At 51.4% G+C, this 57,069-nt stretch carries 56 protein-coding genes and 8 tRNA genes (1 of these 64 only partly in view); 34 read left to right on the top strand and 30 right to left on the bottom strand.

The genetic code is table 11. From position 1 onward, the window contains the following. Together ACMHXE_RS09050 and ACMHXE_RS09045 are read left to right on the top strand one after the other, a co-directional pair. Positions 1-1,063, top strand: the 3' portion of a protein-coding gene (locus ACMHXE_RS09050; protein ID WP_413732040.1) for an HD-GYP domain-containing protein. The gene continues 197 nt to the left of window position 1, outside the view; the window shows 1,063 of its 1,260 coding nt (coding positions 198-1,260); its start codon lies beyond the left edge, outside the window; the stop codon is at positions 1,061-1,063. Positions 1,064-1,200: 137 nt separating this feature from the next. Continuing rightward, on the top strand, positions 1,201-1,512 hold the full coding sequence (locus ACMHXE_RS09045) for a DUF3135 domain-containing protein (protein WP_101056835.1): 312 nt from the start codon (positions 1,201-1,203) through the stop codon (positions 1,510-1,512). A 27-nt stretch (positions 1,513-1,539) separates the two neighbouring features. Here the strand turns inward: ACMHXE_RS09045 and corA are convergent, their stop codons facing one another. From corA to ACMHXE_RS09015, 6 genes are all read right to left on the bottom strand, one after another. Then, on the bottom strand, positions 1,540-2,487 hold the full coding sequence (gene corA, locus ACMHXE_RS09040) for a magnesium/cobalt transporter CorA (RefSeq protein WP_101056836.1): 948 nt from the start codon (positions 2,485-2,487) through the stop codon (positions 1,540-1,542). A gap of 99 nt (positions 2,488-2,586) precedes the next feature. Beyond that, complete coding sequence (locus ACMHXE_RS09035) at positions 2,587-2,952, bottom strand: hypothetical protein (protein WP_101056837.1); 366 nt, start codon at positions 2,950-2,952, stop codon at positions 2,587-2,589. Positions 2,953-3,470: 518 nt separating this feature from the next. After that, positions 3,471-4,352 carry a RimK/LysX family protein gene (locus ACMHXE_RS09030; protein WP_413732037.1) on the bottom strand — a complete coding sequence of 294 codons (882 nt, stop codon included), beginning with the start codon at positions 4,350-4,352 and terminating at the stop codon, positions 3,471-3,473. An 83-nt stretch (positions 4,353-4,435) separates the two neighbouring features. Beyond that, positions 4,436-4,801, bottom strand: a complete 366-nt coding sequence (locus ACMHXE_RS09025) for an STAS/SEC14 domain-containing protein (RefSeq protein WP_101056839.1) — start codon at positions 4,799-4,801, stop codon at positions 4,436-4,438. 21 nt (positions 4,802-4,822) lie between these two features. Beyond that, the gene (locus ACMHXE_RS09020) at positions 4,823-5,176 is read right to left on the bottom strand and encodes a DUF3802 family protein (RefSeq protein ID WP_101056840.1); all 354 of its coding nucleotides are present in this window, start codon (positions 5,174-5,176) and stop codon (positions 4,823-4,825) included. A gap of 143 nt (positions 5,177-5,319) precedes the next feature. Continuing rightward, a complete protein-coding gene (locus ACMHXE_RS09015) occupies positions 5,320-5,895 on the bottom strand; it encodes a YceI family protein (protein ID WP_101056841.1) in 576 nt (191 codons plus the stop codon). A 523-nt stretch (positions 5,896-6,418) separates the two neighbouring features. Here ACMHXE_RS09015 and ACMHXE_RS09010 point away from each other — a divergent pair. Next, a complete protein-coding gene (locus tag ACMHXE_RS09010; protein ID WP_413732035.1) occupies positions 6,419-6,898 on the top strand; it encodes a YchJ family protein in 480 nt (159 codons plus the stop codon). 63 nt (positions 6,899-6,961) lie between these two features. Here the strand turns inward: ACMHXE_RS09010 and ACMHXE_RS09005 are convergent, their stop codons facing one another. From ACMHXE_RS09005 to ACMHXE_RS08995, 3 genes are all read right to left on the bottom strand, one after another. Continuing rightward, entirely contained in the window at positions 6,962-9,130 is a 2,169-nt protein-coding gene (locus tag ACMHXE_RS09005; protein WP_413732034.1) for a putative bifunctional diguanylate cyclase/phosphodiesterase, read from the bottom strand. 203 nt (positions 9,131-9,333) lie between these two features. Continuing rightward, positions 9,334-9,624: a DUF406 family protein gene (locus tag ACMHXE_RS09000; protein ID WP_101056843.1), complete on the bottom strand. Its 291-nt coding sequence runs from the start codon at positions 9,622-9,624 to the stop codon at positions 9,334-9,336. A 69-nt stretch (positions 9,625-9,693) separates the two neighbouring features. Continuing rightward, positions 9,694-10,182, bottom strand: coding sequence for a VC2046/SO_2500 family protein (locus ACMHXE_RS08995; protein ID WP_101056844.1), 489 nt, complete (start codon positions 10,180-10,182; stop codon positions 9,694-9,696). Between the two features lie 125 nt (positions 10,183-10,307). Here ACMHXE_RS08995 and ACMHXE_RS08990 point away from each other — a divergent pair. The 4 genes from ACMHXE_RS08990 to ACMHXE_RS08975 all read left to right on the top strand — a co-directional run bounded on the left by ACMHXE_RS08990 (position 10,308) and on the right by ACMHXE_RS08975 (position 11,876). Then, positions 10,308-10,392: transfer RNA gene (locus tag ACMHXE_RS08990), tRNA-Tyr, on the top strand. 38 nt (positions 10,393-10,430) lie between these two features. Beyond that, a tRNA-Tyr gene (locus ACMHXE_RS08985) sits at positions 10,431-10,515 on the top strand. Positions 10,516-10,547: 32 nt separating this feature from the next. Beyond that, a tRNA-Tyr gene (locus tag ACMHXE_RS08980) sits at positions 10,548-10,632 on the top strand. Positions 10,633-10,811: 179 nt separating this feature from the next. Continuing rightward, entirely contained in the window at positions 10,812-11,876 is a 1,065-nt protein-coding gene (locus ACMHXE_RS08975; protein ID WP_101055947.1) for a PLP-dependent cysteine synthase family protein, read from the top strand. A 62-nt stretch (positions 11,877-11,938) separates the two neighbouring features. Here ACMHXE_RS08975 and queE read toward each other — a convergent pair whose 3' ends face one another. Beyond that, entirely contained in the window at positions 11,939-12,607 is a 669-nt protein-coding gene (queE, locus tag ACMHXE_RS08970; protein ID WP_413732031.1) for a 7-carboxy-7-deazaguanine synthase QueE, read from the bottom strand. A gap of 180 nt (positions 12,608-12,787) precedes the next feature. Between queE and queC the strand changes: the two genes are divergently transcribed. After that, positions 12,788-13,534 carry a 7-cyano-7-deazaguanine synthase QueC gene (queC, locus tag ACMHXE_RS08965; RefSeq protein ID WP_413732029.1) on the top strand — a complete coding sequence of 249 codons (747 nt, stop codon included), beginning with the start codon at positions 12,788-12,790 and terminating at the stop codon, positions 13,532-13,534. Positions 13,535-13,563: 29 nt separating this feature from the next. Then, positions 13,564-14,106 carry a rhombosortase gene (gene rrtA, locus ACMHXE_RS08960; RefSeq protein ID WP_226565468.1) on the top strand — a complete coding sequence of 181 codons (543 nt, stop codon included), beginning with the start codon at positions 13,564-13,566 and terminating at the stop codon, positions 14,104-14,106. 146 nt (positions 14,107-14,252) lie between these two features. Here the strand turns inward: rrtA and uvrB are convergent, their stop codons facing one another. Continuing rightward, complete coding sequence (gene uvrB / locus ACMHXE_RS08955) at positions 14,253-16,265, bottom strand: excinuclease ABC subunit UvrB (RefSeq protein WP_101055943.1); 2,013 nt, start codon at positions 16,263-16,265, stop codon at positions 14,253-14,255. A gap of 891 nt (positions 16,266-17,156) precedes the next feature. Here uvrB and ACMHXE_RS08950 point away from each other — a divergent pair. From ACMHXE_RS08950 to gloA, 14 genes are all read left to right on the top strand, one after another. Continuing rightward, a tRNA-Asn gene (locus ACMHXE_RS08950) sits at positions 17,157-17,232 on the top strand. A 52-nt stretch (positions 17,233-17,284) separates the two neighbouring features. Further along, positions 17,285-17,360 (top strand) — tRNA-Asn (locus ACMHXE_RS08945). Between the two features lie 21 nt (positions 17,361-17,381). Beyond that, a tRNA-Asn gene (locus ACMHXE_RS08940) sits at positions 17,382-17,457 on the top strand. 26 nt (positions 17,458-17,483) lie between these two features. Continuing rightward, positions 17,484-17,559 (top strand) — tRNA-Asn (locus ACMHXE_RS08935). A 28-nt stretch (positions 17,560-17,587) separates the two neighbouring features. Next, positions 17,588-17,663, top strand: a tRNA-Asn gene (locus ACMHXE_RS08930). Positions 17,664-17,758: 95 nt separating this feature from the next. Then, the gene (locus tag ACMHXE_RS08925; protein WP_413732026.1) at positions 17,759-19,663 is read left to right on the top strand and encodes an EAL domain-containing protein; all 1,905 of its coding nucleotides are present in this window, start codon (positions 17,759-17,761) and stop codon (positions 19,661-19,663) included. Positions 19,664-19,778: 115 nt separating this feature from the next. Continuing rightward, entirely contained in the window at positions 19,779-20,357 is a 579-nt protein-coding gene (rsxA, locus tag ACMHXE_RS08920) for an electron transport complex subunit RsxA (RefSeq protein ID WP_234556960.1), read from the top strand. 4 nt (positions 20,358-20,361) lie between these two features. After that, positions 20,362-20,931 carry an electron transport complex subunit RsxB gene (rsxB, locus tag ACMHXE_RS08915; protein ID WP_165565201.1) on the top strand — a complete coding sequence of 190 codons (570 nt, stop codon included), beginning with the start codon at positions 20,362-20,364 and terminating at the stop codon, positions 20,929-20,931. Continuing rightward, entirely contained in the window at positions 20,925-23,636 is a 2,712-nt protein-coding gene (gene rsxC / locus ACMHXE_RS08910) for an electron transport complex subunit RsxC (protein ID WP_413732024.1), read from the top strand. The genes rsxB and rsxC overlap by 7 nt, the downstream gene beginning before the upstream one ends. A 1-nt stretch (position 23,637) precedes the next feature. Then, positions 23,638-24,690: an electron transport complex subunit RsxD gene (gene rsxD, locus ACMHXE_RS08905; protein WP_101055938.1), complete on the top strand. Its 1,053-nt coding sequence runs from the start codon at positions 23,638-23,640 to the stop codon at positions 24,688-24,690. An 18-nt stretch (positions 24,691-24,708) separates the two neighbouring features. Next, positions 24,709-25,344 (top strand): electron transport complex subunit RsxG, encoded by a 636-nt coding sequence (gene rsxG / locus ACMHXE_RS08900; RefSeq protein WP_189577783.1) that lies wholly within the window; start codon positions 24,709-24,711, stop codon positions 25,342-25,344. Continuing rightward, positions 25,341-26,036, top strand: coding sequence for an electron transport complex subunit E (locus ACMHXE_RS08895; RefSeq protein ID WP_101055936.1), 696 nt, complete (start codon positions 25,341-25,343; stop codon positions 26,034-26,036). The genes rsxG and ACMHXE_RS08895 overlap by 4 nt, the downstream gene beginning before the upstream one ends. A gap of 9 nt (positions 26,037-26,045) precedes the next feature. Continuing rightward, positions 26,046-26,687 carry an endonuclease III gene (nth, locus tag ACMHXE_RS08890; RefSeq protein WP_025011616.1) on the top strand — a complete coding sequence of 214 codons (642 nt, stop codon included), beginning with the start codon at positions 26,046-26,048 and terminating at the stop codon, positions 26,685-26,687. A gap of 364 nt (positions 26,688-27,051) precedes the next feature. Continuing rightward, entirely contained in the window at positions 27,052-27,462 is a 411-nt protein-coding gene (gene gloA / locus ACMHXE_RS08885) for a lactoylglutathione lyase (protein ID WP_039033974.1), read from the top strand. A gap of 122 nt (positions 27,463-27,584) precedes the next feature. Here gloA and ACMHXE_RS08880 read toward each other — a convergent pair whose 3' ends face one another. Then, a complete protein-coding gene (locus tag ACMHXE_RS08880; protein WP_165565203.1) occupies positions 27,585-27,920 on the bottom strand; it encodes a Grx4 family monothiol glutaredoxin in 336 nt (111 codons plus the stop codon). Between the two features lie 221 nt (positions 27,921-28,141). Here ACMHXE_RS08880 and sodB point away from each other — a divergent pair, with 221 nt between their 5' ends. From sodB to ACMHXE_RS08860, 4 genes are all read left to right on the top strand, one after another. After that, entirely contained in the window at positions 28,142-28,726 is a 585-nt protein-coding gene (gene sodB, locus ACMHXE_RS08875; RefSeq protein ID WP_025011619.1) for a superoxide dismutase [Fe], read from the top strand. Between the two features lie 266 nt (positions 28,727-28,992). Beyond that, positions 28,993-30,927 carry a PrkA family serine protein kinase gene (locus tag ACMHXE_RS08870; protein ID WP_101055933.1) on the top strand — a complete coding sequence of 645 codons (1,935 nt, stop codon included), beginning with the start codon at positions 28,993-28,995 and terminating at the stop codon, positions 30,925-30,927. Between the two features lie 51 nt (positions 30,928-30,978). Further along, positions 30,979-32,247, top strand: a complete 1,269-nt coding sequence (locus ACMHXE_RS08865; protein ID WP_413732021.1) for a YeaH/YhbH family protein — start codon at positions 30,979-30,981, stop codon at positions 32,245-32,247. 12 nt (positions 32,248-32,259) lie between these two features. Further along, entirely contained in the window at positions 32,260-33,780 is a 1,521-nt protein-coding gene (locus tag ACMHXE_RS08860; protein WP_224867289.1) for a SpoVR family protein, read from the top strand. Positions 33,781-33,883: 103 nt separating this feature from the next. On the opposite strand, the gene ACMHXE_RS08855 is transcribed toward ACMHXE_RS08860, so the two are convergent. The 9 genes from ACMHXE_RS08855 to apbC are packed head-to-tail and all read right to left on the bottom strand — an operon-like array spanning position 33,884 to position 40,856. Continuing rightward, positions 33,884-34,675 carry a TatD family hydrolase gene (locus ACMHXE_RS08855; RefSeq protein ID WP_165565204.1) on the bottom strand — a complete coding sequence of 264 codons (792 nt, stop codon included), beginning with the start codon at positions 34,673-34,675 and terminating at the stop codon, positions 33,884-33,886. 44 nt (positions 34,676-34,719) lie between these two features. Continuing rightward, on the bottom strand, positions 34,720-35,046 hold the full coding sequence (locus ACMHXE_RS08850) for a PilZ domain-containing protein (protein ID WP_025011164.1): 327 nt from the start codon (positions 35,044-35,046) through the stop codon (positions 34,720-34,722). A gap of 10 nt (positions 35,047-35,056) precedes the next feature. Continuing rightward, the gene (gene holB / locus ACMHXE_RS08845; RefSeq protein ID WP_101055930.1) at positions 35,057-35,968 is read right to left on the bottom strand and encodes a DNA polymerase III subunit delta'; all 912 of its coding nucleotides are present in this window, start codon (positions 35,966-35,968) and stop codon (positions 35,057-35,059) included. 25 nt (positions 35,969-35,993) lie between these two features. After that, positions 35,994-36,626 carry a dTMP kinase gene (gene tmk / locus ACMHXE_RS08840; protein ID WP_025887713.1) on the bottom strand — a complete coding sequence of 211 codons (633 nt, stop codon included), beginning with the start codon at positions 36,624-36,626 and terminating at the stop codon, positions 35,994-35,996. Continuing rightward, positions 36,626-37,633: an endolytic transglycosylase MltG gene (mltG, locus tag ACMHXE_RS08835; protein ID WP_412495681.1), complete on the bottom strand. Its 1,008-nt coding sequence runs from the start codon at positions 37,631-37,633 to the stop codon at positions 36,626-36,628. The genes tmk and mltG overlap by 1 nt, the downstream gene beginning before the upstream one ends. Continuing rightward, complete coding sequence (gene pabC, locus ACMHXE_RS08830) at positions 37,630-38,463, bottom strand: aminodeoxychorismate lyase (RefSeq protein WP_413732018.1); 834 nt, start codon at positions 38,461-38,463, stop codon at positions 37,630-37,632. Before pabC ends, mltG begins: the two co-directional genes overlap by 4 nt. 14 nt (positions 38,464-38,477) lie before the next feature. Continuing rightward, positions 38,478-39,059, bottom strand: coding sequence for a dCTP deaminase (gene dcd, locus ACMHXE_RS08825; RefSeq protein WP_101055927.1), 582 nt, complete (start codon positions 39,057-39,059; stop codon positions 38,478-38,480). Between the two features lie 30 nt (positions 39,060-39,089). Next, positions 39,090-39,728, bottom strand: coding sequence for a uridine kinase (gene udk / locus ACMHXE_RS08820; RefSeq protein ID WP_025011169.1), 639 nt, complete (start codon positions 39,726-39,728; stop codon positions 39,090-39,092). Between the two features lie 12 nt (positions 39,729-39,740). Beyond that, positions 39,741-40,856, bottom strand: coding sequence for an iron-sulfur cluster carrier protein ApbC (gene apbC / locus ACMHXE_RS08815; protein ID WP_025011170.1), 1,116 nt, complete (start codon positions 40,854-40,856; stop codon positions 39,741-39,743). Positions 40,857-41,015: 159 nt separating this feature from the next. On the opposite strand from apbC, the gene metG reads away from it, so the two are divergent. The 7 genes from metG to ACMHXE_RS08780 all read left to right on the top strand — a co-directional run bounded on the left by metG (position 41,016) and on the right by ACMHXE_RS08780 (position 51,968). Continuing rightward, complete coding sequence (gene metG, locus ACMHXE_RS08810; RefSeq protein ID WP_224867299.1) at positions 41,016-43,046, top strand: methionine--tRNA ligase; 2,031 nt, start codon at positions 41,016-41,018, stop codon at positions 43,044-43,046. A 150-nt stretch (positions 43,047-43,196) separates the two neighbouring features. Next, entirely contained in the window at positions 43,197-43,622 is a 426-nt protein-coding gene (locus ACMHXE_RS08805) for a hypothetical protein (RefSeq protein WP_165565207.1), read from the top strand. A 159-nt stretch (positions 43,623-43,781) separates the two neighbouring features. Then, a complete protein-coding gene (locus tag ACMHXE_RS08800; protein WP_165565208.1) occupies positions 43,782-44,804 on the top strand; it encodes a hypothetical protein in 1,023 nt (340 codons plus the stop codon). Then, positions 44,801-45,334, top strand: coding sequence for a hypothetical protein (locus ACMHXE_RS08795; RefSeq protein WP_101055922.1), 534 nt, complete (start codon positions 44,801-44,803; stop codon positions 45,332-45,334). The genes ACMHXE_RS08800 and ACMHXE_RS08795 overlap by 4 nt, the downstream gene beginning before the upstream one ends. An 88-nt stretch (positions 45,335-45,422) precedes the next feature. Next, positions 45,423-45,857, top strand: a complete 435-nt coding sequence (locus tag ACMHXE_RS08790; protein WP_226565478.1) for a hypothetical protein — start codon at positions 45,423-45,425, stop codon at positions 45,855-45,857. A 16-nt stretch (positions 45,858-45,873) separates the two neighbouring features. After that, positions 45,874-49,473: a DEAD/DEAH box helicase gene (locus ACMHXE_RS08785; RefSeq protein ID WP_413732014.1), complete on the top strand. Its 3,600-nt coding sequence runs from the start codon at positions 45,874-45,876 to the stop codon at positions 49,471-49,473. Between the two features lie 443 nt (positions 49,474-49,916). Then, positions 49,917-51,968, top strand: coding sequence for a TonB-dependent receptor (locus ACMHXE_RS08780; RefSeq protein ID WP_413732012.1), 2,052 nt, complete (start codon positions 49,917-49,919; stop codon positions 51,966-51,968). Between the two features lie 254 nt (positions 51,969-52,222). On the opposite strand, the gene ACMHXE_RS08775 is transcribed toward ACMHXE_RS08780, so the two are convergent. The 9 genes from ACMHXE_RS08775 to ACMHXE_RS08735 all read right to left on the bottom strand — a co-directional run bounded on the left by ACMHXE_RS08775 (position 52,223) and on the right by ACMHXE_RS08735 (position 56,968). Beyond that, entirely contained in the window at positions 52,223-52,630 is a 408-nt protein-coding gene (locus ACMHXE_RS08775; RefSeq protein WP_101055918.1) for a PaaI family thioesterase, read from the bottom strand. A 98-nt stretch (positions 52,631-52,728) separates the two neighbouring features. Then, positions 52,729-53,070 (bottom strand): hypothetical protein, encoded by a 342-nt coding sequence (locus ACMHXE_RS08770; RefSeq protein WP_101055917.1) that lies wholly within the window; start codon positions 53,068-53,070, stop codon positions 52,729-52,731. A gap of 107 nt (positions 53,071-53,177) precedes the next feature. Next, on the bottom strand, positions 53,178-53,603 hold the full coding sequence (locus tag ACMHXE_RS08765) for a DUF6559 family protein (RefSeq protein ID WP_165565211.1): 426 nt from the start codon (positions 53,601-53,603) through the stop codon (positions 53,178-53,180). A 277-nt stretch (positions 53,604-53,880) separates the two neighbouring features. Further along, positions 53,881-54,462 carry a GAD-like domain-containing protein gene (locus tag ACMHXE_RS08760; RefSeq protein ID WP_165565212.1) on the bottom strand — a complete coding sequence of 194 codons (582 nt, stop codon included), beginning with the start codon at positions 54,460-54,462 and terminating at the stop codon, positions 53,881-53,883. Positions 54,463-54,858: 396 nt separating this feature from the next. Continuing rightward, complete coding sequence (locus ACMHXE_RS08755) at positions 54,859-55,164, bottom strand: hypothetical protein (protein ID WP_413732009.1); 306 nt, start codon at positions 55,162-55,164, stop codon at positions 54,859-54,861. A gap of 44 nt (positions 55,165-55,208) precedes the next feature. Further along, a complete protein-coding gene (locus tag ACMHXE_RS08750) occupies positions 55,209-55,502 on the bottom strand; it encodes a hypothetical protein (protein ID WP_025889069.1) in 294 nt (97 codons plus the stop codon). A gap of 129 nt (positions 55,503-55,631) precedes the next feature. Beyond that, entirely contained in the window at positions 55,632-56,180 is a 549-nt protein-coding gene (locus ACMHXE_RS08745; RefSeq protein WP_413732007.1) for a hypothetical protein, read from the bottom strand. Between the two features lie 110 nt (positions 56,181-56,290). Continuing rightward, positions 56,291-56,617: a hypothetical protein gene (locus tag ACMHXE_RS08740; protein ID WP_413732005.1), complete on the bottom strand. Its 327-nt coding sequence runs from the start codon at positions 56,615-56,617 to the stop codon at positions 56,291-56,293. A 69-nt stretch (positions 56,618-56,686) separates the two neighbouring features. Beyond that, positions 56,687-56,968: a DUF6150 family protein gene (locus ACMHXE_RS08735; RefSeq protein ID WP_101055910.1), complete on the bottom strand. Its 282-nt coding sequence runs from the start codon at positions 56,966-56,968 to the stop codon at positions 56,687-56,689. Between the last annotated feature and the right edge of the window lie 101 nt (positions 56,969-57,069).

Genomic DNA, 57,069 nt, shown 5'->3' with positions numbered 1-57,069 from the left:
TGCCAATCAACAAGCTGCCCCAATGGAAAATCCACAGGAAGTCACCTCTCTGCAACAACAGATGGAAAGCGACAAGCAACAAAAGATCGAAATTCTCAAGAAAATGCGTCGCGAACTGCATAAGACAGAGGAGCATTTCGACCGTTCACTGGCAAGGATGCGCAATCTGGTCAACAAACTGCGCAGCCGCCCTCTGAATGCGGTTACCGAAGCACAGGACTTGGTGCGGGACATTGCCGAGCAACTTTTATCCTCCGACAACCTGATCCTGCATTTAATGGCCGATTCGGATAAAAACGAAGGCATCTATTTTCACTCACTCAACGTTGCCATTCTCACCATGTTGGTGGCCAAAGAGTTGCAATGGCCCAGAGAAGATATTGAGGCCGTGGGCCTGGGTTCGCTATTCCACGACATAGGTAAACTCAAACTGCCAAGCCAGATACTGCGCAAGCAGGCTCCCTTGACTAAACCCGAGCAAAACCTGCTGAACCAGCACCCGCTGATGGGCGCAGAGTTCATCAAGCTGGCCGCCGACTTTCCGGAAAATGCCAGGGACGTTATCACCCATCACCATGAACTGCTCGATGGCAGTGGTTTCCCCAAAGGCTTGAAAGCCGATGAACTGAGTCAAGCTTCCCAGTTGGTGGCTGTGGTGAACCAATATGACTCTCTTTGCCACCCTGGAGTGCAATCCAAGGCCAAGACGCCTTATGCTGCTCTGGGCTATCTATATAAATACTCCAAGGGAAAGCTGAATCAGGAATATGTCGGCAAAATGATTAAGATGCTCGGGGTCTATCCTCCCGGCAGCGTGGTTGAGCTTTCTTCCGGCCAATATGGGCTGGTAATGTCGGTCAACCTGGATAAGCTGCTGCTGCCGCGAATTCTGGTATATGACGCTCTGGTGCCCAAAGATCAAGCGCCGATTATCGATCTGGAAGCCGAAGGACTTTCTATCGTGCGCTGCCTGCCACCGGCGGCGCTGCCGGAGAAAATCTTCAAGTACCTCAACCCCAGAGAACGGGTCAGCTACTACTTTGGCAGCGAAAGCAAAGGCTGAACCCTTTAGCCTACCCCTTTGGCCTATATAACCAAAGTCATTATCGCCATCATAGTTAGACTGAACTAATCTTGTTGTTGCAACCTGGATTTGGGTAGCCTGAAACCAGGCTCACCCCTCACAGGCGGAGGCCGGCAATGACAGAACTACCGGATTTTGACACCTTGATGTGGCTGGCTCAAAACCAGCCGGAAGAATTGGACAAGCTACAGGAGCGTTTGAGTGACGAGTTAATCAACAGTTCCGATTCCAACCAGGACCAGCTCAGAACCATTAAACACCACCTGCAGCAGAGTCTGGCACGCTGCAATAACCCCTATCACAGATGCCTGGTCAGCATCCGCATTATGCGCCACAAGTTCGCCGCGTTAGCGAGCGTGTTGGAAGCCCCGGACCAGTACAGAGATCACAAGGCTCAGGTGATACCATTAAGGCGCAAGCCCCTGTAACCAAGGTGCTAAAGCCCTTAACCGGATTTACAGCCAACCTTTGCGGCGGAAAAACAGGTAAGTGCCTGCCGCACTGGCTAACATCATCACCACCGCCATAGGGTAGCCGAAGTACCACTCAAGCTCAGGCATCTCTCTGAAGTTCATCCCGTAACTACTGGCGATCAGGGTTGGCGGCAGAAAGACCACGGCCGCAACCGAGAAAATCTTAATGATCTTGTTTTGCTGCAAGCCACTGAAACCCATGGCCGCATCCAGCAAGAAGTTGAGTTTATCGAAGATAAACTGACTGTGAGGCATCAGGGATTCAATGTCCGACAACATCTCGCGAATTTCCTTGAGCTCATCTTCGGCCAATTCTTTACGGTAATACTTCTGTATGTAACGCAGAGACCTCTGGGTATCGAGCAGACTCAAACGTATCTTACCGTTGGAATCTTCCTGCAAGGTGATCAGCTTAAACACATCATCGAGTTCATTACTCTCAAACACCTGCTCACCAACGTTTTCCAGCACAGTGTAAACATCTTCAATCAAGTCAGAGAGGTACTCTACCTTGAGGTTAAAGAGCTCGATAAACAGTGCCTGAGGCGTGGCCACCATGATGCGCCCAAGACGCAAATAGTTGCGCAGCAAACGAATAAGGCCAACATCCTCTTCACGTATGGTGACCAAAAACCGGCTACGCAGGTTGAATGAAACGTTAACCCCACGAACATCCTGACCAACCCGCTGCGGAAACAGAGAGTTGATATGCAGGCCGTCTTTGTTTTGATAGAAACGTGCCGAAGCCTCAATCTCATTGATATCTTCTTCGTCGGGTACCTCTTCCACCGAATAATGGCTCAACCAATCCCGCTCATCGTCATCCGGCTTGTAGAGATCCAGCCACAGAGTTTGTTCCGGAAGACTGTCTTCTATGGTCAGCTCAATAATTTTAAGCTGCTGATCCTGATAGGTGTATGCAGTAATCATGGGTCCTCCTGAAGATAACAATGCCGTAGAAAGAAATGCCCGGCAAAAAAATGTGCCTAGTTTACCTGATAAGCCATCAATGAAAAGCGCTCAGTGGCGTCAGGGGACACTTTTCTCGGCTATCATCAAACGCTCCTCGGTGGAGAGACGGATCCTGAGTCCATCCACGGTAACCAGTTCATTGGCCGAGATATCTTTCTTACGCACCTGATAGACTTCCCGTCGTTCTTCCTTGGGTGAAACCAAGGTCACGGAAACCACCTGATAACCGTCAAACCATTGCCAGGCAAAAAAGCCACAGGCCAGTATCAAGGTAACGCCCACGGCTCCAGGAACCAAAAAGCGTTTGAATAAAGGCAAAGGTTCGGCGACCTCTTGCTTTCTTACCTCAGGACTTGACCTTCGTTTGAGCATGGCCCATGCCAGTGCCAACACCAGGGCTGTCAGCAGGATTTTGGTCAGCAAGCTCAACTCCTCATTCTTAACCAAGAATCTATCAAAGCATCAAATTGTTAATTATAAAGGAAAAGCACATCCTTGACAGTTAGCTGTATCATAAAGCTGCCTGCCAAACCCTAAAGTATTTGAATTAATACTTTATGACGTACCTTACATATCGTCTCGACGCCATTCACCATCAGCTTCAGCTGCCTTTACAGTACTAATACCTGACGCCAGCGCATGCAAAGCAATGCTGGGTATATTGTAAACGGCTCTTGGTAACTCGAGGAAAGGCACACTTTTGATAGGTTCGAGAGCAATCTCTGTTCAAAAACGGGGCTAAGATGTACTAGCTAAGACGGCAAGAAGACGCTCCCGCCGACCGCCCTTTCTGTAGCTGTGCCCCATTGATGACCTGAATCAGTAATCAACGGCTTTTTAGGCAAGCACTACAGATACAACTGCCGTTACGATCTCTCGGTATCTGTCTTATGCATCGACATTAAATAACATCAAATAATGCTAAAGGTTGAAAACGCATATCAGTCGTTTTCTTTGAGGCTGACATCTACCAGGTAGTGACCTTGCAGCCAGTTTCGACCAATCAACAGTTTGTGGGTCATCTTGCTTCTGTCTTTAAGGTTAACCTTGACCGGATACTCCCTTCCCGGCTCACCAATATTGAGTTCCACCATATACCGGATTTCACTGCCCTGAGCATTACGAATCAACGAGGTATTAGTGATCATCGCGTGCAGCCGCTGTTTTTCACCCTTTTCATTTTCCGTCATAAAACTCAGCTGCTTGCCGATATTATTTTCCATATCCTCGTCACCATTCTCCACTTTCAGATCCGTGGCATGCAACGAGTTTTCTACCGCGCCGGTATCAATACGGGTTTGGAAAATCAGCCCGGATTCCCGCACACTGATAGCAGCGACTGGCCCTATGATACGTTTCTCTGCCACATCGACCAGAAAGTCATCAGCCAGCCAGTTACGGCCGATAAGCAGTTTATAATCCATATGGCTGCGGTCTCTGAGATTGACCTTGACTTTACGCTTGTGTTTGCCAAACGCGACATTCAACTCCACCATGTAGCGCGTCTCCCGCCCTTGAGAGTTGCTGACGGTAGATGTCTTGACAATTTTTGCCTTGAGCTGTTTTTTCTCGCCACGTTCGTTCTCTGTGGTAAAACTGAGCATTTTACCCACATTATCCTGCATCTTTTTGGCACTGCCGCCTATGACCTTGAGATCGACCGCATGCATAGAAGTATTGGCAGCCCCGGTATCGATTCGGGCCTCAAAACTGAGGCCGGCTTCGGCGACCGTCATAATTTCAGTCTGACCTATAACCATTTTTTCCTGGGCAAACACGGATGTCGAAAGCAACATAAAACAAAGACCAAGTTTTTTAAGCATGGGACTATTCCATTCATTTCAACTAACAAGATGAAAATCCGGCAGAAATACCGGAACTTACAGATAAGACAGATGTTAACGCTTCAGGTTCCCGAGAGCCAGGCTCGAGCCTGGGGCAATTCCGCCTTGGAAAACACCACTACCGGGCAAGGGATCATCAACGCCAAGGTCTGCGCCATCCCTTCGATAACAGAGCTGTCAGTAATAACAGCTATACGGGAAAAGTCTTGCAAATGAAACAGCCCAAAACAGGCATCATCCCACACGGCCTGCAAAGAGATACCCTCGAAGTCAGCGCCGTATTCATACCAGAGTTTAATGAGCACATGTTCTCTGAGTTTGGACTCTAGCGCCGGCAGCAAGACAGCATCATAATCTTCACTGCTGACAACACCACTGGCACGAACCGCTACTGTATTGCCTTCAAACCCGGAAAGCAGTGTCAGCATCCTAAGCCTCCAGTTTGTGCATTATTGAGACTGGAGTTTGGCAATTTCCTGATCGAACAGATTCTTGATCAAACCGGCAAACTCACTAATAAATAAGGTTTGTTTTGCCGTAGCCTTATGGTTGGCCACCTTGGCCAAGATCTCTTCCAGATCATACACTATGGCATCGATTTCACGGATGACTGTGTTGCGTTGGACGAAAGACAGTTGTGGGTTTTGGCCACAGACCATAATAATCTGTGCCGACAGCTGCTCTTCGAACTCCTCCATAACGCTGCTGTCGCTCAAAGATCCCCCTTCTGGGGTCTCAAACAATCCAAGGTGTTCAGTCAGGAATTGAATGAGGTGCATATAGCCGTCTTTGTCTGTAACCATCTTTCTTCCCGCGTGCAACGTCTCAGGCCAACCCATATAAGGGGCACACTCTCCGGTCTAATTGCCTATCAAGCCGCGACCGGAAAGTCACATTATGAAACAAATTCCACCTTGAGTCTTGCCTCAAATCAAGCTGTCGTTCGTTACTTGTTTAATCTTAGAACAAAAGAAACAGGAACAGCCTTACTGATGCTGGATAGACCGGCAATTTCACGTAATTTTTCAACCCCATCGGTCAAACCAAACTCTTCGGCGTTCACTATGACGGCTTTCTGTGAAGTGACCAAAAGGCTCGACGGCCCAAGCCTGGCCACAACCACATCAAAACGTTTGTTCTGGGTCTTACCATGCAGTGACAATACGCCATCTATCTCAGTACTCAACAACTCACCCGGCTTGAGCTTTTCCACCAACTCAGCGGGTACTTGAGCAGTCAGCGTAAGGGTCGGGAAATTAGCCACTTCAAACAACATGGTTTGCATCCGTTTATCCCGTATTTCTATGCCGGTATTAACCCCGTTTAACGGAATTTCCAGCTTGAATTCGCCATTATCGGCAAGCATGCCACTTAGCTGGTTAAACTCATGTACCTCGGCAATGTCACCTTTTTTAACCGATATAAAACTAACCTTGGAATCGGCATTATCCAACTGCCAGTCAGCCGCCAGTGCCAGGTTACTGAAGGCGCCGAGCGCCAATAAAGGGATCCATTTCTGCATATTCTTTTCCTTGTAGGGCATAAAGTGAACTGAGCCTGGATTTAAGATGGTTAAAAACAGACCCTTTGCCAGGGGAAGGTGCAAACAAGTTCCATGTGTGCTCAGCGTTGACTTACAAACCTGTACGCTACGCCCTTCGGGGCTTTCACAGCAATAGTGCCACGAGAACTTACTCGCACCTTCCCTAGATTAATCATTACTAAAGCATATTGTTCAATTCAATAAAACAGGTTCGCTATTTTTTAACCCAAATGACTGTCGTTTTATCCTGAAGTAGCCTGTACGTTCATTCACCCAGGCGCACTTCTGCAAGCCATTCGAGCCCCAAATATCGATATATGGCCCCCGTTTACCCTATCCTTCAAATAAAGTTGCTGCGCTCCTGTCGGCACTTGCGGAAAACTGCGAAATTCACCCGAATAAATTGATTGTTTCAATGCAAGCCAGGCCTCAAAGCGCTATGATCTCCGACAATGCAAACCCAGGCCGTTTAACCGGCCCTCAATTGAAGCTAAAAACCTCGATGACAACGAACCTCCTTTGCCCCTGCGGCTCCAAGCTCCCTTATAGTGAATGTTGTCAGCTGCTTCACACCAAGCAGCACAGCGCCGCCACACCAGAGCAATTGATGCGCTCCCGCTATGCCGCCTTTGTTAAAGCAGAGTTTGATTATCTTATCGACACCCATCACCGGGATTATCGCCAGGGACTGAGCGCACAAACCCTGGCCCAGATGCCAAAGACCCAATGGTTGGGCCTACAAATTGTCGAGCGGGAACCTTTGACACCTGGGCAAAACCAGGCCAGAGTCACTTTCAAGGCCTGGCATCTGGCGGATGGCCAGTTAGACGCCATATTTGAACAATCTGAGTTTATATTTGAGGACGGCTGCTGGTTTTACACCGAGGGTAAGCAGTTTGCGGTCAGCTATCCCAAACGCAATGCCCCTTGCATTTGCAATAGCGGCAACAAGTTCAAACACTGCTGCCTGAAACGGATTTAACTTAGGTCGGATTTAACTTGGGCCGAAATCAAGTGTGGAACCAAGAGAACTTAAACTGGTTAATCAATGCAGCAATGCAGGTTGACTCTGTTGCAAAAAAGCACTGAATTCGGCCTCTCTGAGCGCCGGGCTGTACAGGAATCCCTGGGCCTGATGACACATGCATGAAGTAAGGAAGCGTTCCTGCTCGGCGGTTTCAACCCCTTCTGCTGTCAGGGAGATATTCAGCGCCTTGGCCATGGCAATAATTGCGCTGACGATTTCGCGGCTCTCGCGGCTAATACTGAGATCCGAGATAAAAGACCTGTCTATCTTGAGCTTGCTGATGGGAAACTGTTTCAAATAGCGCATTGAACTGTAACCCGTACCGAAATCATCAATAGCAAGCCCTACCCCCAAGTCAGCCAGTTCCTGGCATAAATTGGTGGCATAGCGTATATCTTCCATCAACTCGGTTTCGGTGATCTCCAAAATAAGCGTGCCGGGTTTCAAGCGGTAACGATTGAGCAACTGCCAAACCTGTTCATAAAGATTACTGCCGAAAAACTGCCGCGCCGACACGTTCACATGCATGGCGATATTGATATTGTGATGCTGCCACAAATTCAGCTGGCGACAGGCGGCCTCCAGTACCCAGCTACCTATGGCATTGATAAGCCCAGACTGTTCGGCAATATCGATAAAGGCGCCTGGATACAGCACTCCCCGCTTGGGATGGTGCCAGCGGATCAGCGCTTCTGCACCTATGTAACTGCAGCTTTGCAAATCTTTAAGCGGCTGATAATAAAGTTCAAACTGTCTGCCCCGAATGGCGGCATGCAGATCTCTTTCTATCTGGGCATCATCCTTGAACGCCTTGAGCAACGCGCTGTTGAAAAACTGGATTGCCGTACCCTGCTTCTTCTTGGCGTATTGCAGCGCAATATCGGCGCAAGTCAGCGGCGCTACCAACTCGGCGACTTCGGCAATGTCCACCGCCGCCAGTGCCGGCTTGGGATCCACTTGCTCACGGCCAATATTGATAGGGTTACGCAGTTGTTGATAGAGGCGATGACAACAAACATCGATATCGCCGCTATCATCAAGCAACAATGCAAATTCATCGCTGCCCACCCTGGCAATACTGCAGTCGGCATAAAGAGAAGCAAAATGTTTCAGACGGCGGGCAACTTCAATCAGCAGGGCATCACCCTGTTCATGTCCATAGGTATCATTGAAGCGTTTAAAACCAATCAAATCGACCAGCAGCAACTGCCCGCTATAGGTTCTATCGAGCAAACGATTGAAATGGGTACGGTTGTATAGTCCGGTCAGGCTGCAACGCCAGGCCAAGCGTTCAAGTTCGGCCTGATAATTATGCTGCTCGGTACAATCTTCGCTGGAGACCAAGACATAATGGTTACCGCGCTGGGTAATAAATTGACTGGCATGGTATCTGAGCCAATATTCCTGGCCAGACTCCCGATTGAGCATCACTTCACCCGTCGCTGCTTCGCCACGCAACACCTTGGCCAGGGTCATTTCAGCCTGTTTGGGTTGCTGTTTAAAAAAAGACAACTGCTTTAGACTGGCGCCCAGCATTTTCTCTTTTGGGATACCTGTGATCTGTTCATGGGCGCTGTTGATATATTCAATCGCTTCTGTGTGCAGATTGATCAGCATACTGACTTGGGCCGATTGTTCTGCGGCCGACTGAAACAGAGTCAGCAACTCGTCTTTGCGGTAGGCGTCGTGGGTCGCCAAAGTCAGCGCAAGTTGGTCAGCCACTTGCGAGGCCAAATGGATCTCCAAATCACTCCAGTGATGCCCGGCAGAGGTTCGCTCCAAGCTCAAAACACCTTCAATATGGCCATTGATCCTGATAGCGATATCCAGGGCACTGGCAATACCGTTGACGCTAAAATAAACCTCGGCAAGCTCGCTCATACGCCAATCAGCCACCGCATCATTGGCGTCAATATGGCGTTTTTGCTTAAGTTGGTCGATATAAGATGGAATTTGATTGAGGTGTAGTGGACGCGGCGTTTTAAGAGGCTTTCCCGAGCCAAAGCGGGCAACTTCAAACTGCACATGCTGATCCCTGGACCAGGACCAGACACTGGCGTGTTGCACATCGAGATATTGACACAGAAGTTCTGTAGCCAGTTCAGCCGTCTTGGCGAAATCGCCCTGCTGCTTGGCAACCGAGTTGGTCAACAACTCCAGCAATCGCTGATACCTACGTCGCTTCACACATATCCTCAGGTTCCCTTTCGGGCTCAAAGAAACCCGTGCCGAATGCGCGGGCCTGCCATCATATCTCTGCGCGAGATTACACTTTTACATAATACCCAGCAAGATAACTCATACTTTCTTACATTTACCTTGTTGTGTCTTGCTTTGCAGCTTTGGTTTAACAACCAGAACTCTACTGACCATTTGGCTAAAAGTGCAGCTTATGCCAAAGCGTTTTCCAACTGAAAAATCATTTTCTCGGCACTGCAGGAAAAAGTCAGCGCCAAGGTCACTGTCTGCTCTGAACTACTGAGTTCTGCCTTGACATCAGCGAAGCGGCCTTGGGCCAATTGCTTGAGCGCCTCGGCATCAACCATTGCCGACTCACCTTGAAAAGTCAACGAAAGCAAGGTGTCTCCTTCTTCGACGACTGTCCCTATATCCACATAGCTGCCACATTCGGCACAAGTGTCCTGCACATTGGCGGCCTGAGCCTGTTCAATACTCTTCATCTCTTGTCTCCGATACTGAGAGTCACCCATCAGTATAAGCCATGGACGACACCTGGACTGAGGCAAGACTCACGCCGTTTGATATAAACCGGCCAGTTTGCGTTGTTCCGACAGTTGATCAACAAACTCCATCAATACCGCCTTGGGTTGGTTTAAGGTGCCATCAGTACGTAGTCTTGTGTGCCAATCACAATTATTCAGTGCTTCCTGCATCCCGCTGTCTCTCTTCCCCCGAATAACCAAAGGTTCGGGCACCAGGGCCTGGGCCAACTGAAAGCTACGTTCACCGTCACTGAGAAAATGATAACTGTTGTCTACCGGGGAAGGTTCCTGACTCAAGTCCCCAAGCAAAGGTTGAGGCTCAGGCAAGTCAAATTGCTGCCGCAGGACAGCATCCTGTGCAATATCGTCGTGCAGGTGAAACTGAGGCCAATCGCGCACATCCTGAGACAGCAACGCCAAAAGCAGGGCAAACTCACCCCGGCGATGGGACTCAACAGCCAGATTAAGCCGTTCGCCCAATTGCAGTTCATTGATTAAGGAAACATCAGTACGCATAAAAAAACATCAACAAAACAACTCGTTGTTAGTTAATCGACCAAATGATCAGGAACTTTAGCCCTTTTTTTAAAATCGGGCTTTACATGAAAAAGGTTTCTGACTACTATGGCGGCCGCAATTGAGGAGGGGTTCCCGAGTGGCCAAAGGGATCAGACTGTAAATCTGACGGCTCCGCCTTCGAAGGTTCGAATCCTTCTCCCTCCACCATTTGCCTACAATTTAAAAAGACACGAAAGTGAAATCGTGGAGGGGTTCCCGAGTGGCCAAAGGGATCAGACTGTAAATCTGACGGCTCCGCCTTCGAAGGTTCGAATCCTTCTCCCTCCACCATCTTTCACTCCAATGTCTGGCTCCAAATATGTGGAGGGGTTCCCGAGTGGCCAAAGGGATCAGACTGTAAATCTGACGGCTCCGCCTTCGAAGGTTCGAATCCTTCTCCCTCCACCATTTCTTTTTATTCTTTAGTAAAACCTCAAAGCGTTTTATCTACGCCTATACTAATCAACTCCACAGTAATCAATAACCTAACCTGTATCTGTGCCTAAATGCGCCTGAGTTTTCGCTATCCATTGTCATTACCTTTGGTTATGATTAAGACCATCCTGTTATAAGAAAGAACAACAACAATGGCCGATCTCTGGGTAAACGAAGCAATTGCCAAAATCGAAGCCGATTTTCAGCGCAGTGCCGACACGCATTTGATTAAACTGGAACTGCCGGCGGTCGCCGGAGTGGATATCTATCTTAAAGATGAAAGCACCCATCCTACCGGAAGCCTCAAGCACCGTTTGGCAAGATCACTGTTTCTGTACGCCTTGTGTAACGGCTGGATCAAACAGGATACTCCTGTCATAGAGTCCTCATCCGGCAGCACAGCTGTCTCCGAGGCCTACTTTGCCCGCCTATTGGGGCTACCCTTTATTGCCGTTATGCCAGCGTCCACCGCCCGCAAGAAGATACAGCAGATAGAGTTTTATGGCGGCCGTTGTCACTTTGTCAATCACTCCAGCGAAATCTACGCCGAGTCTGAACGGCTGGCGCGGGAGCTGAATGGCCATTATATGGATCAGTTCACCTATGCCGAGCGGGCCACCGACTGGCGCGGCAACAATAATATTGCCAATGCCATTTTCGATCAGATGCAGCGCGAGCCCTTCCCTATTCCCGAGTGGATTGTGATGAGCCCGGGTACCGGCGGCACTTCGGCCACCATTGGCCGCTATATCCGCTATCAACGGCTTTGCACCAAGCTGTGTGTGGTCGACCCGGATAACTCAGTGTTCTATGACTATTTTCAACAAAGAGATGCGGCCATCACCTGTGAGCAAGGCAGTAAGATTGAAGGTATAGGCCGGCCCAGAGTTGAGCCCTCCTTTATCCCGGGGGTTGTCGACTCCATGTTGAAGATCCCCGATGCTGCCTCTGTGGCGACAATCCATTGGCTGGAACAGATCATCGGCCGCAAGACAGGGGCCTCAACCGGCACCAACCTCTATGGCGCCCTGATGCTGGCGGCCGAAATGAAACGCGACAACCGCCAGGGCTCAATAGTGACCCTGATCTGCGATCCCGGTGAGCGCTATCTGGACACTTATTACAACCCCGAGTGGATAGCCGCCAACATAGGGGATATCAGCCAGTATCAAAACAAACTGAAACTGTTTGAAACCACGGGTGAGCTCTGCTGCTAACAACGCGCTTCAGATAACAAAAAGCCGCATCAATGCGGCTTTTTGTCGATTACCACTACGGATTAATCGATATCCAGATACTTGTGAGTCTGGATAGACAAACGCCAGTTGCGTTCGATACAGACTTTCATCGCCAGCGCCGTCGCCCGGCTCTTCTGGCTGATGGGCTGCAGGCAGATAGTCTTGTCTTTGAGATCCAATCCCTGCAGCAGTTGATCCAGCTCCTCAATATGAGCCTCGGTCGCCACCGGATGCTTAATCTCATTTGCCCGCTCCAGCGCCTGACGCAGTACCGGCATCCCACTCTTCATACCGACCTTGGGCGAGACTGTGACCCAGGTATCTGCGCTGCAATTCACCTCAAAGGTGCCACTGGTTTCAATTTGAGTGCGAAAGCCTGCGGCATTAAATGCTTCTGTCATTTCAGTGAGTGAATAGAGACAAGGCTCACCCCCTGTGATCACTATATGCCTGGCATTGAATCCCTGCTGTTTGAACGCCTCCAGTAACGACTTGGCATCATGCTCTGCCCAGCGACCGATACTGCCATCGGTGCGGATCACATCGGCAGGTTTCACCTGATTATGCTCAAGCTTGTCCCAGGTCTGGCGAGTATCACACCAGGGACACCCCACGGGGCAACCCTGCAAACGCACAAAAATAGCCGGAACGCCGGTAAACACACCTTCCCCCTGCAGGGTTTCAAAGACTTCGTTGACGGGGTAGTACATCGGGGTTCCTCATATTTGCCGGGGCGGCATTTATAGAGGAATTTAGCCCCAAGCGCAAGGATGAGCGAATTTTCCGTTTTTTACCAAGCCGGCGCTGACAGCCGGCCAAATTAGGGTAAACTGTGACGATTGAGTCATCCCTTTGAATAGACGCTTATGTCTTCATCCAATCAATCACTTATGTCATCAGAATCAAACGCACCGCAAACCACAGAGCCAATCCAAAGCACTAAGCCAACGATTTCCAAGGCGATAGTCGTTTTCAGCGGCGGTCAGGACTCCACCACCTGCCTTATTCAGGCCTTGGCCCAGTATGATGAAGTACATGCCATCACCTTCGACTATGGCCAGCGCCACCGCCAGGAGATTGAAGTTGCCAAACAACTGGCGCAAAAACTCGGCGCCGCCAGTCACAAGGTGCTGGATGTTACTCTACTCAATGAGTTAGCCATCTCGGCCCTGACCCGCGACAATATTCCGGTATCAAACGACTTGATGGACAATGGTCTGCCCAATACTTTTGTTCCCGGACGCAATATTCTGTTTCTGACCCTGGCGGGGATCTACGCCTATCAGATAGGCGCCGATGCCGTGATCACAGGTGTCTGCGAGACCGACTTCTCCGGCTACCCAGACTGCCGTAATGACTTTATCAAGGCGATGGAGTCTGCGCTGGTACAAGGCATGGACAGACAGCTGCGTTTGGTTACGCCACTCATGTGGCTCAACAAGGCCGAAACCTGGGCACTGGCAGATAAATACCAGCAACTGCCACTGGTAAGGGATGAAACCCTTACCTGCTATAACGGCATTCTTGGCAAAGGCTGTGGCACCTGCCCCGCCTGTTTATTGCGTCAAAAAGGATTGGATGAGTATCTGGCGAGCCCGGACAGCATCCAGGCAATACTGGCGGCCAAGACAGCGTGAAGCCGAGCTCCGCTTATTTTTCAGGTGTTGTGTTAACAGCCCTGGCGCTGCTGCTGTATTCTCTGCCGCTCACTGAGCTGTTGGCTTTTCGCCGCAGCGCTATAGAACAAGGTGAGCTGTGGCGGCTTGTCAGCGGCAATCTGCTGCACACCAACTTCTGGCATCTGCTGATGAACCTCGCCGGGTTTTGGGTGATCCTTTATCTGCACAAGGAACACTATAACGCCCTGGGCGTATTGATATTGACCCTGGCCCTGTGTCTGCTTGAAGGTGTAGGGCTTTATCTTTGCTACCCGCAGCTTATGGGTTATGTGGGGCTAAGTGGCATACTGCACGGCTTGTTCGCCTTCGGCGCCCTGGCCGATATTCGCAGTGGTCGAAACTCAGGTTACCTGCTGCTTGCTGGCGTTATCGCCAAGGTCGCCTGGGAGCAATGGCAAGGGGCGGCCGCTGAAGTCAGCGCCCTGATTGGCGCCAGAGTCGCGGTTGAAGCGCATCTTGTTGGTCTGATTGGCGGTATCGCACTGTTTGGCTTGTGGCGACTGAGTGCTTATAAAGCGCCGAAACTTTGATACCAAGCCTAAGCATTTAAATAGGGGTTTTTAAATTAGGCTTTTAAATCAAGCTCTTTAAAGTCGTTGACAGATGAACAGCATAAAGAACCCGGCTTTTGCCGGGTTCTTTGTCAATGGGTCAATTTTAGGGAAGGTGCGAACATTTAGGCCTTGATAAGCTCCTCTCTGAGCCTTGCCACTTCATCACGCAGTGCAGCAGCCTGCTCAAACTCCAGATCCCTGGCATGCTGGTGCATCTGTTTTTCCAGCCTGTCGATTTCATGCGCCAAATTGGCGGCGTCCACCTGATAAGCCGACTTGCGCTCCGCCACCTTGCGGGCACCCGGCTGCGGCGCTGCCGATGAGGGGGAATCTCCCACATCCATGACATCTGTTATCTTCTTCACTAAGCCCTTGGGCACTATGCCATTGGCCAGGTTGAAAGCGTGCTGCTTCTCGCGGCGACGATTGGTTTCATCCATGGCCTTGGCCATTGAAGGGGTCACCTTATCGGCGTAAAGGATCACCTTGCCGTTAATGTTACGAGCTGCGCGGCCTATGGTCTGGATAAGCGAGCGCTCGGAGCGCAGGAAACCCTCTTTATCGGCGTCGAGTATGCACACCAGAGACACTTCCGGCATGTCCAGCCCTTCCCTGAGCAAGTTGATGCCGACCAGCACGTCGAAGACACCCTTACGTAAATCGCGAATGATCTCTACCCGCTCCACGGTATCCACGTCCGAGTGCAAGTAACGCACCTTAACGCCGTGTTCATCGAGATATTCGGTGAGATCTTCCGCCATCCGCTTGGTCAGCGTAGTCACCAACACACGTTCATTGACGGCAATGCGCTTGTTGGCCTCAGAGAGCAGATCATCCACCTGAATCGCCACCGGCCGCACTTCCAGCTCGGGATCCAACAAACCCGTGGGCCTGACCACTTGTTCGGCCACATCGCCGCCGCTGCGTTCAAGTTCATAACTGCCCGGTGTGGCCGACACATAAATCGTCTGCGGCATCAAGGACTCGAACTCTTCAAACTTGAGCGGTCTGTTATCCAGTGCCGATGGCAGGCGGAAACCGTACTCCACCAGGGTGGTTTTCCTCGAACGGTCACCCTTGTACATGGCACCTATCTGCGGCACAGTCACATGTGACTCGTCGATGATCAGCAGACCGTCCGGCGGCAGATAATCCAGCAAAGTCGGCGGCCCTTCTCCCGGTGCACGCCCGGAGAGATAACGGGAGTAGTTTTCGATACCGGAGCAATAACCCAACTCTGTCATCATCTCCACATCGTACTGCACCCGCTCGCTGATCCTTTGTGCCTCAATCAGCTTATTGGCATCCAGCAACTGCTGACGGCGCTCCCTGAGCTCGGCCTTTATCTGCTCTGTGGCCGCCAATATTTTTTCTCTCGGGGTCACGTAGTGAGTCTTGGGGTAAACCGTGGCCCGGGCAATGCGTTTACGTACCTGGCCGGTCAATGGATCAAACAGCGACAGCTGCTCTATCTCATCATCGAATAGCTCGACCCGAATGGCATCTCGGTCCGATTCGGCCGGGAAGATATCTATTACCTCACCGCGCACCCTGAAGGTACCGCGCTGCAGTTCAATATCGTTGCGGCTGTATTGCAACTCGCTGAGCCGCTGCAGTATATCCCGCTGACCCATGATGTCGCCCTGGCGCAAGTGCAGCAGCATCTTCATGTAAGAGTCGGGATCGCCAAGACCATAGATGGCTGAGACCGAGGCAACCAACACCACATCACGCCGCTCCAGCAAAGCCTTGGTGGCCGAGAGTCGCATCTGCTCGATATGAGCGTTGACCGAAGCATCCTTCTCAATAAAAGTGTTGGTCGAAGGCACATAGGCTTCCGGTTGGTAGTAGTCATAATAAGAAACAAAGTATTCCACCGCATTATGGGGGAAAAACTCTTTCATCTCGCCGTAGAGTTGCGCAGCCAACGTCTTGTTGGGCGCCATAATGATGGTTGGCCGCCCTTGATTGGCAATCACATTGGCAATGGTGAAGGTTTTACCTGAACCGGTTACCCCCAACAAGGTTTGATTGGCGAGCCCGGATTCCAGTCCATCAATCAGTTTAGCAATGGCGGTGGGCTGATCTCCGGCAGGGGAATATTGAGACTCCAAGCGAAACGGCGTAGCTGACACTTTAATGCTCCTTCGGTTAAGCCTTTCATTTTACTCATTGAGCCGAATTACGCCAAGCCAAAAGCCGCATTACTCCTGCCAACATGATGTCAGCAGCAGCTTGTGCTGAAACTCAGCAACGAGACGGCAGATGTGGCGGCCAAAGGCAGAAATTCCATCCAAATAAGTCAAACAGGTAGATTTAATGCACAAGGTTTGGCAGATACTTCCTTACAGCTTTGTTACAAAAAACACCAAGTAAACCAAAGCGGCTTGACTTTCACATCTATCTGTTTTTATTAGACTTATTTTTTAACCGCTCAAACTGACCATTTTAACTTCAATGCAGATGCCACAAGGGTTTGCAGCCCATAAAGTCGGGAAGCTCACAGGTTTATCCACAGATTTAGTGGATAAGTCAGTCTAACCCTGTAACCATGGGGGATTGCGGCAAGCAGTGCAAGCCAACGCATCTTGATGGGTGTTTTGTAATAAAAGAACATATGAAAGTGTAGCACTCACCTTAAAAGCTAAGATGCACCAAAATGAACTCAAAGCAGCTGAATCGCACCTTTTTTACGCGCCTCTCATGACGAGTTAGACGCCGGGTAACTTGAGCAAAAACATCCCCCTTGTAAGATTTCAGCCCAGTGGACAGACAAAAGCCGCCGAAATACACGCACTTTGGCCTTCCAATGAAATCAGCTTTGATTGAAATGACACGAAATATCAGTGTTTAGCCGTTATTTTTTAAGCAAAAAATTCCCACAAAGCAGTTTTATCCACCACTGTGAGCATTAGATAAGCAATTAACAGCTTAATGACACTTTTTTTAGGGCTGCGAGTTGACTCCACCCACAGAGCGATTTACTATGCGCTCCGTTCTCAGCGAGACAAGCAAGAAATTACGATTCCCCTGTAGTTCAGTCGGTAGAACGGCGGACTGTTAATCCGTATGTCACTGGTTCGAATCCAGTCAGGGGAGCCAATTTACGCAAGTCACCTGAAAACAATAGGTTAATCCTAGCTAAATACATAATTCCCCTGTAGTTCAGTCGGTAGAACGGCGGACTGTTAATCCGTATGTCACTGGTTCGAATCCAGTCAGGGGAGCCAATTTAGTTAGTTGAAATCTGTTCCCCTGTAGTTCAGTCGGTAGAACGGCGGACTGTTAATCCGTATGTCACTGGTTCGAATCCAGTCAGGGGAGCCACTTCAAGATTAACCAGCGAAATCTGTTCCCCTGTAGTTCAGTCGGTAGAACGGCGGACTGTTAATCCGTATGTCACTGGTTCGAATCCAGTCAGGGGAGCCACTTCGATTACGCCCATAAAAATTTCGATTCCCCTGTAGTTCAGTCGGTAGAACGGCGGACTGTTAATCCGTATGTCACTGGTTCGAATCCAGTCAGGGGAGCCATCTTATCTTATCTTATCTCTTCCTGCGTTTTGTATTTATAACAAATACGTATACAATTCTGACATCCCTTTAACCTAGTCTGAATTCTGGAAAAGATGGGCATTTCGCGCGTTTTTCAACTGTTACTGTTATTGAGCTTTCTGGCGACCGGCTTGGTCTTGTTGCAACAGGAGCGGCAGGTTTTGCAGCAACAAGCCGATGTCCTGTTACAGCGATTACAACAAGCGCAAGTCCAGGCCCAGGGCGCAGATGATGCCGCTATCTTTTACCGGCAACTACAAGACAGAGTGTCATTGCAGTTTTTCCAATATACAGATGACGCCGATGGTCAGAATAACCTCACTCGAGGACATTTCCTGCCAGAGATGAACTGGCAGTATTATCTACTGCCATTGCAACTAGAATCCCAATACCGCTTCGCTTCCGGGCGCGTGTTACTTAAGCCGGACCTCAGCCCTCTTCGAGAGCAAAGGATCCATATCCTCTGGCTTGAGGGATTACGCTTATTGCCCCTTTATTTGGTATTGGCGTTAATCTTTGCCTTGATGATGAAGCGCCACAAAAGCGCCCTTACCTATGCCGCCGAGTATCTGACAAAAATGTCCCAAGGTGAGTTCGATGCCCTGGCGCAGAGCCGCTTTCGGGGTGAACTCAAGCCATTGGGGCAAGCATTGGAACAAAGTCGGCAGCTGATAAAGCAGCGGTTTGAGAAACTTGAGTCAGAAAACCTGGCGCTTAAGAGGCTCGCCTACGAAGATCCGATAACCGGCTTAGGCACCCGCCAGCACTTCACCGAAAAACTGCAGCAACTGTCTCTTTCCGGCAAATCACAAATTGGAGTGCTAATCCTGGTAAAAGCCACCGAGCTTGGCCATATCAATCAACTGCGCGGCCGTCAGGGCGGCGATGACTATCTTGCCCGTGTCGCAGTTTGTATTCGCCGGGCACTCCAGGGTTACAAAAACAGCGAAAGCTTTCGCATTGCCAGTACTGACTTTGCCATCTTTATCCCCTCAATAGTGCTGAAAGACGCGCAAACCTTTGCCACCCAGCTGAAACGTGAACTGGAAGAGTATCAAGCAGAGCTGCAAACGGACTCCATTGCCCATAGCGGCATAGTGACCTACAGCAGCGACAAAGATCCCATAAGCACTCTTGCCATGGCCGATACCGCCGCCAACGTGGCGCAGACCTTGGGCCCGAATGCAGTGCAATTCCAGGATAAAAATTTGCTGAATGAAACACTCGGCGATAACCGCTGGAAACTGGCCATTGAAGACTTGCTGAAGCGCCGGGCACTCAAATTTTACCAACAGCCCATTCAACCCTGTCGCAGCGAGGTAGATGGCTACCGTGAGCTGTTGGCACGCTTTTACAACGGTGAAGGCAAGTTTCTACCGACAGCCACAGTGATCGCCATGGCCGAACGTCACGGCATGAGTCAGGAACTGGATAAACTGGTGCTACTCAGCGCCTTGAAACTACTGCAGAGCCTGCCAAACCTCAGCGGTAATATCGGTGTCAATCTGAGCCCGGGCTCAGCCTCCAAAGAAAGCTTTATTGCCTGGGCCAAAGATCTGCTCTCCAAACATCCGAGATTAGCCTCAAGACTGGTGTTCGAAATCAACGAAGCAGGCATGCAAGGTAACCTGGCCGCCAGTCACAAGTTTGTTCGCGCCATGCATAGCGTCGGCTGCAGGGTATCGGTAGAACGCTTCGGCATGAGTTTTACCTCATTCAAATTCTTCCGAGAGGTGCGCCCCGACTATATAAAATTGGATCCCAGCTATACCCAGACCATAGATGAAGACACCAATAATCAGTTCTTTGTTCGCATGCTGGTCGATGTAGCCCGCCGTAGTGGTGTCAGGGTAATAGCCTGCGGCATAGAGCGCCAGGAAGAGAAAATGGCCGTCGAAAAATTGCTGGTCGACGGCATGCAAGGCTTTTACATCGCCAGGCCACAACCGCTGGAACCAGCCGAAATGAACAGAAATTAATGCCATTTATGACCCAATAAGGGCGCAAAGAAGGTAAACCCTGCTTTCTATATGTTGTTTATGACCACTGAAACACTGATAATAACCGCCAAGAAATCACAACACCTGTAATGAGATGAGTGAGTATCTCCTGTTGTTGATTGGCACTGTGCTGGTCAACAATTTTGTATTAGTAAAATTCCTTGGGCTTTGCCCATTTATGGGGGTATCCAGTAAGCTGGAATCAGCCATAGGCATGTCCATGGCAACAACCTTTGTCATGACCTTGGCCGCCATTCTCAGCTACCTGGTCAACCAGTATCTGCTGCTGCCCTTCGAGCTCGGCTACCTGCGCACCATGAGCTTTATTCTGGTGATCGCGGTAGTGGTACAGTTCACCGAAATGGTGGTACAGAAAACCAGTGCAACTCTGCATAGGGCGCTGGGGATCTACCTGCCACTTATCACTACCAACTGTGCCGTGTTGGGCGTAGCCCTGCTGAATATCAATGAAAACCATGATTTTATGCAGAGTGCCATCTACGGTTTTGGCGCTGCAGCCGGCTTTTCTCTGGTGCTTATCCTGTTTTCAGCAATGCGCGAACGTTTGGCGGCGGCCGATGTGCCCGCGCCTTTCAAAGGCAGCGCCATCGCCATGATCACCGCCGGCCTGATGTCGCTGGCCTTCATGGGCTTTACCGGTTTAGTCAAATAGAGTTATGTCTTCCATGCTAATTGCAGTCATTTTATTGTCTCTGCTGGCGCTGGTATTCGGCGTTTTACTCGGCTTCGCCGCCGAGAAGTTTAAAGTTCAGGGCAATCCGATAGTGGACCAGGTCGAAGCCCTGTTGCCACAAACCCAGTGTGGTCAATGCGGCTACCCTGGTTGCCGCCCCTATGCCGAGGCGATAGCCAACGGCGAAAAGATCAACCGCTGTCCGCCGGGTGGTACCGCCACTATGGAGAAACTGGCCGATCTTATGGGGGTCGAACCCGAGCCTCTCGATGCCAGTGTCGAAACCCAGATTAAAAAGGTCGCCTATATTCGCGAAGAGGAGTGTATCGGCTGTACCAAGTGCATTCAGGCCTGTCCGGTAGACGCCATCATAGGCACCGGCAAGCTGATGCACACTGTCCTGACCAGCAACTGCACCGGCTGCGATCTATGTGTTGAACCCTGCCCTGTGGATTGTATCGATATGATCCCGGTGAAACAGGATCTGAAAACTTGGGACTGGCAGCTTAACGCAATTCCAGTGAAGTTGGTGGAAGAGGACAAGCCGTGCTGACATTACTCGAACAGTTAGATAAAGGAACTCAGTGGCGCCTGACCGGTGGAATTCATCCGCCGCAGATGAAACACCTCTCCAACAGCAGCCCTATTGGGCGTCTGCCGCTTGCCAGTGAATTCTTATTGCCCGTACCTCAGGTTGGTGACAGCGCCGTGCTCGAAGTCAAAGTCGGCGACAGAGTGCTCAAGGGCCAGGCGCTGACCCGCGGACTGAGCGCCATGTATCTGGCGGTGCATGCCCCCACCTCAGGCATCATTCGCGCCATAGAGCAAAGACCCAGCAACCACCCTTCTGCCCTGCCGGTATTGACCTGTGTGCTGGAAGCCGATGGCCAGGATCAAGCCATAGATTTTGATCAGCAAGACATCGCAGCATTGAGCCGCGAGCAGATCCTAGGCCGCATTCGCCAGGCCGGGATAGCCGGATTGGGCGGCGCCATGTTTCCGGCTCACATCAAACTCAACCCCGCCAGTGAAATTGAACTGCTGTTGATCAACGGCGTGGAATGCGAGCCTTATATCAGCGCCGATGACAGATTGATGCGCGAACACGCCAGGGAAATTCTGGATGGCATTGAAATTGTTCACGGACTGCTAAATCCCAAACGGGTAATTATCGCCATCGAGGATAACAAGCCCGAAGCCATACAGGCGATGCAGCAGGCACTGGATAGTTGCCACCTCCCCAAGGGAAGCATCAGGATCACTGTGATCCCGACCAAATACCCTTCCGGCGGTGAAAAGCAGCTGATCCAGATCATTACCGGGCAGGAAGTGCCTTCCGGCGCCATTCCGGCGCAACTTGGGATAGTAGTGCACAACGTAGGCACCGCCTTTGCCATTCGCGAAGCCGTTTGCCTGGGTAAGCCTCTCATAGAGCGGGTCGTCACAGTGACCGGCGGCAATATTCCAAAGCCGGGTAATTACTGGGTGCCACTAGGCACGCCCATAGCCCATATACTGGAGCAAAGCGGTTTTACCGCCAGCGGTCAGGATACCGTCATTATAGGCGGCCCCATGATGGGCTACACCCTGCCCCTTATCAAAGTGCCCCTACTCAAGGGCAGTAACTGTGTCTTGGTGCCATCGGCCAGTGAAATCAGCCCTCCGGCCGAAGAAAAGGCCTGCATTCGTTGCGGTGAATGCGCTCAGGTGTGCCCGGCTTCTCTATTGCCTCAGCAACTCTACTGGCACAGTAAGGCAGAAGAGTATGACAAGGCCAGCGCCTACAACCTCAGAGACTGCATCGAATGTGGCTGCTGCAGCTATGTTTGCCCATCGGATATTCCTCTGGTGGAGTATTACCGCATTGCCAAGGCGGCCATCAAACACAGTCACGAGGAAAAACAGCTGGCCGAGCAGGCCAAGCAGAGATTCGATGCCAGGCTCAAGCGGCTGGAGGCAGAAAAACTGGCCCGGGAAGCCAAAGCCAAGGCCGCAGCCGACAAGCGCCGCGCCGCCATGGGCAGTGGTGAGAAAGATGCCGTTGCCGAGGCTATGGCCAGGATCAAGGCGAAAAAAGCTGCTGAAGCTTCTGTGGCGGCCACCACAAGCCCGATAGAAAAAGCGGCCGACACCGCCGACTCGGCAGTTATCCAGCCAAAGGCAGACAAAAGAAAGAGCGATGTCGCCGCAGCGATTGCCCGTGCCAAGGCCAAAAAAGCCGCTGCACAAGGCACAGTTCCTACTAAAGAAGTTGTTGATGCGACTACAGATAATGCAGCTGAAGGCACAACATCCGGCTCGGACAAGAAAGCTCAGATTGCAGCCGCTATCGCCCGTGCCAAGGCAAAAAAAGCTGCCGCAGCCTCAGGGCAGACTGAGACTGACACTGGCAAAACTCAAGATGCACAGGCCAGAGCCACTCAAGCGACAGCCGATGATAATGGTGGGGAACAAACGCAAGCCAACGAAGCAAGCCAAGCCGTAAGCAACGACAGCAAGCAGGCCCGTATCGCGGCGGCGGTTGCCAAAGCCAAGGCCAAGAAAGCCGCGGCGTCTAAGTCAACTCCAGCAGCAGATGTCGAAGGGGGAGCCGCGCAAGGTGCCGAAGTAAACCAAGTCGCAAGCCAAGCAGCAAAACAAACCGCAGGCGATGACAGCAAGCAGGCCCGTATCGCGGCGGCGGTTGCCAAAGCCAAGGCCAAGAAGGCCGCGGCGGCTGAACCAGTGGAATCACCTGCGACCTATGATAATGGCGTGGGATCAGCGCAAACCGCCGAAGTAAACCAAAGTTCAAGCCAAGCAACAAAACAAGCCGCAGGCGATGACAGCAAACAGGCTCGTATTGCGGCGGCAGTTGCCAAAGCCAAGGCCAAGAAAGCCGCTGCGTCTAAGTCAGCTCCAGCAACGGATGTCGAAGGGGGAGCAGCGCAAGGTGCCGAAGTAAACCAAGTCGCAAGCCAAGCAGCAAAACAAGCCGCAGGCGATGACAGCAAGCAAGCCCGTATCGCGGCAGCGGCTGCCAAAGCCAAGGCCAAGAAGGCCGCGGCGGCAAGTGAACAACCGCAGGACAACGGCGCAGCAAATACGCCTGTTTCGGCTGAAAGTCGGCCTCCAAGCGAGTCGACAACCGCTACCGAGCCCACGTTCCCTGAGAGTACCCCGCCTAATGACAGCAAACAGGCGCGTATTGCCAGGGCAGTAGCCAAAGCCAAACAAAAGGCCAAAGAGAAGGCGCTCAGCGCACAGGAGAAAGATTGATATGGCGTTTAAAATAGCCTCCTCCCCCCATGTCAGCCGGCCGCTGCAAACCAGCACTGTGATGCAAAGGGTGCTGCTCTGCGCCCTGCCCGGCCTGGTAGCCCAGTGTGTATTTTTTGGTTGGGGCAGCCTTATTCAGGTACTGCTGGCCGTGATGGTCGCTTTGATTTCAGAGGCCGCCATCCTCAAATTGCGCAAACGCAAGGTACTTTCGACTTTGTCGGATAACAGCGCGGCTCTGACAGCGGTTCTTATCGGTATTGCCATACCGCCGCTCGCCCCTTGGTGGATGGTGGTGATAGGTACAAGTTTTGCCATCATCATGGTCAAACAGCTTTACGGCGGTTTGGGGAATAACCTGTTCAACCCGGCCATGGCAGCCTATGTGCTGCTGTTGGTGGCCTTCCCGGTACAGATGACCAGTTGGGTCGCACCGGCGACTGTTGCCCAGCATTCCCCTGATTTTCTCACCAGTTTGCAAGTGATTTTCGGCGCCAGCCAAGGCAGCGTTGCCGAGTACTTCCAGCTAGGTGTCGATGGCGTCACCATGGCGACACCGCTCGATACGCTGAAGACGGATCTCTCTATGGGAATGACCACCACCGAGAGCCTGCAAAAACCGATTTTTGCCGGCACTATCAACAGTGGCTGGTTTTGGGTCAACCTGGCCTACCTGTGCGGCGGCCTGGCGCTGTTGAAGATGAAGCTTATCCGCTGGCATATCAGTGTTGGCGTGCTGGCGTCACTGTTTATCTGCAGCGGCTTTGCCTATGCGCTTGGGCCAGATACCCATGTCAGCCCACTTATTCATCTGTTCAGTGGCGCTACCATGCTGGCAGCTTTCTTTATTGCCACGGATCCTGTAACCGCGCCCGCCAGTAACCGAGGCAGATTGATCTTTGGCGCCCTTATCGGCCTGGTGGTTTACCTTATCAGAAGCTTTGGGGGTTACCCTGACGCCTTCGCTTTTGCGGTGCTACTGGCCAACCTGTGCGCCCCTTTGATCGACTACTATGTCAAACCCCGAGCCTATGGCCATCGCGCCGGACATTGATAGCAAGAGAGATAGACAGTGCAAAAATCCATGTTGAAAAATGGCCTGCTTTTAGGCCTGTTTGCCCTGATATGCACAGCTGTGGTGGCGGTTGTCAATGACAGTACCCGGGATGCGATCCTGGCGCAGCAAAAGTTGGAGCTTAAACGCACCCTGGAGCAGATCATTCCCAATGAACTGCACGACAACCCGCTCGAGGAAAGCTGTGTTCTATTGCAGGACAAAGATGCTCTGGGTACGACTCAGCCCATGCCGGCTTATATCGCCACCCAAAATGCCGAGCCGGTCGCCATTGCCATCGAAACCATAGCGCCGGATGGCTACAATGGTGAAATACGCTTGATCATAGGTATCAAGACTGACGGCACAGTGCTTGGGGTTCGCACTCTGTCGCATCAGGAAACCCCTGGGCTAGGTGACAAGATTGAACGCAAGAAATCTGATTGGGTGGACAGCTTTATCGGCAAAAAGCTTCAAGGCCGTGATGACAAGGCCTGGTATGTGAAAAAAGACGGCGGTGAAATCGACCAGTTTACCGGGGCGACCATTACTCCCAGAGCCTACGTCAAGTCGATAAGAAACACCCTGGCCTTCTTTGAAGCCAATAAGCAGACCCTCTTTTCGCAATCACAGACATGTGAGGCAAGCCAATGAGTTTATATCGCGATATCGCCTGGCAAGGCTTGTGGAAAAATAACCCCGGACTGGTGCAGATGTTGGGGCTCTGTCCCCTGTTGGCGGTGACCTCTACTTTTACCAACGCCCTGGGGCTTGGGCTCGCTACCGCAGTAGTGTTAATTGGTTCCAACACTACAGTATCCCTGGTGCGCAACTTTGTACCCAAAGAGATCCGCATCCCCGTGTTTGTGATGATCATTGCCGCACTGGTAACCGCAGTGCAGTTGCTGGTCAACGCCTACGCCTACGGCCTCTATCTGTCTCTCGGTATTTTCCTGCCGCTGATCGTAACAAACTGCGTCATCATTGGCCGCGCCGAAGCCTTTGCCTCGCGTAATTCACCTATGGATGCCGCCTTTGACGGCTTGATGATGGGTATTGGCTTTACCTTGGTATTGATGGTGCTCGGTGGCGGCAGGGAAATACTGGGGCAAGGCACCCTATTTGACGGCGCCGATCTGCTTCTCGGGCCTTGGGCTGCGAGCTTGCGTATTGAAGTTTGGCAAGTCGATACCCCGTTCCTGCTGGCGATGTTGCCGCCCGGTGCCTTTTTGGGTATGGGGCTGCTGATTGCCCTGAAAAACGCCATCGACAAGAAACTCGCTGAGCGCCAACCTAAAATGCAAACCGCGCCAGTGGAGCGCGCCAGGATCACCAAAGTCAACTGAGGTCATTGAGTGAACAAAGACAAGAGACGGGCGATACTCGAACGCCTGCGGGACAACAATCCTCATCCCCAGACAGAGCTGAATTATTCCAGCCCTTTTGAATTACTGGTTGCGGTGACGCTTTCGGCGCAAGCAACCGATGTCAGTGTCAACAAGGCCACTGATAAGCTGTTTCCTGTGGCCAATACCCCCCAGGCTATCGCAGACCTCGGGGTTGAAGGGCTGAAGGAGTATATCAAGACCATAGGGCTTTATAACAATAAGGCCATCAATGTGGTGGCGCTGTCCAAGATCCTTGTTGAGAAGTACAACGGTGAAGTCCCTGAAAACCGCGAGGCGCTGGAGTCACTGCCCGGGGTTGGTCGCAAGACGGCCAATGTGGTGCTCAACACCGCCTTTGGTTGGCCAACCATAGCCGTAGATACTCATATTTTCCGGGTCAGCAACCGCACCCGTTTTGCGCCGGGGAAAAATGTTCAGGAAGTAGAAGATAAACTGCTCAAAGTGGTGCCGGCCGAGTTCAAGGTTGACGTCCACCACTGGCTTATTCTTCACGGGCGCTATACCTGCATTGCCAGAAAGCCCCGCTGCGGCAGTTGTCTGATTGAAGATCTGTGTGAATTCAAAGAAAAAATCTACCCGGAAGACTGAGCCGGAAACGACAATGCCGCCCCGAAGGCGGCATTGTCTTACGTATTCTTGCTCAACGCCAATCAGAACATCTGTACAATCATAGCGGCGAAAACGATTGCAATTACCAAGGTAGATCCAATAGCCATTTTCAATTCTGTAGTCATGCTTGTCTCCTGCATCCAGCTAAGATAGGGTTGACACCATTATTAATGAAGCAGACACAAATACCATGTTTATTTCATGGATTTGTGAACTGGCTATCAAGTTCGCAGCGGTCGGAGCCAATCCATTTGGGAGAGATTCTCAGTTCGCTGAATATAGCTTGATTATCCACGCTACGGAAACTCATTCAGTTTCCGCTATAGAACCAAAAGAGGTAGTAATGTCACAAGTTCTGCATACCATGCTTAGAGTGGGAAACCTTGAACGCAGCATCCATTTCTATACTGAAATCATGGGGATGAAGCTGCTGCGTCAGTCTGAAAACCCTGAATATAAATACACTCTGGCCTTCGTCGGTTATGGCGAAGAGTCAAGTGGTCAGGCTGTCATCGAACTGACCTACAACTGGGGCACAGAGCAATACGATATGGGTAATGCCTTTGGTCATATCGCCATAGGTGAAGAAGATATCTATGCTCGCTGTGAAGCCATCAGCGCCGCCGGTGGCAAGGTTATCCGTGCCCCAGGCCCTGTTGCCGGCGGCAGCACTGAAATTGCCTTTGTGGAAGATCCTGACGGTTACAAAATCGAGCTTATTCAAATGAGTTCGGCTGAAAACGGCTTGGGCTAACAACACAAATGCAAAGAAGCCATCGGCAAGGCAGGTGGCAGGTGAATTCAATGTAACAAAGAAAAGGCCGGAACATCTCCGGCCTCTTGCATTAATGCACTTATAAAGCGCTGAGATTAATCTCAGGCTTCATCCTGCTTGTACTTGGCTGCAGTGTCCTTGATCAAGGTCTGTAGCTCCCCTTTTTGGTACATCTCGGTCAGGATATCGCAACCGCCGATCAGCTCACCTTCAACCCACAACTGAGGGAAAGTTGGCCAATTGGCATACTTGGGCAGTTCAGCACGGATATCAGGATGCTGCAGAATATCAACAAACGCGAACTGCTCGCCGATATTGATCATGATCTGCGCCACCTGAGAGGAAAAACCGCAGCTAGGTAATTTGGGCGAACCTTTCATGTAAAGGATGATGGGGTTTTCAGCGATTTGCTGCTTAATTTTTTCAACAGTTTCCATTTACGTTCCTGAGTACGACACTATATTTGATTCGCTATTGTACGCGAGAGAAACGCAGAACAAAATCACACTATTTGTAAGGTTATTTAGTTATTTGATTTTCCAATGATGTCAATCTGCTCAATCACTCAAACAATGATTCACTTCACAAATTTTATCGGTACAATAGGTGGCAGTGAGCAAGTCTGAAAATGATAAACCAAGTCCATGGAGAGATACTAATGGCTTTCGAATTACCCGCATTACCATATGCCAAGAACGCACTGGAACCCCACATTTCTCAGGAAACCATCGAATACCACTACGGTAAGCACCACAACACTTATGTGGTTAAGCTGAACGGTCTGATCGAAGGCACTGAATTCGCCGGCAAGACCCTGGAAGAAATTGTAAAAACCTCCAGCGGCGGTATTTTCAACAACGCAGCTCAGGTTTGGAACCACACTTTTTACTGGAATTGTCTGGCGCCTAACGGCGGCGGTGAAGCCACTGGCGCTGTAGCAGAAGCCATCAATGCTGCTTTCGGTTCTTTTGAAGCCTTCAAGACTCAGTTCACTGAGTCCGCAGTCAACAACTTTGGTAGCGGCTGGACCTGGCTGGTTAAAAAGGCTGATGGCACTGTCGCTATCGTTAACACCAGCAACGCGGCCACTCCACTGACAGATGCTTCAGTGACCCCACTGCTGACCGTTGACGTTTGGGAACACGCTTACTACATCGACTACCGTAACGTTCGCCCTGACTACATGGCGCACTTCTGGCAGTTGCTGAACTGGGATTTTGTTAACCAAAACTTCGCCGGTTAATTCTCATCAAAACTGAGTTACTGAAAAGGAGCCTGATGGCTCCTTTTTTATAGTTCACAGACACTTCCTCACCGGCAAATCCAACCGCCGTCAGCTCATAACTCCCCTTCACGCCACAAGTGCAACTATTGCTTTTGCAACTATTTGCCTTTGTTTTTATTTATGTTTTTTGACATGAAGCATGAATTAGTGTCTAAGATTAATGGTAGGCAACTGCTAAAGACAGTTCCCTTCCCAGACATATTTGGCGTTTCAGGGGGTTTAAAATGGGCATATTTGAGCACTACCAACAGCGCTATGAGAAGAAACTCGATGAAGAATACACATTACAGGAGTTTCTCGATATCTGTAAGCAAGATCGCAGCGCCTACGCTTCGGCAGCAGAAAGGTTGCTTATCGCCATCGGCGAGCCGGAAGTGGTCGACACTTCCAAGAATCAGGTTCTGAGCCGGATATTTTCCAACCGCTTAATCTCTCGCTATCCCGCGTTTAAAGACTTCTACGGCATGGAAGATGCCATAGAGCAGATAGTCTCTTACCTTAAACATTCGGCCCAGGGGCTGGAAGAATCCAAGCAGATCCTCTATCTGCTGGGACCTGTCGGTGGCGGTAAATCGTCGCTGGCCGAAAAACTCAAAGCCTTAATGCAGCAAGTACCCATCTATATTCTCAGCGCCGATGGGGTCAGAAGTCCGGTCAACGACCACCCTTTCTGCCTGTTTGATGCCGAGGAAGATGGCAAGTTACTGCAGGAAGAGTACCAGATCCCGACCCGTTACCTGCGCAGTATCATGTCGCCCTGGGCGGTCAAGCGTTTGCATGATTTTGGCGGCGATATCTCCCGCTTCCGGGTCGTTAAGGTATTCCCTTCAGTGCTGGATCAAATTGCCATCGCCAAGACTGAACCCGGAGATGACAACAATCAGGACATCTCTTCTCTAGTGGGCAAAGTCGACATTCGTCAGCTGGAGCACTTTGCCCAGAATGATGCCGATGCCTACTCCTATTCAGGAGCACTGTGCCGTGCCAACCAGGGTTTAATGGAGTTTGTGGAGATGTTCAAGGCGCCGATCAAGGTGCTGCACCCACTGCTGACCGCCACTCAGGAAGGCAACTATAACGGCACCGAAGGTTTATCGGCCCTGCCCTTTAACGGCATTATTCTGGCTCACTCCAACGAGTCTGAATGGAGCAGCTTTAAAAATAATAAAAACAATGAAGCCTTTCTCGACCGTGTTTATATCGTTAAGGTGCCCTACTGCCTGCGCGTGTCGGAAGAGATGCAGATTTACCGCAAGCTTATCGCCAATTCAGAACTGACCAAGGCCCCCTGTGCCCCAGGCACACTGGAGACCTTGGCTCAATTCAGCGTGCTCTCAAGGATCAAGACCCCGGAGAACTCCTCCGTCTACTCCAAGATGCGGGTCTATGACGGTGAAAGCCTCAAGGATACCGATCCCAAAGCCAAGTCTTACCAGGAATATCGTGACTATGCCGGGGTCGATGAGGGGATGCATGGACTATCAACTCGCTTCGCGTTCAAGATCCTCTCCAAGGTCTTTAACTTCGATCATTCCGAAATTGCCGCCAACCCAGTGCACCTCTTCTATGTGCTGGAGCGGCAGATAGAGCAAGAGCAGTTCCCTTCCGATACCGCAGAAAGGTATATGGAGTTTCTGAAGGGCTATCTGATCCCTAAATATGTTGAGTTTATCGGCAAAGAGATCCAAACCGCTTATCTGGAATCTTACTCGGAATATGGTCAGAACATTTTCGACCGCTATGTCACCTATGCCGATTTCTGGATCCAGGATCAGGAATACAGAGATCCGGAAACCGGCCAACTGTTTGACCGAGCCGCACTCAACGCCGAATTGGAGAAAATTGAAAAGCCGGCCGGGATAAGTAATCCCAAAGACTTTCGCAATGAGATAGTCAACTTTGTGCTCAGGGCCAGGGCCAATAACGATGGCAACAACCCGCAATGGACCAGCTATGAGAAACTCAGAACCGTGATAGAGAAGAAGATGTTCTCAAATACGGAAGATCTCCTGCCGGTCATATCTTTCAACGCCAAGACCTCCACAGACGATCAGCGCAAACATGATGATTTCGTCAATCGTATGATGGAGAAAGGCTACACCAAGAAACAGGTGCGCCTGTTGTCCGAGTGGTACTTACGGGTACGTAAGTCCTCATAGCTGTGCCCTTTCGGGGCTTTCGGGCCCCGGTATTTGCTTTGGGAGGTGCGTATGGCGAACTTTATCGACAGGCGGTTGAATGCCAAAGGAAAGAGCACGGTTAACCGTCAGCGGTTTATTAACCGCTATAAACAACAAATTAAAAAAGCGGTCAGTGATGCTGTCACTCATCGTAGCGTCACTGATGTCGACAAGGGAGAAAAAATCAGTATCCCCACCAAAGACATCAGCGAACCCGTATTCCATCAAGGCCCTGGCGGCGTCCGTGAGCGAGTGCATCCGGGCAACGACCAGTTTACCCGCGGCGACAAAATAGACAGGCCTCAGGGCGGCGGTGGTGGTGGCAGCGGCAAGGGCGATGCCTCGGACTCAGGCGAGGGTCAGGATGACTTTGTATTTCAAATCTCCAAAGATGAGTACCTCGAGCTCTTGTTTGAAGATCTTGATTTGCCCAACTTGCAGAAAAACCGCCTGAACAAACTGGTGGAATATCAAACTTACCGAGCCGGTTATACCAATGATGGTGTGCCCTCCAATATCAATATCGTCCGCTCTTTGAGATCATCTCTGGCGCGGCGCACCGCCATGTCTGCAGACAAGAAACGGCGACTGCATGAACTGGAAAACGAACTGGCAGAGCTGGAAAACACCCCGGGTGCCAGTGCCGAGCGGATTTTGCAACTCAAAGAGGAGATTGAAGAGCTTAAACAGCGCATCGCCAAGGTGCCCTTTATCGATACCTTCGATCTGCGCTACAACAACTTTGCCAAACGGGAAGTGCCCACCAGTCAAGCGGTGATGTTCTGTCTTATGGATGTCTCCGGCTCCATGGATCAAGCCACCAAAGATATGGCCAAACGCTTCTATATATTGCTGTACCTGTTTCTGACCCGCACTTACAAGAATCTTGAGGTCGTCTATATCCGTCATCATACCCAGGCCAAAGAAGTGGATGAACATGAGTTTTTCTACTCTCAGGAGACGGGCGGCACCATAGTCTCCAGTGCACTGAAACTGATGCACGAAATTCAACAGGAACGCTATCCGGCCAATGAATGGAATATTTATGCCGCCCAGGCATCCGATGGCGACAACTGGGCAGATGACTCGCCCACCTGTTATCAGATCCTCGAAACACAACTGCTACCCGTAGTACGCTATTTCAGTTACATAGAAATCACCAACAGGGCGCACCAGACGCTCTGGCGTGAATATGAAACCCTGCAAAAACAATTCGACAATATGGCGGTACAACATATTCGCCAGGCAGAGGATATCTATCCCGTCTTCCGCGAGTTGTTCAAGAAGCAGGCGGTTTAAGGGGAAGCGATTATGAGCAAAAAGAAAACACGCCAGCCGCTGAGCGATGGCCCTGAATGGACTTTTGAACTGCTGGAAACCTATGAAAAGGAAATCGCCCGGGTCGCGGAGCATTATCGTCTGGGGACCTATCCCAATCAGATAGAAGTGATCACCGCCGAGCAGATGATGGATGCCTACGCCAGCATAGGCATGCCTATAGGGTACACTCACTGGTCCTTCGGTAAGCGTTTTATTGAGACCGAGCAGGGTTATAAGCGCGGCCAGATGGGGCTAGCCTATGAGATAGTCATCAACTCCAACCCCTGTATCGCCTATCTGATGGAGGAAAACACCCTCACCATGCAGGCCTTGGTGATTGCTCACGCCTGCTTTGGCCACAACAGTTTCTTCAAAAACAACTACCTGTTCCGCACCTGGACAGATGCCGGTTCCATCATTGATTACCTGGTCTTTGCCAAGCAATACATCAGTGAATGCGAGCGTAAATATGGCATAGATGAGGTGGAAAACTTGTTGGACTCCTGCCACGCCTTGATGAATTATGGCGTCGACCGCTACAAGCGGCCAACAGAAATCTCGTTTCGTGAAGAGCAGGCACGCCAGAAAGAGCGCGAGGCCTATCTGCAAACCCAGGTCAACGATCTCTGGCGCACCATCCCCTCGCACCAAACCAAAGAGGAAGCCAAACAGCAAAAACGTTTTCCGTCAGAGCCACAGGAAAACATTCTCTACTTTATCGAGAAGCATGCTCCATTGCTGGAGCCCTGGCAACGGGAGCTGGTGCGTATCGTACGCAAGATGGGGCAGTATTTTTATCCGCAACGCCAGACCCAGGTAATGAACGAGGGCTGGGCCACCTTCTGGCATTACACCCTGCTCAACCACCTTTATGACGAAGGCTTGGTCACCGACAGATTTATGTTGGAGTTTTTACAAAGTCACACCAATGTGGTGGCTCAGCCTGCCTACAACAGCCCTTATTACAACGGCATAAACCCCTATGCCCTAGGGTTCAATATGTTTTGCGACATTCGCCGCATCTGCGAACAGCCAACTGAAGAAGATAGATATTGGTTCCCGGATATCGCCGGCAGCGATTGGCTGAAAACTGTACATTTCGCCATGGAAAACTTCAAGGATGAGAGCTTCATCAGCCAATATCTATCCCCCACCATGATCCGCAAGTTCAAGCTGTTTGGCGTACTCGATGATGAAAGCAAAAACTATCTGTCGGTATCGGCTATTCATGATGAACAGGGATACCGCGATATCAGACAAATTTTATCTTCGCAATACAACCTGTCCAATAATGAACCCAATATTCAGGTGCATAATGTCATGGTCAATGGCGATCGCTCGCTGACACTGAGGTATATCCCCAGTAACGGCATCCCTCTGGCAGACAGCTGCCGGGAAGTACTCAAACACCTACATAGATTGTGGGGCTTTGACGTCACCCTGGAGCAGAAAGCGGAAGATGGCGAGATACGAATACTGGCCTCGTGTCCTGACAAAGGCGAATATATCTAACCATCATGTGGGCTGCTTGTACTCCTGCCCTCACCGGCCATTGACTCACAGCGCAAAACAGATAGGCTCGAGCTATAAGCAAAAGCCTCTCTGTTTCGTTGAGCTAGCTTCTGCCTGCCAGTTTAGCGGCATCCTTGAACAGGGTAAAAAAGTTGTCTGTGGTGTACTGGGCCAACTCTTCAAAGGACTCACCTCTGAGCTCGGCAACAAACTCGGCGACATCACGAACAAAGGCCGGCTGATTCTCTTTTCCCCGATGAGGCACGGGTGCCAGATAAGGCGAATCGGTTTCGACCAGCAGCCTGTCTTTGGGGATTTTACGGATAACACTTCTTAGCTCAGCGGCATTTTTAAAGCTGACGATACCGGAAACCGAAATATAAAAGCCCAGATCCATAGCCGCCTTGGCCATTTCCCAGTTCTCGGTAAAGCAGTGCAGTACCCCGCCGCACTGTTCGGCGCCGCCGTTCTTCAGTATGGCTATGGTGTCTTCTCTGGCATCCCGGGTGTGAACAATCAAAGGCTTGGCCACTTCTCTGGCCAGCGCCACTTGCTGCTCAAAGCATTGTTGCTGCAAGGCCTTGGTATCATCGGCATAGAAATAATCCAGCCCTGTCTCGCCAATGGCCACGACTTTCGGGTCGGCGGCATAACTCTTGAGTTCATTGAGATCCAATCCCTCTTTCACATCCAAAGGATGCACCCCGGAAGACAGGAACACCTGCTCAAACCCGGCGACTTTGGCCTTCATCTCTGCAAAACCTTTTTGCCGGACATTGACACAAAGAAAATAGTCTACCCCCCGAGCCTTGGCGGCATCGAGCAACTGACTGAGGCTTTCGGGATCCGGCGCAGCTTTGAGGCGATCGAGATGGCAATGGGAATCAACTAACACTTGGAAATCCACCCACAATTGAAAAGGACGGCAAGGATAGCGCCCTACATAGTGCAGGTCAAATCACCCGAGGCCAGCTCTCTGGAAAGGAGTTTTTCAATATGATGCTTGTGGGACTCGGGATCCGAGAGAATTTTAACCCCTATACCGGCCGGGCGTCCTCCGGAAGCGCCGAGCGGGTTGATCCACACCACGACCCCCTGAAACTCATTGACATGAGTCGAGCCCGGCAAACGATAACCTATCTGGATCTCCTGACCGAGGAAATGTCCCTCGGTAGTTGCCACAAACAGGCCCGCCGGCTGAATAAAAGGCATGTAAGCACGATACAACTGGTGCAGGGTGTCAAAATTCACTGTCAGATCGACCATAGGATACTTTTTAAGTTTTCAGTCTCTTATATTCTAAGACATAATTCTGGCAAAGCGCCAAGTAGTTGACACTCGGCATCTGGCTCAGACGATTGCAGGTATCCATCACCTTGGCAGCCAGGGTCGCTATTTGCGCCCGCAGCAAGGGGTCCTCCCCTTCGATGGTTAACAGCTCTCTATGCAACACCAAGTATAAAACTCTAAGTACATCAGAGATTTGTTCCTCACCTACTGTTAACAAACTAGCACACAGATGGCCCGTTAACAAACTGGCGCGCCAATCGCGGCGATAATCCAATAAGGTCTGGTATCTGTCAGACTGCAAAACCTCTGCCAACTTTAGCGGTCCGCCGACGACGGGCAAACACCAGGTAACATCGGCCGGCAGCGGTAACTGCTGCGCCAGCCAGGACTGAATGGCACTCTTGTCCGGCAGTTTTACCTGCACTCTCTGACAACGACTGGATATGGTCGGCAACAGCCCGGCGGTGCTGTCGGTCTGTAGAATAATCAGCGTCCCCTGCCCCGGCTCTTCCAGGGTTTTCAGCAGGGCATTGGCCGCAGCTTGATTGAGGCGCTCACTTTGGGCGATAAGCGCCACCCGCCGCCCACCTTGCTGGGCCGTGGAGGTCAGCTCCTGACAAAGCGCCCGCACCTGATCCACTTTTATCTGTTTACCATCGGCTTCAAGAAGATGAAAATCGGGATGGTTACCGGCGAGCACCAGCTGGCAGCTCTTGCAATGACCGCACTCTCCCCGAGCTGTGGGTTCGCTGCACAGGGCCGCCGCGGCTATCTCTTCGGCTAGCTTCATGCCGCCATAGCCCTGGGAAAGCCCCAGCAGCAACGCATGAGGCATCTGAGCCGAGTGCAGTTGCTGCATAAAACGGGCTTTAGCGTCACTCAACCAGGGCATGTCCATCTTCATCACTCCTTATGCCGCTTGCTTACCAATCTTTGGTTTGCAACACAGCCAGAATATCTTTATGCACTTCGGCCATGCTCTGACTGGCGTCGATAACCGCTATGCTGTCGTCCTGTTGTGCCAGGCTCAGATAGGTGGCACGAGTGCGTTCAAAGAAGGCCAGTTCCTGCTGCTCGATTCGATCCAGCTCACCACGGTTGGCGGCGCGGGTTAGCCCAAGGCTTGGCTCTATGTCGAGATACAGGGTCAAGTCTGGTTTAAAGTCCCCAAGGGTGGCGGCGCTGACCGCGCTGACCAATGGCATCAACCCCCGACCACCACCCTGATAAGCCAGGGACGACAGGTTGTGTCTGTCGCCGAGCACCCAACTGCCCTCGGCAAGCGCCGGCTTGATCACTCGGGCCACCAGCTGCGCCCTGGCGGCATACAGCAGCAGGCATTCAGATTCGTCACACAGAGGGTCGCTTGCATCGGCCACCTTCACCAAGTCGCGGATCTTCTCCGCCAACGGGGTGCCACCCGGCTCTCGGGTACAGACAGGTGCCTTGCCGGTATGTTTTTCGATAAAGTCTCGCACCAATGCGATGGCGCTGGACTTACCGGCGCCTTCCAGGCCCTCGATAACGATAAATTTTGCAGTGGCTTTTTGTGGCATTATCTCTTTCTCTGATACTGGTTCACGGCGCGGTTATGTTCGGCCAGTGTACGGGAAAATACATGACTGCCGTCATTGCGGGAAACGAAGTAGAGGTACTCCACGGCTTCCGGGTGTGCGGCCGCCAGCAGGGCTTCCCGCCCGGGCGCGGCAATAGGTGTCGGCGGCAGTCCAAAAATACGGTAGGTGTTGAATGGCGTTTCTTCGCGCAGATCTTTACGGGTGATATTGCCATCAAAACGCTCCCCCATGCCGTAAATGACAGTGGGATCTGTCTGCAAGCGCATGCGTTTTTTCAAGCGATTGACAAATACCGCCGCTATCTTACCGCGCTCCTCTGCCAGGCCGGTTTCCTTTTCTATGATGGAGGCCAGGATCAAGAGTTCATAGGGACTCTTGAGCGGAATGCTTTGATCCCGCTGCTGCCAGATGCTCTCCAGTTGTTGCTGCATCTTGATAAAGCTTTGGGTCAACAGAGTATTGAGCTCAGTGCCGGCACGATACTGATAGGTATCCGGGAAAAACTTGCCTTCCGGCAAGCCGCTGTTATCCCCTTGAGCTTCGAGCACATCGATAAACGGCTTGTCGCTGACCTTGAGATGCGCCAAGGTCTGCAGATACGCTTGCCACTCGCGAATAGTCTTGCCCTCTACCAGCGTCAGGGTAAAAGTCTTCTCGTCACCGGCCACCAACCGCTCCAGCAAAGAAACCGGAGTGTCGCCGGGTTCAATCTGGTAAAGACCGCTGCGAATAGCAGTCATCTGCGGGTAAAGCTTACCCCAGAGCTTCCAGTGCCAGTCAAACTCCAACAACTGCTGATTTTGCAGCTCTTGCCCCAACTGGTAAAAGGAGGTGCCACGTTTCAGCAGCAGCTCTCTGGGTTCATCCAGCTTCAGCTCTGTGGCCGCAAAGCGGTTGAGTTCGTTGTAACCCCAAAAACCAACGCCCAGCGCCAGAGTCATCAGGGTAAACACAAAGGCCAGGGCCGCAACTAAGCATTTTTTCATAATTGGATAGCAAGCGCCTTGCGAAGAGGTGTGCTGCCGGGCCAGAGTTCAAAGTTTTGCTGATCCACAGCAATAACATCGACCAAACCCAACAGGCTGTTACTGATAAAGAGGTGATGCGCCCGTTGCAGCATCTCTGTGTTAAGAGGGCACAGCTGCACGTCAATGCCCTGGTCGAGCAAGGCCACAATCAACTGCTGTCGCATCACTCCGGAGACACCAGAGTAATTCATGGCCGGTGAATACGCCGTCAGTTTACCTTGTTCATTAGGTAGTAGCAGGAACAGATTGGCCATCGAGGATTCGAGCAGTAAATCGTCGCAATCCAGTACCAGCCAATCATCAAAGCCTTCAGGCAATGGCTGCGCCTTGATAAGCACCTGTTCCAGGCGATTGAGGTGTTTAATGCCGGCAAGCCTTGGCTGTTTGCCAAGCCTGATGGGTGAGGTCTTGAGGGCAATCCCTTTTTGCTGCCAATCAGGATAATGCGCCGGCAATGGCGCCAGGCTGATGACTTCGGTGACCAAAGCGTCTGCCGGCGGCGTATAACCACGGCCGCCCTCTCCCCGGGTGAGCTGCAACTTAAGGCAGCTGTGGGGATTGGCGACGGCAATGCGCTTGAGGCTTGAGTGCAAGGCATCCGATGCCTGCCAGACAAAACCCAAGCGCAGCGCCCCTTGAGTCAAGCGGGCAAGATGTTCACCCAGAAAGGCTATTTGCCCCTTACCATCCACCGCCATGGTTGCAAACAGGCCATCACCATAGGTAAAGCCCCGATCGCGAACGCAGACGCTATCCTGCTCTTTTCCCTGAACCCAGACACCACTCATGCGCAATCCAGGGCTCAGTCCTGGCTGATCCGACTGGCGACCGCATCTTGCTGATCGCGATACTTGGCGTTCTTGCGGGTGTTGTAGGGTCTGGCCACAGGACGAGACAAGCGCTCAAAGTTCAGTGCCCCTATGGTCATCATGGGACGCAATGCCAGCGGTAGTTTACCGCTGTTGTAAAACTCGAGCACGATTCGCCCCTGCCAACCCGGGTCGATACGGTGCGCCGTCACGTGCACCATCAAGCCCAGACGCGCCAGAGAAGAGCGGCCATCAAGCCAGCCGACTATGTCGGAAGGCAGGTGAACACTCTCATAGGTCACTGCCAGCGCCAGCTCGCCCGGATGCAGAAAGAAGGCTTCGCCATCGGCAATATCTATCTGCTCGCTCATCACTCTATCCAGCGCAGCCTGCACTTCGGCCTTGGGGCCGCTGAGATCTATATAAGGCGCAGTATGATCCTTGAACACCCGAAACTGGTGACCCAGACGCACATCAACACTCACGCCACTGATGGCCTCTATGCCGGGACGGGGGTCTATAACTATGCTGCCCTCGTCCAGACATTGTTCAATTTCGATATCAGTTAATCGCATCTCGCCTTCTAGCTCCCTGGATACTTGTGGTTATTTAGCCAGCAAATGCTGGATTCTGGCCTTGAGAATATCGGTGGCAATCCGGTTCTTGCCGCCCCTTGGCACTATGATGTCGGCATACTGCTTTGAGGGTTCAATAAACTGCAGAAACATGGGTCTTACCGTTTTCTGGTACTGGCTGATAACAGACTCCATGGTGCGGCCACGCTCGGCCACATCACGGGTCAGGCGCCGCAGTAAACAGATATCCAGTGGTGTATCCATAAACACGCTGGCATCCATCAGTTCACGCAGTTTAGGGTCAGTCAGCAGCAGAATACCTTCGAGAATGATGACCTTTTTAGGGGTCATCTTCAAGGTATCGCTGGTGCGGGTATGCTCGGCATAGCTATAGCAGGGAATATCCACCGCCTGCCCCTGTTTAAGCGCTACCAGGTGAGTGCTGAGCAGTTCATGATCCAACGCCTTGGGATGGTCATAGTTGGTCTTGACCCTCTCGTCCATGGACATATGGCTCTGATCCCGATAGTAGGCATCTTCATTGATAACCCCAATCTGATCTGTCCCTAAGTCTCGGCATAACTCTTCAAATATGGTCTTGGCGATCAAACTTTTACCTGACGCCGAAGCCCCTGCTATACCGATAACGACACACTGTGGCGAATTCATGCTGCGAAAACCTTACTCATCATCTGCTATTGCGATTGAAATACTGCTGTGATTCTTTTGTTTTGCCAGTTGGGCACCCACACGGCGGGCGATATCCCGGTAAATGGCGGCGACTTCACCCTCAGGCGCAGCCACCACAGTCGGCTCACCGTTATCCATATCCTCACGGATATTGATATGCAGAGGTAAGGCACCCAGTAAAGGTACTTGATAACGCTCGGCTATCTTGCTGCCACCGTGAGTACCGAAAGGATGCTCTTTATGGCCACAGGCAGGACAGAGATGGAAACTCATATTTTCCACAATACCGACGACTGGGATGTTCACCTTCTGGAACATAGTGATGCCTTTCTTGGCATCGGCCAGCGCTATATCCTGAGGCGTAGTGACTATCACGGCGCCGCTGACCGGCACTTTTTGTGACAGGGTCAGTTGGATATCCCCCGTGCCCGGAGGCATGTCAATCATCAGGTAATCCAGCTCAGGCCACTGGGTTTCGTTAAGCAGTTGCGCCAAAGCGCCGGCGGCCATAGGGCCACGCCATACCGCAGCCTGATCGTCGGTCAGCATGAAACCTATGCTCTGGGCGCTGATACCGTGAGCCGTGGCGGCTGTCATATGTACACCATCCGGGGACACAGGTCTGAATGTCGGGATCCCCAGCATCAATGGAATGGAGGGGCCATAGATATCGGCATCCAAAATTCCCACCCTGGCACCTTCAGCCGCCAGGGCCAAGGCCAGGTTAACCGCAGTAGTAGACTTGCCCACACCGCCCTTACCGGAAGCAACGGCGATCACCTGCTTCACATTGGGAATAGGGGCAATATTGCCTAGGGCCGAGTAGCTGAAAGGCTCAAAGCCAATCTCACATTCCACCTCGTCGATGGCATCGAGCTTGGACAATTCATTGGTCAGCGCAATCACAGTATCGCGATATTGAGTCTGACAAGGATATGGATACAAGATGGTCAGCAGTAGCCTTTTACCATCCAAATCCAATTTACGAATACAACCGGCATCGACTAAACCCTGGGCCAGGTATGGATCCTGAAACGCATTGAGAATGGCAAGAACCGGACCGAGCAGATCGTCACTGAGACGATAGTCCTGAGAAGCAGAAGACAAAACGCAATCCCCTTTTGATAAATTTCGTCAAGTGTACCAGATAATGACGCGAATATTAGAGTAGAATTAACCCACTCATGTCAGGTTTTGATGAAAAAGCCGGATTAATCGGTTAGTATCTATGCCATTCTTTCAGGGCCTAGATTTAACAGAGAAAAGATGGCAACTACACAACGTAAAATCCTTGTTACCAGCGCGCTTCCATATGCCAACGGTCCCATTCACTTGGGCCACATGCTCGAGTACATTCAAACAGATATCTGGTCCCGCTTCCAAAAACTCCGTGGCCATGAGTGTCATTATATCTGTGCCGATGATGCCCACGGTACACCTATCATGCTCAAGGCTCAGCAGATGGGGATCCAACCCGAAGAGATGATCGCCAAGGTCAATCAAGAGCATCAGCAGGATTTTGCCGAGTTCAATATTGCCTTTGACAACTATCACAGCACTCACAGCGAAGAGAACCGTCAGCTGGCCAGCGAGATCTACCTCAAACTGCGCGACAACGGCTATATCAAGAGCAAGACTATTTCCCAACTGTTCGATCCGGAAAAGTCCATGTTCCTGCCGGACAGATTCGTCAAGGGCACCTGCCCCAAGTGTAAGTCTGAAGACCAATACGGCGACAACTGTGACGCCTGTGGCGCCACCTACAGCCCAACCGAGCTGATCAATCCGCGCTCGGCGGTATCCGGTGCCACACCGGTCATGAAAGAGACAGAGCACTTCTTCTTCGATCTGCCCGCCTTTGAAACCATGCTCAAGGAGTGGACCCATTCAGGTTCACTGCAGAGTGAAATGGCCAACAAGCTGGATGAATGGTTCGAGCAAGGTCTGCAGCAGTGGGATATCACCCGTGATGCGCCCTACTTTGGTTTTGAGATCCCCGATGCGCCGGGCAAATACTTCTACGTTTGGCTCGATGCGCCTGTGGGCTACATGGGCTCATTCAAGAACCTCTGCGACAAGCGCCCGGAGCTGAACTTTGACGAGTTCTGGCATGCCGACTCAAAGGCCGAGGTGTATCACTTCATCGGCAAAGACATTGTCTATTTCCACAGTCTATTTTGGCCGGCCATGCTCAAAGGTGCCGGCTACCGTCAACCTAGCAGTGTCTATGCCCACGGCTATGTCACGGTCAACGGCGCCAAAATGTCCAAGTCCAAGGGCACCTTTATCAAGGCCCGCACTTACCTGGATCATCTGGATCCTGAGTATCTGCGCTACTACTACGCAGCCAAGCTCTCCAGCCGCATTGACGATCTGGACTTGAACCTGGAGGACTTTGCCGCCAGAGTCAACTCGGACCTGGTCGGTAAACTGGTTAACCTGGCGAGCCGCACCGCCGGCTTTATCGTCAAGCGTTTTGACGCCAAGCTGGCCAAAGTGGAAGACAATAGCCTGGCCGAGTCCTTCCTGGCCAAACAGGAACTGATCGCCGAGCTGTATGAAGGCCGCGAATACGGCAAGGCGATGCGTGAAATCATGGCGCTGGCCGATGTCGCCAACGCTTACGTTGCCGATGAAGCTCCTTGGCAGTTGGTGAAAAACGAAGAAACCCTGGCCCGCGCCCATCAGGTATGCTCAGTGGCGCTGAATTTATTCCGTATTCTGGTGACTTATCTCAAGCCGGTTCTGCCACGCTTGGCCACCGATGTTGAAGCCTTCCTCAAGCTGGAACTCACTTGGAGTGGCTTGGCACTGGATATGGCCGGTCACGAAATCAACCCGTTCAAGCCCATGATGCAACGCATCGAGCTCGATAAGGTGAGCGCCATGGTGGAAGCCTCCAAGGAAAGCCTCAAGGCAACCGAGGATACGCCCAAGGCCTGCAGCCCATTGGCGGATGACCCTATCAGCCCAACCATAGAGTTTGACGACTTTGCCAAGCTGGATCTGCGGATTGCACTTATCAAGAAGGCCGAGCATGTGCCTGAAGCCAACAAGCTACTGAAATTACAGCTGGATCTCGGCGGCGAAACCCGTCAGGTATTTGCCGGTATCAAGTCGGCTTATGCCCCGGAAGATCTCGAAGGCAAACTGACAGTAATGGTAGCCAACCTGGCTCCTCGCAAGATGCGCTTTGGTCTGTCTGAAGGCATGGTGCTGGCCGCGGGCCCGGGTGGCAAGGAGCTGTGGATCCTTGAGCCCCATGAAGGTGCTCAGCCAGGCATGAGAGTCAAATAAACTCACATCCATAAATCACCCAAGGCCACATCTGTGGCCTTTTTATTGGATCTGCTTGGCTAAATTAGCAATGAGAGTTTGATAACTTGATGTCTCTGATGTCTTTGGTTACCCTCTCTGCACAAATAACAGCCTTAAAGGAAGGATCCTATGGCTGAATCCCCCTCCCATATAATGCTGGAAGAAACAGTAAAATTCCCCATCCGCCAAGCGGTATGGAGCGCACTGTCAGACTTGTTTCTTGATACCGATGTCACTCTGCACTACCCCGGCATTATCCGGGTATGTGCTCTTTCCCCTTATTCTCTAAAAGAACTGGAGCATATTCTCTATCGGGAAGTTGCGCCCGTTTGTGGCCCCAATTTATTCGACGTCTGTGGTGAGTGGGCGGGCTTCGATGAACAGTGGCTCAAGGAGCAAATCTTACTGCAACTCAACAATTCTCCCAATCTTTGGCAAAGAATGAAGCAGCACTTGGCAGAACGAATGTTCAATGATTATTTAGCACCTCACTGGCAACTGCTATCGGCGCAGATCCATAGTAGGCGCAATAACACACTCGCTGACAAGCTTTGAAATCATATTGAATCAATTTTATGCAAGCTGTTGCATATATTAATATTTTTTTCAAAAAAACACTCAATATCTGGTTTTTTATTTCAACTTTCGTGTTAAGGTTTGCGCCGTCTCTCATGACATAAACCTCCAGCTCAAACAGATAAGTAAGATCCAACAGTGGCCCATACAAATAGCCTTCCAGCCCCTTTGAATATTCTTCTGCCCATGCGTCGTTATCGGTTGAGCTTTCGTCATCAGCAGTTGGAGATCCTGGGTAAGGTCTCACGTTTTTTACTGCAATCTTTTACCTTATACGGTGTAACCCAGGAACAGATCCAGCAAGTTACCGCACTGACAAGCTCACAACTGACGCCATTGCTCGAACGTTTATGTGCACTCGGCTGGCTGGAAGATGATCTGCGCCAATTGACCCCACAAGGGAGTCAAATGGCACTGGCTTGTGAGCTGACCGAGCTGAAATTTGTGCTGTGGCTTGATGTGATGGATCCGCAACTCAATCCCGTTTGGTGCCACGATGAACAACTATTATTGAAAAATAACCCCTCCGAACCCTGGATGACCTTGAGAGAGTACGAAACAGACTGGAATATTCAGCAGGTGCTGCAACAGCAAAGACTGAACCGCCGATTGGCCTCCAGCCTGGAAAATCAAGGGGAGCTAACCGAGCTGATGCAACAGCTTTGTCCGACCAAGTATCACAGGATGCTGCAGGAGCAGCGTACTGCCTGGCAGCCACAGCTTGAGATTATCGGCGATGAAACAGAGCTTAGTTATGCCTGGGTCGAGCTTGATAGCGAAACATCATTAACTTCGGAAAAACGCGGCACACTGCTATTAAAAGCCCCGACACTCGAATATCAGGCTAATTACACTGTGCCGCCCCTGCTCGATTCAACACTGGCAACTCCCCCACCCAGTCGACTCCACTTGTGCCAGTTGAGCGGCGCCATTATTAACACCAGCGAGCGAGTCGAAGGCAACGCTAGTTGGCCCAAGAGCGCTGAAAAGCCCATAAGCGAACTGTTGCAGGTCATCGGCGCGAAAGAGGAGTCCCTTGATACCGGCATTAGTCGTCACATTACTCTGAACCAGAGCCTGCGCCCACTGCGACTCGACAAGCCGCAGCTGATGGCGGCACTCAAGGCACAATTTGAAACCTCGTTGGAGCCAAACCAATGAAAACTGTTTCACTGTTTGCCAGTAAAACCCTGGAAATTGGCAGTGCCCGGCAGGCGAGGCTCTACCAGGCTGGCCGAATAGGTTACCAACTGATGCGCGGCGCCAAAGGGGTTAACCCTGTATTGGTGTGGGTCGATGCCGCCATTTCGGTACTTGACTGCCTCAACTCCTATTTTAAGCTGCAGCGTGCCAAAGAAGTCACCGAGCAGTTGCAAGCACAAAAACGTACGTTGCAGCATCAACTCAAAAACCTCAGCAAACAGATGGCACTGGAGCAAACGCTCTGGCAAATGGAGGCCGAGGAGCGCATGACACTGCTGCAACACAGATTACAGCACGACAATCACCTGACGACTCAACTTGTCGCAGAACTACAGAGTCGCCGCCAGAGTCTGGAGCTATTTCTTGGACAGTTGCAGCATCTGAGAAGTACCGCTCGCCGTGAATGTCCAGAGCTCAGACGACTCAGCAGACTGACCGATGAGTTAATGAAGGCACAACTCTTGTGCTTGGTCGGCGCTTTTGAGTAACACCAAGCTTAGTTAACGATTTGCGATTCATTATCGTCAACCCTAGTCACCTAAATCAAGGCTATTGAAGTTCAGAGGGCACACACAAATGAAAACTCCCAGCCGAATTAACACCAAGTCCCCGGCCAAACCACAAAGTAAAACCCCGGAGCTAAGCGGCGCAGAAGTCGTTGCACTAGCCAAAGAGGCGGTCAGTGCTTATCAGAGTTACAACCAACTGGAAACTGCCAGAGCGGAAACTGAAAGAGTAAAAACCGAAGCGTTAAAAGAGATAGAGCTGTCCGACAACGAATTACGTCAGGCGCAACTCAAACACCAGGAGCGCAGTCAGGAAATCGCCCTCGACAGGCTCAAGGCCGACAATGAACATCAACTCAATGAACAGGCCCATCAACGCTGGCAACAGGATCATCAAAGTCGCGAGCAGACGATTGAGATTTTGCGCCATAAGGTGAGTTTGGGTGAAGCCAGCGATGAAGAATATCAGCTGCTGCAACTGTTGCATAAATTGCCGAACCTTTAATCCAGGAGTTTATTGAGTGCTGCCAGCCATCATCATAGGCATAGGGGTTACTGTCACAGCAACTGCGACCGCTTGGTTGTTCGATAGAGCCACAGCTAAAGAACATCAGCGCCACGACGAGTTGCGCGGAGACATAGACGCTCTCAATTGGCGTTATAGCAGTATGGCGGCAGAGCACGACAGGCAGCAAGCTCTACAGTTGAGTCAATCGTTGCAGCAACTCTGCTCCAAAATGGAAGCTCAATATTATGAGCTGCTGAATAAAGTCAGCCTGATAGACGCCGAACTCCAACTGCTACCCGAGCAAATAGCCACAGAGCTCAATGATGAGGGGCTCAGCCCCTATCGGCGCCGGGCGCTGCAGCAAAGTTATTGTCAGGTAGAAGATGCCCGCAGCCGCCTGGTTGCCTACAAAGACTATCTCGACTGGTATCTGGCACAACTCAAAGCCGTGCGGGATACGCTCGACACCGAACCTTCAGTATCTGAACTCAAAAAACGCCTGGATGAGCTTACGCCACCGAGCCCGACCTTACCCGCAGAATGGCTCTATGTCGGGAAAGTGGTGCTGGTAGAGCAAGATGAACTGGATAAAGACCTGCCCTTCAACAGCAGGCTGCATCTTGGCAATAACCTGGGCTTGCAGGGCTGGAGCAACGACCTGCAGCGCAAGCTGTTTTTCAGCTATGACGATCCACAAGCCATTCCGCTGCAAATAACTCGCCAACGCAGCGGCAAAAATGGCACCCGGTTATTCTATGCCTGTGTCGCCAGAGGTGTCGCCTGGGTAGAGGCGATAATGTCTGCCAGGCCAATGGCATTCGAAATTGAACGCCGGGTAGCCAAAGGTTATCTGGCCCATACTCAAGGCAAGGCCATATCCGCCTTTCTGCCAAGGCAGATGACCCCCAACCCCATGTTGGAACTGCTACCGGGCCAACAGATACAAGCCTGGCCAGAGCTTTACAACCTGACGCTGGATGCAAGTCCCGGCCAGCAGCAATCCCGGGGAAGAATTCAACTCAATATGCTGGACACGGCCGAACTCGGCGGCACAGATGAAGGCTCACTCTATCTTTACCTGCCTTCAGAGCTATTTTCTGAGCAGGAGCTCATGGCGCTGCGGGCGGATGATCCAACGCCCTGGCGCTTGCTCCATTCCGATATGGAACAGGACAGTGGTGACTTACGACTGGCCCGCCACACTCTGGCGCTGAACTGCCAAATTGATACCAAGCAAGCCTGTTTGCGGGTCAGCGATGTCGAAGACTTTGAAGACAGAGGTCAGGGGTATGAGCTGCCCTTTATGTTGATCCCGGCAGACAGTGCTCTTGAGTCCAGTGTGCTGGCCAATCCGGATGGTATCAGTGCCCTTGTCGCCTTTATCAACCACTTGAGCAGCAGTGAAGCCGACAGCCAGACGCGGATGGCGCAACTGAAGATGCTGGGTCAGTGGCAAAGCGTACTCGATTATCAGCAGGCGCAGTTGGATATCACCTTGGTGGGACAAGCCGACAAGCTGCAGGAGCAAGAGCAGGACTTACTGCTGCACTTTATCGTCGATGACAGTCAGCACCAGCTGCTGGCGGATTTCAAAGCCGGGTTCAAAGCGCAGCAAAGCAGTGGTTTTTCGCCTCGTTGCACCCTCGAATACTGGGGCGAAACCGCCGCAGGCGAATTTGTCTGGCTCAATCCCCTTCCCGCCCGGCAACAAAACCGCCTCGAAGTGACTATCGATTCCGATAGTATGCAGCTGAGGCTACCGCAAAAATGGGCCCAAGAGCTGCAATCCACTCAGGTCGGTGCAACAAAAACATGCCTGCGGCTCAGTCTCAAGCTGTTTGACGACGCGCTTCAGCGACAACAAGCGGCTTTGGATGCATTTCGTAACGATGCCTTGGTCGAGCCCAGGCTAAAGCAGATACTTCTGGCACCGGGCAGCTATACACCGCAACAGGATCCATTCTGGCAACACAGATTGCGCGAAGATCTTTGCTGGCAAAATACCCAACTGACCGAACGCCAGAAGCAGGTTATCCGCACAGCACTCAGTGAGCAGTATCTTGCTCTGATCCAGGGGCCACCCGGTACCGCCAAGACCACTTGCATAGTGGAGATGCTGCACCAGATTTTCCACCATAGTCCAGAGACCCGGGTATTATTGGTATCGCAGCAACATGCGGCGGTAGACAACGCCCTGGCACGCTTTATTGATTTACACCAAGCCTTGCTGGAGCAGCAAGATGTACGGCTATTGAGAATTGGGGCCGATGACAAGGTCAGTGGCAAACTCAGCGACTACACCATTAAACAAAAACTGAATGACTTTGAACAGCGAAGTCGCCGCAGTGCCCTGGCCTGTACAACCGAAGCCGAACCTTTGCCTGAGCTGGCTCACCGTTGGCTTTACGGCGTTTTGGGCGCAGAGCAGGAACAACAAAGGCTTGATAAAGAGCTCAACTGGATGTTACTGGCAGATCATAATCTGGTTGGCGCGACTTGCGTTGGACTGGCCTCCAGACGTCAAAGCATAGATCAGCTCAGGTTCGACCTCGTGATCATTGATGAAGCCGGTCGCTCCACGGTACCCGAACTCATGATCCCTCTGCTCAGAGCCCGCAAGGTGATACTGATTGGCGATCATTTCCAACTGCCTCCCAGCGTTGCGCCGCTACTGCAAACAGATGAAGCCAATGACGAATTACCCTTTTTGAACGAATGTTTCCTGGAAACCAGTTTCTTTGAAGGCCTATATGAACAACTGCCGCCCACAAGCAAAAGCTTTTTGGCTGAACAGTTCAGAATGCCGGAAAAGATAGGCGATCTGGTCGCCGAGCTCTTTTACAGCCCGGACGGTGAGCGACAACTGTTCAACGGCCGACAACTGAATGAACAAGACTTCGTCCTGCCGCACACCTTGATTTGGAAAGATGTCGCCGGTCAACAGCAACAAGAAGGCACCAGTAAGTACAATCGCGAAGAAGCCGAGGCGATAGTCACCTTTATCAAGAATCTGGCAGACAAAAATAATCTCCCGGAAAACACCACTGAGAGCCGGGTGACTCATCAGCCTGCCACGCCTCTGGGCATCGCCGTCATCACCCCTTATGGCGCCCAAAAACGACTGATCCGTGCCCTGATGAGCGAGTTATCATCGCCCGCGGCAAGTGGGGAATATCGCCTGGGTCAGTTCAATATCCGCATTAATACAGTGGACAGCTTTCAAGGCAGCGAAGATGAGATAGTCTGTTATTCCACAGTGCGAACCCGGGGCAACCTGCGCTTTATTCTCGACTGGAAACGACTCAATGTGGCCTGCTCCCGCGCCAAGCAAAGCCTGCTCTTCTTCGGCGATCTCGAGTTTCTGAGTCGCCCTGGCGCCGCCGGGAAACACAGAAACCTGTTTGCCGAAGTGATAGCCAGAATTCCCAAACATTGCCGATTACGAAGAAAACCGGATGCCGAAGGCAAAAGCCCAAGACAAGCTACAGGCAAAAAAGCGACACATTCACCCAATAGACCAATGGGAAAACCGTCAAAGAATCGGCCTCCCAATGATAAACAATCAAGGCATAAACGGCACAAACGCGCGCCCAAGACCGAGCAGACGGTTTAATAGCTGTCTGTTCTCCTTGGGCCTGGCCCGAAATGGAGTTCGGGCGCCAAACGACTATACCCCCCTCAGGTAAGCCATGCTCACTTATCCGGAGTGTGGCCTTCAAGTAGCCGTAAACCTCAACTGCGCCCGGTTAATTGTAAAGGCCGGATTATCAAAGCGGCGGCAAGCCTTTTGTTCATATCTTCCCTCAAAGAGCAAACTTAACCCTGGCAACTCACCTTGTGAGCGCTCAGATACTTGCCCCATCTATTCCAACGTCTGCGGCCACTCATTTCGTGTATCCATTTTGTCCCGGTTAGATAAAAGTACCCCTGCATTCGATCACATTTTATCAAATGATAATAATTATCACTTGCGATCGTAATTTCATATCTATAAATTTGCCCCCACTTAACGCTTATTTTCTCAATCACTTCATTTGTTAATCAGGACAGATACTCATGCCTAGCTACACGTTTAAGCTCAACGCCCTGCTGCTCGCTATGCTGGCATCACCGGCCTTTGCCGACGATGCTGTCGAGCGCGGAAATCAATCAATCGAAAAAATTGTCGTTTTGGGGGAAAAGACAGAGAAATCATTGAAAGACGTGAGTTCATCTGTATCTGTCATCACGGAAGAGCAGCTTAAGACACTGCAATACCTGTCGGTGCACGACGCCATCTCTGAAATCCCCAACCTGGTAGTGCTGTCCGGGCAGATGCCCAATATCCGTGGGGTTTCCGGTAACGGCGCCGCCACCGGCTTTAGTGGGGTTTCCGGCGGCGCCAAGACCCGGGTATCTACCATAACCGACGGAGTGGCAGAACCTTTTATGGCGGATTTGACCGGCGATACCGGCATGTGGGGCATAGAGCAGATTGAAGTGTTTCGTGGTCCCCAATCCACCAGCAATGGCCGCAACAGCATAGGCGGTGCCATGTTTATCAAGACCAAGGATCCGACTTTTGACTGGCAGGGTGCCGCTCGGGTGGGTTATCGCAGCGAGAGCCAATATATAGACTCGGCCGCCGCTATCTCCGGCCCTTTGATTGAAGATGAGCTGGCCTTTCGCCTGTCGGCGCAGCATACCGATGGTGAAACTTACGCCAACCCTGTTATCCATGAAGCTAACCCGCCTGGCTTTGATCTGAATAAGCTCAACACAGACAGAATAAGAGCCAAACTCCTGTGGGAGCCCGCAGCTATTGACGGCCTCAAGGCCATGCTCAGCTATTCCAAAAACCATGAGCGCGGCAACACGGGACGGCAATACTTCAGTGGTGACGATCCCTGGAAGTATCAGCCCATCAACCCCAGAAACATGGACACTGAATCAGATACCGGCAGCATCAAGCTGGACTACAGGATCAGTGACAATTTCTCGGTCGACTTCTTGCTGGCCAGAATGAACTACAACTGGGTGATGGATACTTATGACAAGGATCCTGCTACCGAGCAAGTGGTGAGTATGAAGGAGTCCAACACCACGGCTGAAACCAAGCTGCATTTTGGCCTTAGCAGCGAACTCTACAGCGGCTTTATCGGCCTCTACTATTTCAAGCGCGATCAAGACTTCAACAGTATCGGTGGTTCGGTTTATCGCGGCGACGACAATAGTGACTCCAAGGCGGTTTTCGGCGAATTTACCTATAACTTCACCGACGACTTCAGGATCACTGCCGGAGGCCGGGTCGAACGGGAATCCCAGCTGCGTAACTTCTGGATGAAGCAGCCGCAAACGCCCATAGAAGACACCCTGGACAACAGCAAGACCATCAAGTTGCCCAAGCTGGTGCTGCAATACGATATCAATGCCGAGACCACAGTCTCCTTAAGCGGTCGCCGTGGCTACAACGCCGCCGGTGCGGCGATAGGCTTTCCGGAGAATGAGTTCTACTTCTACGATGAAGAGTACGTTAACGCCTATGAACTTGGGCTGAGAACCAGCCTGGATGGCGGTAATATCAACCTGAGCGCCAACCTGTTCTACAACGACTACGATGGATATCAGGCCACAGGTTCTGCCAGACGGGTTATCAACATGGACAAGGTGATTACCTATGGTGCCGAGTTTGAAGCCTCAGCCATGCTGACCCGGGATCTGCGCCTGCACGGCGGCCTTGGGCTGTTGAGTTCGGAAATCAAGGAACCTGGAGAAGGTTATGCCTCTGCCAAGGGCAATGAACTGGATTCGGCCCCCTCAAGGACCGCCAATCTCGGTGCCCAGTATTGGCTGACAGATCAGCTTACCTTCAGTGTCTCCGCCAACTATGTCGGTGAGTACTATGGTGACTTTGAGAACACAGAGGAACGAGTTGCCGGTGACTATGTGCTGGCACGTATGTCGCTCAATTATGAGACAGACAACTGGATCTTCAACGCCTTCGTCAACAACGCCTTTGATGAGAAAGCCGTGTTGAGTCGCTCTCCGGCAGCCCGTAACTACCCGGATGGCTATGCGGCGATAGTCGATCCCCGTAACTTTGGGGTCTCTGTCACCTACCAGTTTTAGCCTTAGATAAGCCAAAAGGCTCCAAAAGGAGCCTTTTTAATTTTATTGAAGCCGTTTCATGACTGAGTCGCAAACTAGATGAAGTAGGCAAGCACCTATCCAGAAAATACTTGGTCAGGTTGCAGATACTCCCTGGATGCCGAAGGCCCAAAAAACAATACATCACAGTTATCGAGTTCGGCATTGAACAGGACCAAAGCCCGAGGAAGGATAGAGTCACAAGGGCTGCAACAATTTTTGAATGGAGTTAGCGGCTAGTTCGTCGGCGGAATGGAATAAGTGCCCACGGCATGAGCCACAACTTCGCTGTGTCCATCTGAAAACACAGACACTTCGGCAATCGCCAGGGATTTACCCAGTTTCAGCAGCCTACAATCGGCAACTATGTCACACTCGGCGCTGGGTTTACGCAGGAAGTTGATATTCAGGTTAGTGGTTACCGCCAGAGGCACTATGCCTATTTCCCCCAGCAAGGCGACATAGATGGCAATATCCGCCAGCTCCATCATGGTCGGCCCAGAGACAGTACCACCGGGGCGCAAGTGCGCCTGAGTTATCGGCTTACGCACTCTAGCCGACTTATCTCCCAGATGTTCAATCACAATGCCGCTATGTGGCAGCTCGCGTTCGATAAAAGCTTGCAGCTCGGCGATAGTCACCATCTAAACCTCCTTGATTGTTAGGCCACTCTTGCGGGTATCGATGGGCTATGGGTATCACTTGGGCATTAACAGCCTCTGGTTTAGCCATATTTGCCCTTCTACTCCTGTTTGGTCGTGGGCTTTGATACCGCTTTTAATTGTTGCCGCCGTTTAAGCTCCCGCCCCTGAAGGGTAAATATCAACCAAACCAACAGCAAAGGCAGCATTGGGACTATCCCCCAAAGCAAATCCACAGAGCTTGCCACCAAGGTGTATTTAAGCTGATATACCGGCACCAACACCCAAAGGGGATAGCTGTAAAACAACCCTCGCACCAGACGCATAGACAAACTGCGATGCAGCTCGGCGCCGGGAAGCGAGGCAAACATCAAGGCAAACCAGCCCAAAACGCCCGTCAGCAGCGCAAAACCCAGCACAAGCTGGATCAATAGTTCCGGCATTGCCCTCTCCCTGCGTATAAGCTTCTCATTCTTTGACCCGGTTTACGACATTCGCCGAACGAACCGTCAACCAAGAGAAGTTATCACTGAAGCAAAGACCAACTAGCTTAATCACCGCCAGAATCATACCCCGGATCCGCAGCGGCGGCTTCCGCTGCACTATGGCCTGTACAGGCATCATGCAGGCAAGCGACAGAAAAATCCTGTGGCCGACCAAAGATAACCTCCGCAGCTTCCCTTCTCAGTTGACCATAGTCCGGCTCACTGGGACCTTGAGTTATGGATGGTTGCATCGAAATACGGGAAAACTCGGCCGGTGAGCAGTACATGGCATAGGCATAATATTCGTTGGTCGAAATCCTGCCATTGCTATCACAGGCTTTAGGAGGACGCCCGAGCTTTTGTCTGATTAAGGCCCTTTCCAGCTGATTTCTGGAATAATATCTCTTCTTGCCATAATGCTTTAGCAAATCCCTGGATAGCTTACGGGCATATTGCCTTATTTTTCGTTTTCGAAACAAATGGGCAAACATAAGAACTCTCTGCTTGGCTCACTTTTCCACTATATCGATTTATCTATCCGGCGTTTTGTCCCACTTGCTGCTCGGCACCACAGAACAGATATGGTGCGGCAAATCAGTTGATGATTATGCAACAACCCAGCGCGAGCGTAACAACGCCAAGCATGGAGGGGGAATCGATAAACATGGCCCAGTGCGCCGACAAAACCAGCTTGCCGAGCGTATACAAACAGACCCGGCAGTAAACTATGACCGCTACCCGGTTCAATTTCTCATCCTGCTCTCGCGGTTAGGCTTCCAGTGCCAACTGCAGCAAGAAGTCCAGTTGCACTCTGGCATCGCCTCTTTGAGTCTTATCAGCGGCAGGCTCTCCCCCGAGACGCAGTGCCGGGGTGTAAAAGTAGATCTGGTTCGGCTGCAGCTTGCCTTGCTGATCACTGACTTGTTGAAGTTCCTTCTTCCTGAAGAAGCTGGTTTGCACTTCATCGTCACAACACCAGTCATTGAAGAAGTCTTCCATGCTCCAGGTGAGCACATCTGTCTGCGAAGTGTGGGGATCGATAAAGGCGATATCTTCATCCCCTTCATCGCTAAGGAGCCGATAATAAAAAATGTCGCCAAAACAGCTGATAGCGAACGGGATGCGACTCATGTCTTCATCCAACATCAGCCAGCCCCAGAGATTGTCCAGGTATTCATCCGGATCAATAAGTTGGATTAAACCATCACCATAGTGGCCAAAGCCATGTTGTTGCCACAGTTCCAATAAGCACTCGGGCAAATGGTCCCGATATTTGGCAAGAGTTGGCGCCGATACTGATTTGATATCTGCGCCGGGTGGCAGATGCTCTATAAAAGATTGCAGAAGCATTGAGGTAAAATTCCTTTTCCTATCAGAATAACTGTCACAAAACCTTGGGTTTTCCGTGACCTTGTTTTGAAAGCCTTTAGGTATCGGCATGAAGCCTGGGCAAGGCCGTATTCGATTATGCGGCCTTTGATAGCATGATTGCAATCCCGAGAGACACACCAGCTATTCGCTGAGCCCCAAAAATCGCCGCAACAGTATGAGTATTTTTCCGGAAATATCTTCCGATAACAAAGCCCACCACCATAAGTCAGGCTGTCACTGCCGAATTCGTTCATCACAGCAAGCTACTGCCCGCTACTTCAATAACGGCCTCGAGGTCATCGCCCTCGGTTTGCTTAAATACGGCTTGCACGGCTTTCCTGATAAAATCTCATTTTGAGGCTGTTTCTCTGGTAGTCACTGCTCAGCTTCTTTAGCCGCCAGCCATTCACGTTCCGCGGTATTGGCCAACTCCCCCAGTTGACGGAGCTGATCCCGCCCCTGGAAACTGGAGCGTGCCCCCTTGAGGATAGGTACTGCATATTGAATATTCCGGGCCAGTTGCTCGAGAAATAGATTGCCGGAGCGGCGATACTCTGCCACTTCCCGCTCATTGAGCTGGATCATAAAGCGGTTGCTATGTCGGCAAAGCACATCCAGATATAACAGCCCTTCATGCTCCAACAGGTACCATTGCCCTTGAGCCATCGTCAGTACTTTCATACCCAGCTCCCGACTATGCCGCTTTTACCGAAAGAGGCACAAAATTACAGCAGCGTAAGCCACTCTGAGGTATCTGCCAGAATAAACTCATAACGCTTGCCATCATTGAGAATGACCCGCAGCGCATCTGCCGATATGGGGAAAATACCGCCGCCAGTAGCCAGACACTTTTCTACCGCGCAGATATCATCGCGCTTGAGTGTATAGGGCCCCAGCCCCAGTTGCTGATTGAAAGGCACAAACTTGAGTTCATTGCCGGTCAAGGAGATTTTGCCATCGGCTTTGGCCACTCCATTCTGCACTGTAGTCATTGACGATTTGATCAGTTCTGCTGCCATCCTTGCTTCCTCTTGGGTGATGCCTTGCTTCCTTAAGGCCTTGTTGGCATAAGCCATCAATAATGTTCAAACTACCCCAATAAATGGGATTTGTCATCCCGATGAACGGGCACTGCTGCACTGCAGGGCTCAGGCGATAGCCTCTGGCAGGATGATCTCCGGCGCGCCAAAACAGTGAAGATAGCCATCAATAATGGCCAGCGCGTCTTCATCCGAGCAGAGATAAACGGGCAAACCATGCCGCTTAGCCAATTGCTTTGCACGCTGTTTTTGGCTGAGGCCATGGGATTGATCTCGGCTCTGCGAATGAACCACATGGGGCACAAATAAGAGATGTCCGGATGCAGCATAACTCTTGAGTTTCTGCTGTTGATTGCGGCTATGCAATCCATGTAAAAAACGGTAAGTATCCCCGCCAGAGAGATGCACTAAAGGCTTATCCAGCAACGTCTGCATCGCAGTGTCATTAAAGCCCTGTTCAAAATCCAGGTAGGTGTTGAGACCTATGCCAAGGCCTTGATAAAAAGCCTGTGTTGGCCGGTAGAAATCTTCCTCGGGGTCAGGCTCTGAACCTATGTAACCACCGACTTGTCCTTTAAGCCCCAAAGCCTCAATAACAAACGCTAGCGCCTTATGGCCGATTGCGCTTTGGTGATTACTGAGCAGCAGTAGATTCATATTTTTTCGCTCCTTGAAAGTCGGCAGTTTCTTACAACACCCAGAGTTTCCCGCTCACAACCTCAACAGCCATTCGCGCCGTGATTGATAAAGTTCTTCAGCCCAAGACATCAGCGCAGGGAGTCAAAAGCAGCCAGCAGTGCTTCATCTTCTCTTTCTAACAGGCATTCGCCAATCTCATCTATGGGTAACGTAGCGCTGCGGGACAACAGCTTAAGGGCTTCAATATGCTCAAGAGTCAGTTCATGCTCGGTAAGCAAGAACGACCAATCGAAACTGTCGACAAGCGCCTGCTCGACACCATCGGCATACAGCTGGTTAAACCTTTTTGGGTTGTGACCGAAGATCAACGCCGCCAAGCAAGCATAATCTCCGAATTCACTGTCATCATCAAAGCAGTAATCCAACGCTATGCCCCGACTTAGCAACGCAGCCAAGGCTGTTTTCCAATATCCATTCTTTCACCTTCCCGACGTCCTTTTTACCTGGATTTAGACGCAGCTCGGTTACAAACGGCCTTTGAGCGGGTGCTGGGTTTGCCAACCGCTGGCTCCGCGGCTGCTGACAAAATACACCAGCAGATCAGCTGCGCTGCGATGGCTGACCCAATGAATGAGTGATGTGGCCGTTGAGCGGCTCGCCACCTGACACCAGAGGCTATCCTGATTGTGCGTAGCGCCGCGGCTGTCGACTCGATAAACCAATAGATCGGCGGCCGCGCGGGAGCTGACTTCATGTACCAACACCTTGGCCGCTCCCCGAACCTGAACCTCATAAATAAGTGCCATAAAACCTCCCGCGAATTCAACTCCGAAGTGCACCACTCGCTAAATTAGGCTGCCTTGCGTAATTCATTGAATACCGCAATAGGTTGCCTGAAGCCGAGGCA

It is taken from the genome of Shewanella sp. BJSY2023SW007, from assembly GCF_047314525.1.
GTDB classification, from domain to species: Bacteria; Pseudomonadota; Gammaproteobacteria; order Enterobacterales; family Shewanellaceae; genus Shewanella; species Shewanella chilikensis.
This window is presented reverse-complemented; position numbering and strand designations above follow the sequence as displayed.

What these genes read in the sequence shown, in the direction of transcription:
- mltG (WP_412495681.1), bottom strand. Translation starts at nt 37,633, where the DNA reads ATGAAAAAATGCTTAGTTGCGGCCCTGGCCTTTGTGTTTACCCTGATG.
- ACMHXE_RS08790 (WP_226565478.1), top strand. Translation starts at nt 45,423, where the DNA reads ATGAAAACTCCCAGCCGAATTAACACCAAGTCCCCGGCCAAACCACAA.
- ACMHXE_RS08735 (WP_101055910.1), bottom strand. Translation starts at nt 56,968, where the DNA reads ATGGCACTTATTTATGAGGTTCAGGTTCGGGGAGCGGCCAAGGTGTTG.
- ACMHXE_RS09000 (WP_101056843.1), bottom strand. Translation starts at nt 9,624, where the DNA reads ATGAAGAGTATTGAACAGGCTCAGGCCGCCAATGTGCAGGACACTTGT.
- ACMHXE_RS09010 (WP_413732035.1), top strand. Translation starts at nt 6,419, where the DNA reads ATGACAACGAACCTCCTTTGCCCCTGCGGCTCCAAGCTCCCTTATAGT.
- rsxD (WP_101055938.1), top strand. Translation starts at nt 23,638, where the DNA reads ATGGCGTTTAAAATAGCCTCCTCCCCCCATGTCAGCCGGCCGCTGCAA.
- ACMHXE_RS08765 (WP_165565211.1), bottom strand. Translation starts at nt 53,603, where the DNA reads ATGTTTGCCCATTTGTTTCGAAAACGAAAAATAAGGCAATATGCCCGT.
- pabC (WP_413732018.1), bottom strand. Translation starts at nt 38,463, where the DNA reads ATGAGTGGTGTCTGGGTTCAGGGAAAAGAGCAGGATAGCGTCTGCGTT.
- gloA (WP_039033974.1), top strand. Translation starts at nt 27,052, where the DNA reads ATGTCACAAGTTCTGCATACCATGCTTAGAGTGGGAAACCTTGAACGC.
- ACMHXE_RS09045 (WP_101056835.1), top strand. Translation starts at nt 1,201, where the DNA reads ATGACAGAACTACCGGATTTTGACACCTTGATGTGGCTGGCTCAAAAC.
- ACMHXE_RS08895 (WP_101055936.1), top strand. Translation starts at nt 25,341, where the DNA reads ATGAGTTTATATCGCGATATCGCCTGGCAAGGCTTGTGGAAAAATAAC.
- sodB (WP_025011619.1), top strand. Translation starts at nt 28,142, where the DNA reads ATGGCTTTCGAATTACCCGCATTACCATATGCCAAGAACGCACTGGAA.
- ACMHXE_RS08775 (WP_101055918.1), bottom strand. Translation starts at nt 52,630, where the DNA reads ATGGTGACTATCGCCGAGCTGCAAGCTTTTATCGAACGCGAGCTGCCA.
- rsxA (WP_234556960.1), top strand. Translation starts at nt 19,779, where the DNA reads ATGAGTGAGTATCTCCTGTTGTTGATTGGCACTGTGCTGGTCAACAAT.
- ACMHXE_RS08750 (WP_025889069.1), bottom strand. Translation starts at nt 55,502, where the DNA reads ATGGCAGCAGAACTGATCAAATCGTCAATGACTACAGTGCAGAATGGA.
- ACMHXE_RS09015 (WP_101056841.1), bottom strand. Translation starts at nt 5,895, where the DNA reads ATGCAGAAATGGATCCCTTTATTGGCGCTCGGCGCCTTCAGTAACCTG.
- ACMHXE_RS08925 (WP_413732026.1), top strand. Translation starts at nt 17,759, where the DNA reads ATGGGCATTTCGCGCGTTTTTCAACTGTTACTGTTATTGAGCTTTCTG.
- ACMHXE_RS08995 (WP_101056844.1), bottom strand. Translation starts at nt 10,182, where the DNA reads ATGCGTACTGATGTTTCCTTAATCAATGAACTGCAATTGGGCGAACGG.
- ACMHXE_RS08865 (WP_413732021.1), top strand. Translation starts at nt 30,979, where the DNA reads ATGGCGAACTTTATCGACAGGCGGTTGAATGCCAAAGGAAAGAGCACG.
- holB (WP_101055930.1), bottom strand. Translation starts at nt 35,968, where the DNA reads ATGGACATGCCCTGGTTGAGTGACGCTAAAGCCCGTTTTATGCAGCAA.
- ACMHXE_RS08760 (WP_165565212.1), bottom strand. Translation starts at nt 54,462, where the DNA reads ATGCTTCTGCAATCTTTTATAGAGCATCTGCCACCCGGCGCAGATATC.
- ACMHXE_RS09025 (WP_101056839.1), bottom strand. Translation starts at nt 4,801, where the DNA reads ATGCTGACACTGCTTTCCGGGTTTGAAGGCAATACAGTAGCGGTTCGT.
- metG (WP_224867299.1), top strand. Translation starts at nt 41,016, where the DNA reads ATGGCAACTACACAACGTAAAATCCTTGTTACCAGCGCGCTTCCATAT.
- ACMHXE_RS08975 (WP_101055947.1), top strand. Translation starts at nt 10,812, where the DNA reads ATGGCCGATCTCTGGGTAAACGAAGCAATTGCCAAAATCGAAGCCGAT.
- ACMHXE_RS08745 (WP_413732007.1), bottom strand. Translation starts at nt 56,180, where the DNA reads ATGAATCTACTGCTGCTCAGTAATCACCAAAGCGCAATCGGCCATAAG.
- dcd (WP_101055927.1), bottom strand. Translation starts at nt 39,059, where the DNA reads ATGCGATTAACTGATATCGAAATTGAACAATGTCTGGACGAGGGCAGC.
- ACMHXE_RS09020 (WP_101056840.1), bottom strand. Translation starts at nt 5,176, where the DNA reads ATGGTTACAGACAAAGACGGCTATATGCACCTCATTCAATTCCTGACT.
- ACMHXE_RS08780 (WP_413732012.1), top strand. Translation starts at nt 49,917, where the DNA reads ATGCCTAGCTACACGTTTAAGCTCAACGCCCTGCTGCTCGCTATGCTG.
- ACMHXE_RS08795 (WP_101055922.1), top strand. Translation starts at nt 44,801, where the DNA reads ATGAAAACTGTTTCACTGTTTGCCAGTAAAACCCTGGAAATTGGCAGT.
- ACMHXE_RS08770 (WP_101055917.1), bottom strand. Translation starts at nt 53,070, where the DNA reads ATGCCGGAACTATTGATCCAGCTTGTGCTGGGTTTTGCGCTGCTGACG.
- ACMHXE_RS08755 (WP_413732009.1), bottom strand. Translation starts at nt 55,164, where the DNA reads ATGAAAGTACTGACGATGGCTCAAGGGCAATGGTACCTGTTGGAGCAT.
- ACMHXE_RS08805 (WP_165565207.1), top strand. Translation starts at nt 43,197, where the DNA reads ATGGCTGAATCCCCCTCCCATATAATGCTGGAAGAAACAGTAAAATTC.
- ACMHXE_RS09030 (WP_413732037.1), bottom strand. Translation starts at nt 4,352, where the DNA reads ATGCTTAAAAAACTTGGTCTTTGTTTTATGTTGCTTTCGACATCCGTG.
- queC (WP_413732029.1), top strand. Translation starts at nt 12,788, where the DNA reads ATGTCATCAGAATCAAACGCACCGCAAACCACAGAGCCAATCCAAAGC.
- tmk (WP_025887713.1), bottom strand. Translation starts at nt 36,626, where the DNA reads ATGCCACAAAAAGCCACTGCAAAATTTATCGTTATCGAGGGCCTGGAA.
- queE (WP_413732031.1), bottom strand. Translation starts at nt 12,607, where the DNA reads ATGTACTACCCCGTCAACGAAGTCTTTGAAACCCTGCAGGGGGAAGGT.
- ACMHXE_RS08880 (WP_165565203.1), bottom strand. Translation starts at nt 27,920, where the DNA reads ATGGAAACTGTTGAAAAAATTAAGCAGCAAATCGCTGAAAACCCCATC.
- ACMHXE_RS08850 (WP_025011164.1), bottom strand. Translation starts at nt 35,046, where the DNA reads ATGGTCGATCTGACAGTGAATTTTGACACCCTGCACCAGTTGTATCGT.
- rsxB (WP_165565201.1), top strand. Translation starts at nt 20,362, where the DNA reads ATGTCTTCCATGCTAATTGCAGTCATTTTATTGTCTCTGCTGGCGCTG.
- udk (WP_025011169.1), bottom strand. Translation starts at nt 39,728, where the DNA reads ATGAATTCGCCACAGTGTGTCGTTATCGGTATAGCAGGGGCTTCGGCG.
- ACMHXE_RS08860 (WP_224867289.1), top strand. Translation starts at nt 32,260, where the DNA reads ATGAGCAAAAAGAAAACACGCCAGCCGCTGAGCGATGGCCCTGAATGG.
- ACMHXE_RS08870 (WP_101055933.1), top strand. Translation starts at nt 28,993, where the DNA reads ATGGGCATATTTGAGCACTACCAACAGCGCTATGAGAAGAAACTCGAT.
- corA (WP_101056836.1), bottom strand. Translation starts at nt 2,487, where the DNA reads ATGATTACTGCATACACCTATCAGGATCAGCAGCTTAAAATTATTGAG.